Origin of the sequence: Olivibacter sp. XZL3 (assembly GCF_004368405.1) — a bacterium.
GTDB lineage: Bacteria > Bacteroidota > Bacteroidia > Sphingobacteriales > Sphingobacteriaceae > Olivibacter.
The window spans coordinates 1-57,671 of record NZ_SBJH01000104.1; the positions used below are offsets into that span (position 1 = coordinate 1).

Sequence of the window (57,671 nt, forward strand, 5' to 3'; positions counted from 1 at the left end):
ACTCCTCTGGAGTTTCCCACATTCCAACATCTTAATCAACAACAATAAAAGTGTCTACTTTTTTTAGGACATGACAAAGTTAAGTTGGAGAAAAAGCATCAAGCCTCTCCATACCTGTACAAACAGTTTCAAGCTTTTCCGGCTGCCGTGCCCGATTCGGCCCACGCGACGCTGTCAACAAACAACGCTTGGATAAATGTCACAACGGCCAATCCTTTTAGCCACGCACCACCCAATAAAGCATATATAAGCGTTTATATGCTGAATTGCACCTACCTCATTTAAACCCAAACACCTTCCTTAGCTGTCGGCAGTCTACCGTTGGCTATACTTTACTCATCATTATTGAATAACCGTTACGCATAACCGTAACCCACAACGCATAACTACAATGGTCCATCGTATTATCGACTGGTCGCTACGCAACCGTTTTGTTGTATTAATTTTGAGCTTAGGTCTTTTTATATGGGGTGTTTTTGCTGTAAAAAAGAACCCGATTGACGCCATTCCCGACCTTTCTGAAAACCAAGTGATTGTTTTCACCGAGTGGATGGGGCGGTCTCCTCAACTGATAGAAGACCAAGTAACCTATCCTTTGGTGACCAATCTCCAAGGCTTGCCCAAAATCAAGTATGTCCGCGGCAGTTCCATGTTTGGCATGAGCTTCATTTACGTCATTTTTGAAGATGAAGTAGATATATACTGGGCTCGGGAACGCGTGCTGGAGCGGCTCAGCACAGTCGGAAGGACACTTCCTGAAGGAGCGACGCCCACCTTGGGTCCGGATGGCACAGGAGTTGGCCATGTACTTTGGTACACCTTAGATGCACCGAATATCGACCTGGGTGAGCAACGAGCCATTCAAGATTGGTACGTCAAATTTGCTTTGCAGAATGTTCCGGGCGTCAGCGAAATTGCTTCTTTCGGAGGTTTTCAAAAGCAATATCAAGTGACGATAGATCCTAATAAGCTCCTCTATTACAAACTTTCTGCCGCCGATGTGATCAGTGCCATCAGGACCAACAACAATGAAAGCGGTAGACGGAAGTTTGAGATGAGCGATGTTGGCTATATAATTAAGACGAACGGCTACCTGCAATCAATCCAGGACATCGAACGTATACCCATCGGCAATCAGCAAGGGAATCCTATTTACGTTTCAGATATTGGTGTCGTGCAAATGACTGGCGAGGCGCGACTAGGTATATTTGATCAGAACGGTGAAGGCGAACGTGTCGGGGGCATTGTTGTGATGCGTTATGGTGAAAATGCGGCTGCGCTAACCGAACGCGTAAAGGAAAAAATGAAAGAAATAGCGAGAGGCCTACCGGAAGGAGTCAAATTTGACATTATTTATGACCGGGGTGAATTGATCAAGGAGTCTGTGGATTCCATTAAACATACCCTCATCGAAGAAATGATCGTTGTCTCTCTGGTCGTCATACTCTTTTTATTTCACTGGCGAAGTGCACTGAGTATTATTGTTCAAATTCCGATTACCATTGCCATCAGCTTTATTTTATTGAATGCTTTTGATATATCATCCAACATTATGTCTTTAACCGGTATTGCCTTAGCCATTGGGGTCATTGTTGATAATGGTATCATCATGAGTGAAAACGCGTACAAGCACCTCGCTGAACGGTATGCCGAAAAACATCCAACAAAAAAAAGATAACAACATGAGCTGGATAAAAAGAATATTCAAACATACATCTCCCTGGATATCAGAAAAGGAACGGATCGAAATTATCGGAAAAAGTAGCAAGCAGGTGAGCCGCGGTGTCTTTTTTGCCACGATCATTATCATTACTTCATTCTTGCCCGTATTTATGCTTACCGGTCAGGAAGGTAAGCTCTTTCATCCATTGGCTTTTACAAAGACCTTTATTATGCTTGTTGACGCTTTATTGGTCCTCACGCTAGCGCCGGTTTTAATATCGTTTTTCATGAAAGGCAAATTCAAACCCGATCAAGCCAATCCCGTCAATCGTTTTTTGGAAAAACTATATGAACCGATCATACAAAAAGTGCTAACCTGGCGCAAGACCACTTTGGCGATCAACGTACTTGCTTTGCTGATTACCATCCCACTTCTGAAAAGACTTGGCACCGAATTTATGCCACCACTCGATGAGCAAAGCGTCCTTTTTATGCCTGTCACACTTCCTGACATCAGTAACAGCGAGGCGAAACGCATTCTTCAAGTGCAAGACAAAATCATAAAAAGCGTCCCTGAGGTCGATAAAGTACTTGGCAAGGCCGGCAGGGCTAGTACGGCAACCGATAACGCGCCTATTAGCATGATTGAAACGATCATCATGCTGAAACCTAAGCATCAATGGCGGGACGGAATGACAAAGGATCAATTGATCCAAGAATTAGATAAGAAGTTACAAATCCCTGGCGTTGTGAACGGCTGGACGCAACCCATTATAAACCGCATCAACATGTTGGCTACGGGTATCCGCACGGATGTTGGCGTAAAAGTTTTCGGACAAAACCTAGATACAATTGCTGCCGTTTCGGAACGGGTTAAAAAGGCGTTAGAAGGCACTGATGGAATTCAAGACCTCTACGTGGAACCGGTAACCGGCGGGAAATATCTAACTGTCGATATAAAGCGTGATGCGCTCGCTCGTTATGGCCTCACGGTAGACGATGTAAATCAAACCGTAGAAAGTATCATCGGTGGAGCAACCATTGGCCAAACAATCGAAGGAAGAAGGCGCTTTAGTATTAATATCCGACTTGCGCAAGACTATCGGAATAGCTTAGCTCAACTGAACAGAGTTCCTTTACGGAGCAGTTCTTTTGGTGAAGTACCTTTAAGTGCGGTGGCAGATCTCCGATTTGAAGACGGCCCACCAATGATTACGTCGGATAACGCGTTGCTTCGCGGAGCCGTAATGTTTAATGTCCGCAACCGCGACCTGGGAAGCGCCGTACAAGAAGCTGCTGAAAGACTGAATACTTCCGAAGGCATTTTGCCAACAGGTTACTTTTTAGAATGGAGTGGACAATATGAAAATTTAATGCGTGGCCAACAAACGCTTCTGTGGATCACTCCAATTGTGCTCATCATCATCTTTTTTGCTCTCTATTTTGCCTTCCACTCCCTAAGGGAGGCTTTTCTTAGCCTCATAACTGTACCGTTTGCTCTTATCGGCGGAGCCTATATGATTTATTTCTGGGGCGTTCATCTCTCCGTCGCCGTGGCTGTCGGCTTTATTGCCCTATTTGGGATCGCCGTAGAAACCGGAATTGTCATGGTTATCTACCTGAACGATGCCATGCTGCAATTAGTAAAAGAGAAGGGCAACAGCCGTGAAACCATTACTAATAGCGATTTAAGAACTTATGTCATATACGGCGCTGCAAAGAGACTCCGACCAAAGATTATGACGGTATGCGTGTCTCTCTTCGGCCTCTTACCGGTGTTATGGGCAACAGGAGTAGGTACAGACGTTATGCGGCCAATTGTTTTGCCAATGATTGGCGGCGTGCTCACCTCGTCCACTCACATTTTATTGGTTACCCCGCTTATCTTTTTAATGACCAAAGAATACGAATTGCGTACATATGGAAAATTGGAAATTCATGACACCAAGCACTAACATATTGACTTGTCGGAAACAGATCACACTGCTTCTTATAATAGCCTGCTTTTTCGCCGACAAAGCCTTTAGTCAGACGAAACAGGTCGACATATTATCCTTGGACACCATTCTGACGCGTATTGAACGACAGCATATCAAATTGAAAGCCTATGACCTGAGGAGCAAAAGTTTCGCCTACCGGGCAAAAGCATCGTCTGCTTGGATGGCTCCTATGGTCGGCGCGGGTACCTTCATGACCCCCTATCCCGGACAGCGGCCCATGGAAGATGGCGATAAGGGCTCGATTATGTTCAATGTTGAACAAGAGATCCCGAATCCGGCTAAACAAAAAGCGAATAGCAGATATATTGCCTCACAAAGTGCTTCCGAGCTAGCCAACCGTGAAATAGATTTAAACAGCTTGCGAACAGAGGCTAAAAAGCTCTACTACACCTGGATAATTGCCGAAAAGCGTATTCAACTTCTAAAAGATAATGAGCAGGTGATCCAAAGCATGAAGAAACTGGAGGCGATAAGATATGAATACAACCAGGCGCAGTTAAGCAACGTATTTAAAGCTGATGCTGAATTAGAAGCTAACCGAAACATGTTGCAAATGCAGGAGGCAGAAATAAGCCGTTCGAGAGCTTGGCTTAACAGTTTAATGAGCGTATCCGGAGACAACCCCTTTAAAGTTGACACCAATTTAGTGCCCGCCTTTATCCCCCAAGCAAGGCTCGACACACTACTTTTAGCGCAGCGCCGGAAAGATATACAAAAGATGAATGCAGAGATGCAAACGATGCGATATGGAATAGACGTTATGAGACATGAGCAAAAGCCCGACTTTAAAATCCGCTTCGACCATATGGCTCCTTTGGGAAAGATGATGCCAAATGCCTACAGCGTCATGGGAATGATCAGTATACCAATCGTGCCTTGGAGCAGCAAGATGTATAAAAATGAAGCAAAAGCAATGCAATTAGAACTTGAGGCCATGCAGGCAGAACGGAAGAGCATGTTGATAGAGAGCCAGGGTATGCTATATGGTATGCAGGCGGAAATTACAACGATGCAAGAACGGATTGACCGGATAGCTAAGAAGGTAATTCCCGCATTGCAAAGGGCGATGGAAGCCAACTTTCAATCCTACCGCGAAAACAAGCAGGAACTTCCCCTGGTGTTGGCCGATTGGGAAGCACTGAACATGATGAAAAACACGTTGCTGGATGAACAGCTGAAGATGTATTTAATGATTGCAGATTATGAGAAAGAACTTTTTAACTAACTGCTGTCGATTGAGCGTAGCGTTGCTTGCGTTAGGCTGCTCCTCTCAGGGCGAGTCCGACAATCCGATCAAGCTAAGCCGGCATCTAACGGATTCAAGCATTCGGGCACTAACACAAGCTACCAATCAAGCAACCATCGACCGTGTGGTGACCATAGAAGCGGAAGCAGGACCGAAAGTTTTTCCGGTACATATAACGGGACGTGTAAGCTACGACACCAAAAATAATATAACGGTTAGCAGTCGAGTAAACGGTAGACTTGAACGTATACATATAAAATATAACTTCCAACCTGTACAAAAAGGCCAGTTACTTTTCGAAATATATTCTCCTGAATTGGTTGCAGCGCAACGGGAGCTGCTATTATTGCAGAGTGCGGGCGAGCAAAACCTGTTATCTTCGGCCAGAAAAAAACTTCACTATCTCGGCATGACCGATGCGCAGATACAAGGGCTGTTGCAAAACAAGCAAGTCGCCTATCGAGTACCCATCTATAGTCCGGCCAGCGGTTATATCGTCGAAAAAAACAGGACAATGCCAGGTTCTACCATAACCACTTCAACTGCCAGCAACGAAGACCCTATGGGAAGTATGGGCTCATCCCCGGCTCCAAACACCTCATCAAATGCAGTTACGCAGTCAACAACCAGTCCGCTATTGATTAGACAAGGCGAATACGTCGGTACCGGTCAAGCCGTTTTTACAATTTATAAAAACAGCGAGCTGTTAGCAGAATTTGCTGTCCCACCTGCTTGGACTGCGAAAATAGTCAAAGGGAAAAAAATATTATTTCAGAGCCTAGAAGCTCCCATGCAGTGGTATCAAGGAACGGTAGATCTTATTCAACCCACCTTCAATACCGGCGAAAATTTCGCTTTAGCGAGAATCTACCTGAAGGACACCAAGCTACCTGTAGGACAGCTTTTAAAAGGAATCTTTGCGGTTACGGAAAACACAGGATATTGGCTACCTAAAACGGCAGTTATATCCTTGGGAACTAAAAATATAGTATTTAAGCAAGAAAGAAATACACTGCGACCTATGGTTGTAAAAGTGGGTGTTCGAACGGAAAACGAAGTGCAGATACTCAGCGATATTGCGTCTTGGCAAATTGCTAAAAATGGCGCTTATTTAGTAGATAGCGAAGACTTTATTGTTGCAAAAAAAACTGAGGCAATGAATAGAAAACGATTTATACAGACGGTATTATTATCAGCAGCTATGCCCTCTTTCCTATGGACATCATGCAGCGGTAGGCCTTCCGGTAAGGCAGGAGCAGTCGATATCACTTTTACATGCCCAATGCATCCGCAAATCGTGGAAAACCATGGGGACACCTGCCCGATATGCGGAATGGACTTAGTGCCTTTCGATAAAAGCAATAAAGACAAATTTCTGACACTTAGTGCCAACCAACAAACCTTAGCTAATATCGCTACCGCAGTTATTGGTGTAGGAAGCCTAAGTGAATACACAGCAATAAACGGAAAATTTACCGTCAATCCAGAGCAAACAAGCTATATCAGTAGCCGAACTGCTGGTAGAATCGAAGACTTGTATGTTAAAGAAACCGGCATTTCTGTTAAGCAAGGCCAGGCTCTTTATCGTTTGTATGCCGAGGCACTTTTAGCATTACAGGAAGAGTTTCTCATGACCTATAAACAAGCCTTGCAATTTGCCGATGACCAGCGATTTGCAGACATTTTTAAAGCGGCTAAGCAAAAATTGCTGTTGTATGGCCAAACGGAGTCTCAGCTGGCAATATTACAAAAAAGGGGAAAAGTCGATCCCTATATTACTTTTTATGCACCAAGCAGCGGAACCATAGCGGAGCTATTGATTGGAGAAGGGCAATATATAAATGAAGGAACACCAGTCCTTCGTTTAGAGAGCTATGATACCATGTGGGTGGAGGCCGATATTTATCCAAGAGAAACCGTCTATATTAAAGAGGGGCAAGAGCTACGCGTAATTGCTAACGGTGATAGCAACAATCAGTGGATTATGAGGGTACAGTTTATTACCCCAAATTATCAAAACAACACCCAAATCGCCCAATTACGGGGAACCGTGATAAACCGGGGCAGCAAACTCCAGGCGGGCATGCCGGCAACCATTTTTTTGCCGAAAACGACTCAAAACGAAGCCCTAACAGTGCCTAGTAAAGCAATTATCCGCGAGGGCAGCCAGAGCCATGTATGGATAGCCAGTGGTCAAGAGCGATTTGAACCGCGACTCGTAAAGACAGGCATCGAGTCATTCGGCGAAACAGAAATCACCGCAGGACTTTCTCCTGGAGAAAAGATCGTGATCAGTGGGGCCTATCTCTTATATAGCGAATATGTACTAAAGAAAGGGGCGCTTTTTAACTAATCGCCAAAACAGTGCAAAAAAACGACGCTAGTTTAATTGCATCTCACAGAAAACAGTTAATAAAATCGAACAAATATGAAAACAACAAACTTTAAAATCGGTATGGCTGTCGTAGCAGCCTCGTTCTTTCTGGCGTCGTGTAATGCCGGCAACCAAGCATCTAATGTAGCAAATAATTCTGGCGACCATCAGATGGCGGCTGATAGTGGCCGTTCGGCACCCGCGAGAACAAAAAGCGAGGCGCTTAATGCGCTCTATCCTCATTATCTTGCCTTACAAGAAGCCCTCGTGGATGGCCAGCTCACAAAAGCAAAAGAGGAGGCCCTACTGGTCGAGGAAGCCGGTAAGAGCATTGAGGGCGCGGAAAACCTGCAACGAGCTGCCGCCCAAGTGCTATCATCAGAAAGTTTAGAAAGCCAACGAAACGCCTTTTCTCCTTTAAGCGAGGCGCTTATTTCGCTTGTCAAATCAAACGGCGTGGCAGTCGGCGAATTCTATGTAGCACATTGCCCTATGGCCTTCAATGATAAGGGAGCGCGCTGGTTAAGTGCATCGAAAGATATTAAAAACCCCTATTTTGGTGACAAAATGCTGACTTGCGGAAGCCTTGAAGAAACACTATCAAAGCACTGATAAATAGCTAGATAAAAAGCAGTGCTGTAGGCGCCTCCTATTATATATAAAAAATCCACCTACCGACGAGCGTCAGTAGGTGGCTCTACACTTAAGTATCCAACCGTAACTGTAGAAGATCTTTATATAGGAGTCGCCTAAGCGACGCAAAAAGTAATTATTGCCTTCTATTGATTTACTTCTACCAATTAGAAATGGAGCACAAAAGTATGTAATAGTTTCTACTTTTTTATATTATAATTATACAAATGATAATTCTATGATGAATTGGCATACTTCTACTATGAAGAAGTGAGAAAAAAAACAGAATGTGGAAGAGAAGCGCCCGTTATTCTATAACGGGCGGCTGCTTCTCCAAACAGGCATTATTATGCCCATTCTTGGGCTACGGTTGGATTAAAATCTTTTTGATAAACGTGCTTGCGACACTAAATATCAATGACTATGATCTAAGACCAAGTCTTTCTTACATCACAAATATATAGATCTACGCTGTATCATTCGGCCTTTAAAACGCAATTGTATACTCCTCATTATAAAATGAGAAAAAGTGTGAAAAAATTGCACAGCCTATTCAAAAGTCGCCCCTGTCGACATGCCCAGCGTTTTTTAATTATTATAAGAGCACCGGGCTGCTGTCAATAAGCGCCCTCGACCTGAATTAACGAATTGCTAATTGCCATCCATTCGGTACCTTTATATGATATTTAACCGTTTTTTATGTTGAAAGCTTTTTTACGCCCTTGTTCATTTTTACTTTTATTATTTACCATGCTATTCGGTGATTCTTCAAAAGCATACGCGCAAGGATATCGCCAACTGACAAAATCTGACTTTCAAGGGAAACCGGATGAAAAAGACCCCTTTGTATCGCAAGTAAAATTGCGTATAGGCTATCAATCAACTATCGTAAAGAAAGATAACTCTTATCGAGTCACCTTTCAGGTCTTTTTAGACGTAAATCAAAAGGAATCTTGGATAAAATTCGATAAAATTAAAAGCCCTGAAGCACTTGCAGAAGTATTAAATCATGAACAGGGGCATTTTAAAATCGGACTTCTAATGCAGCGAGAACTGATAAAGCGGCTCAATGCACGAAAATACACCTCACATTACAAACAAGAGGCAGCAACGCTCTTCAATAGGGTTGCAGACAAATATCAGGCCATACAGCTTCGATACGACGCAGAAACAACACATATGATGAACAGAAAACAGCAAAGCATTTGGGATGCAAATTTAAATCAAGCGCTACAAAGTAACAGCTTATTGGGGCAGTGACACTTGGTATTCGGGATAGCTGACAGGCACGTAAAAGCGCTCGAACAGTACCGCATCTTCCGTCTGCACATCACTCGAAAACGTAAAATATTCGCAAGTTATCAATATCCCTACCTCCTGCTTATCGAGCTTTATCTTTAAAAAACCATGATAGCTGTCGCAATAGTTCTCTAAGTGCACCGATTTCATAATAGGCAAATCATCTAATACAGCAGGGTCGCCCGGCTCAGCGATACGATGTAGATCTGCATAGCCGCCGGCGCCTGCCACCACATAAGGCACCGTAGCACCGTCTTCATAATGTTTACTAAACCGTTGGTAATTGTGTACATGACCGCTCAGCACCAAATCGGGTTTAACACCGGCGGCATGAAACGATCGCTCTAAAAAGGTAATCATGTTTAAGCTGGAACCGTGATTGGTGTCAGCAGAATAGGGAGCCTGATGCACACAGACAATAATTGCTTTTTTCGGCCGATCCTTTTGCGCCGATAACAGCTCTTGTACAAACCAGGCTTCTTGTTCTTCGGAGATATAGCCATATTTCGTTGCGTTTCCATACAAACAGATGATATTCGCGAGTGGAGTAACCAGCGTCCAATAAACATTGGGCTGAGTCACACTTAACCGACTACTACTTTCAGAAAAGGGAACGCTATCGCTGGATTTCGCGCAGAAGACCTTCATAAAAGCGTCCAAGCTCTCATACCGAGCCGCCGCCTCTGGGTTAATATCTGCGTCGTGATTGCCTGCCAAAGCGAATATAGGTGCTGGATACTGCTCATAGGGCTTAAAAAATTGCGCGGGATATTCGCTCGCCTCCCCATAATTATACACTACATCGCCCAAGTGCAGCATAAAAGAAGGGGCTGACAAGTTGTTTTCGACCAACAGTTGTTTGGTCATTTCCCTGGCTACCATGTGCTGAAAACTTCTTTGTTTCATACTCCCCGTATCTCCTACAACATGAAAGCTAATGCTCGATGCCCGTTCATCGATCTCTGGTAAAAATCGTTCCACCCTCAGCCTGTATGGCCATTTCCCATGTGGCTGTGGCAAAGGTTTAACCTTAAAAGTATCGTCTACCAAGGTTTCTAAAACAACCGGCTTTCTCCTAACATTTGTCATAACGCATTAACTTATAAACTCCGTTCCAACCAATGCAAATGTACAGAGCAAGTATTATACCTTTATTAAAATATCGCATCATTATTATTAAGAAAAGTATCGTCTTTTACGCTTGTGTATCCTATGTATTTTCCCTAAGTTTAGAGTTGGAATTACCGTTGTAAATAAAATGAACCTCCATAAATTGCCATCAACAAAAAGGATATGGATGGTTTATGCCTGTCTGCGGTAGGCAGGCAAGCTTTCTTACCATTAAAAAACACTTTATGCTAATGAAAACATATATCTTTTTTCTATACAGCTGTTTTACAATTCTTTTGTTTCCTGTCCATGCGCAGGATAAGATTGGCGAAATCAGCGTTCATCCCATTGAACATGCGACTTTCATGTTAACTTGGAAGAATAAACTCCTACTGTTCGATCCCAGCACCGACAAAGAGCGCTTGAACAAGTTAAAAAGCCCCGACATTATCTTCATAACGGATATCCACGGGGATCACTTCAATATTTCAAGTTTAAAAAACGTCGATATTTCGAAATCAACTTTCATAGTTCCGCCTGTTGTTGCCGAACAGCTACCAGACGATTTGCGCCAAAAAGCGCATATCCTAAAGAATGGTGAAAGTGCCAATATTGCGGGAGTGAAGATCGAAGCCATACCGATGTATAATCTTCCTGAATCTGCTGATGCTTATCATACAAAAGGAAGAGGAAATGGCTACGTTGTTTCGCTCGGCGGCCAACGTGTTTATGTAAGTGGGGACACGGAAGACATTCCTGAAATGCGCACATTAAAGGATATTGACCTTGCATTTATATGCATGAACTTACCTTACACCATGACTATTAAGCAAGCTGCTGAAGCGACCTTAGCGTTTAAGCCCCGGATTGTATACCCTTATCATTACAGAGGGCAACACGGAAAAAGTGATATTGCAAGCTATAAACAGCTGGTTAATGAAAAAGACTCGTCTATTCAAGTGATTATACGCGATTGGTATCCGAGCAAACCATAAACTGACGAGCTTTCGCTACCAGGTCAAAACTTGGGAGAAACTCCATTTCGATATAAAGAAAAATTCTTGGCCAATACAGTATAGTCAAAAGGAGAAGCAGGAAAGCTTAACCTCATTCTGTCTTAACAAAACGCATCCCACACGCCTCAAAGCAAGGTGGGTTCAATGTTAATTGATTCCCTTCTAAATAATATCGATAAAGAAGTTTCTCCTCTCGATCTGAAGCAGCGATCTCCAAATGAACGCTGTCCACTATGGAATAAGAAACCATCGAACCTATATTCGTTTCAATATCTCCATTTTCGCTTAAAACAATATACTGGTAATCTTTGGTTTTTTCCCACTTCCCGCTGCCATTGCCTATATCTGACAGGCTCTCCTTAAGCTGCCACTTTCCATATAAGGACGACTCCATATGTTCTTCTTTATCACATGACAAGAAAAACCATCCAAAAATTAATGTAAGAAAGCAGGTGCGTAATTGATACGTGGTCATAAGCTCAGATTTTTAGTTTTCCAAATATAACGTGTTTTATGGCTATAATGCTACATGAGCGCTGAGATATTTTTAAATTCCACTGTTAGAACACAAAAGAATAAGGATGTAGTCCCCTTTGTGAATTGTATATAAGAAACGATTTATCTAAGTTTACTACATGATTCATCAGAACCTGCTTTTGATATTGGCCTTATTTTTTGCCATGGCGATGTTATACTTATTGAGTCAACGCCTAAAGATCTCTTATCCCATTTTGCTGGTGATTGGTGGATTAGGGATATGCCTCGTGCCCGGAATGCCGGCTATAAGCATCGACCCTGATTTAGTGTTTTTAATTTTCTTACCGCCATTACTTTTTGAAGCGGCCTGGTACACATCTTGGAATGACTTCTGGAAATGGCGACGTTCCATTGGGCTCCTAGGGTTTGGCCTGGTGCTTTTCACTTCATTAGCAGTTGCCTATTTCTCCGTAATGATTATCCCAGGCTTCACACTCGCTTTGGGATTTTTATTAGGCGGCATTATTTCGCCTCCGGATGCTGTTGCAGCAACATCTGTTTTAAAAGGTGTCAAAATGCCCAAAAGAGGTCTCGCTATTTTAGAGGGCGAAAGCCTGGTGAACGATGCCGCATCCTTAACGGTGTTTCGCTTCGCTTTGGCGGCCGTGTTAACCGGCCATTTCATATTAAAGGAAGCCCTTATCGACTTCGCCGCTTTATCCATGATGGGCGTTATCGTAGGCTTAGTTATTGCTCACATTCTTTATGTCGTGCTCCGCTATCTCGCAAAATCGTCCAACATTACAACGCCGATTACACTAATTGCTCCCTACCTTATGTATCTTGTCGCGGAGTCTTTCGAATGGTCAGGTGTGTTAGCGGTAGTTAGCGGAGGCCTTTTTCTATCATTCCGTTCAAAAGATTTTCTAAACTACCATACGCGTATCCAAACAACCGAAGTATGGGCAACCATTGGATTTCTGTTAAATGGCTTCGTCTTTATCTTAATCGGGCTGGAACTACCGGTTATTGTAGCAGGACTGGAAGGCTATTCCAAAAGAGAGGCTATCGAATATGCACTTATTATCAGCGCCATTGTCATTGTATTGCGCCTTATACTCGTTTACGCGGCAGCTTTTATTCCACGGCTTATCAGCAAAAGAATCCGCCAAAAAGAAAAGAGCCCCGGCCTGAAGCTCCCTTTTGCGATTGGCTGGGCAGGTATGCGAGGGGTGGTTTCGCTCGCCTCTGCCCTGGCCATACCCCTAACACTCGAAAATGGTGAGGCCTTTCCCCATCGCAATTTAATTTTATTCATCACCTTTGTGGTCATCTTGATCACCCTGGTTTTTCAGGGGCTCACGCTCCCGCTGTTCTTAAAGCTTTTAAAGATGGAAGAAATTGACGAATATGTTCCGCCGGAAGACCAGATGGAAGCCATTCGTTTGCAGCTTGCTAAATCGAGCATTCAATACCTTGACAAACATTACCATCGCGAAATGGAAGAGCTTCCCACCATCGGTCGCATAAAAGAACAACTACAGCGAAGCATTGAGGCCACCGAAACTTCAGCGCAAGAGCAGCAAAAAAAGGAAAAACTAATCTCGGTTCGTATGCTATACAGACGGGTCATGTTGGAGCTGGTTAGCCATAGACGTGGTCAGCTCGACAAATTACGCAAGGAAAAAAAATACGACGATCATGTCATCAGACAACTGGAACATAACCTGGATTTAGAGGAATCAAGACTTACGAAACAATAACACTCGTTTTGAGTTTAGAAAGAAAACTAAAGATGCTTACCATTACCACCCCAGCCTTGTTATTTCCAGCCATCAGCTTGATTATGCTGGCCTATACGAATCGCTTTTTAGCGCTAGCCAGTTTGGTAAGAAGTTTACATGCCAAGTACTTAGAGAACAACCAAAGTGGCGTTATTCACGGACAAATAAAAAATCTACGTTACCGTTTACGACTGATTAAGTATATGCAGGCTTATGGTGTTTTAAGCTTTGTTGCTTGCGTTATATGCATGCTATTTATCTTCATGGAATGGCTCTTCTGGGCCGAAATGCTCTTCGGCTTAAGCTTGATATTTTTCACCGTATCGCTTATTATATCATTGATGGAGATACAAAAAAGCACGACAGCGCTCGAACTCGAATTAAGCAATATGGAAGAAAACAGAGAAAATTCTTCCTTTGTTAAATATTTAAAGAAGAAGTTGGATAAAAAAGATAAGGACATCTCACCCTAAACACGTGCCACTGTTGGTCTTCCCCGTTCCATTATGACGTCTTTATGAAAAACAAAAACTCGATTATACTTTTTATTGCTTGTTCCGCAGTTTTTTTGGAAGCGCTCGATTTAGCAATTATGAACCTTGCCCTCCCTTTGATACAGAAACACTTTAGCCTGCAAGAGGAACAATCCCAATGGCTGCAAACCATCTATGTGCTTATTTACGGCGGGTTTCTTATTATTGGAGGCAAACTGGCTGACATATGGGGCAGAAAGAAGGTCTTTCTCACAGGTGCTTTTCTCTTTCTGATGACTTCTGTTTTCGCGGGAAATGCGGCTTCTTTTGAGTCGCTATTTTTATGCCGCGCAATTCAAGGCCTAGGAGCGGCGCTTTTGATGCCTTCTGCCATGGCAATTATTACAAATACCTTTACGGAAGAGACGGCAAGAAGCAAAGCCCTTGGAATCTTTAGTTCTTTTGCTGCTATCGGATCGGGCTGTGGTTTATCATTAGGAGGAATTATCGCTTCTTCTCTCGGATGGCATTGGATCTTTTTCATTAATATCCCGATTATTAGCTTAAGTTTACTGCTCGCTTTTGTATTGCTCAAACCAGATCGCAGGCCAGCTGATCACATCCGTACAGATTTGCTTTCGGGCGTACTATTATCTGCATGTATTTTACTCCTCTCCTATTTTATCCATGCGCTCCCCGCTTTAACGCAAAAACCTTTACTGGTTTTTCTATTCTTGCTTTTAATTAGCACTGGTTTATTTTATTTTTTTAATAGAACAAAAAACCACACGAATCCATTAATCGATTTCGCGTTATTGAAGGCGAACAGCGCACAGATTGGAAATAAAACTATTTTTATTCTTGGAACTTTTTTTCTGAGCTATCTGTTAATCCTTTCCTTCTACCTGCAAGAGGTTCTGGGTTTTTCGGCTGCTAAAGCCGGCTTACTTCTTTTTCCTTTTAGCGTAGCATCGGCCCTCATATCCAGATTTCTATTACCTAGATTAATCAAGCGCGTAAAGGTTATTAGGACTGCCACCCTAGGCATGTCCCTCATGTTTCTAGGAGCTTTCCTGCTGATTATAAGTATGGGTTATGGACTCTTTGCTCCGCTCGTATTTTCAATCGCTTGCGTAACAGGAGCTGGAATGGCTATCTCTATTCCGAGTTTGACGGTGATGGCGTTACATCAAGTGCCAATTGAACATCAAGGAGTCGCTTCGGGCATAAACACGACGGCCTACTTCTTCGGCTCGGGCATTGGACTATCTGCTGTTTCCTTAATCATGCAATTAACGACTGTCTTTCCGACCACTACCAAACAGTTAATTGCTTCTACAGCCCTTCTATTACTACTCACCGCCTGTGCTGCGTTATACCTATTCAAAAAGGGGTTTGAATTAAAGAAACACTACTTTATCATTTTTATTCTGACGGCTACGCTGTCTTCTCAACAATTCCTGTCCTTATAGCTAACGCCCCGGGTTATTAGCGTAAAAGTGCAGGAAGTGTTAAATAACAATGTTCTTTTTTAAAGAACGATCAGATCGATTTAAGTGATCGGATAATAGACAAGCAGTTAAGTAAGGAAATAGTAAGTGACTTGGCTAAGAAGCCTTGAATAGGAACGCACACCATATCCTGATCCTTGACTGCTAAAAACTAATAACCAATCACGAATAACTACTTTCTGGCCCGTTGCATTGGATTCTCCCCGCTCGAGCTGCCTCTCGGGGCATTCCGCTCTTTGAATATTTCAAATTTACTCGGCTCCTGCTGTCTAGGCCACGTGTTATTATCCTCATCAATATCTCCAGTCTCCCGATCAGGATCTAGTTTGACGGATTGAATGAGCTTGCCCTTCACAAAGACCTTCGTCACCTCATTTTCATTTAGTCGCCAAATATAAGCAGGAATCCGGTCGATCTCCTTGGTGCCGTCTACAAAAGTCCATTCGATAATAAGCGGCATCACCAAACCGCCGCGATTTGAAAAGGACAATTCGTAAAAGTGCTTTTTGCTCTCGAATATCGCTTTCTCTTCCGAACTCAAATTTGCATAATACTGCTGAAAAGCTTCGCGCTCATGCGGCGTTACCGCAAATCGGTCCCATTTATTATAAAAATCTTTTAAGGAAGTATCGGTTTCAACCGCAAATTTGGTACCCGCAGCGATATTGCGTTTTCGTGTGATCGCATTCAGATCCGCTTGGTATTTTCGTTCCTCTTCCTTTTTCCAAGCCGCTGGATCTAAGTCGGCAATCTGATAATGTTTCACTGCATCTATGGAGATATCCACCGGATCCGTTCCATAGAACCAGCCTCTCCAAAACCAGTCCAAATCAACCGCTGAAGCGTCTTCCATCGTTCTGAAAAAATCCGTCGGCGTAGGGTGTTTAAAAGCCCATCTTTTTGCATATACTTTGAAGGCATAATCAAAGAGCTCGCGTCCCATAACAGTCTCCCGTAAGATATTGAGCGCAGTAGCCGGTTTTGCATAAGCGTTCGGACCAAATTGTACAATGTTCTCCGAATTGGTCATAATAGGTTCGAGCTGATCTTTCGGAAGCTTCATATAATCGACGATCTTATAAGCGGGCCCCCTTCGGGACGGAAAATCGGCATCCCACTCCTGTTCCGCTAAATATTGACAAAAAGTATTTAAACCTTCATCCATCCATGTCCATTGCCGCTCGTCGGAATTGACAATCATTGGAAAAAAATTGTGCCCAACTTCGTGAATAATCACCCCGATCATACCGTATTTTGTTGCTTCACTGTAGGTACCGTCTTTCTCTGCCCTTCCGTGATTGAAGCAGATCATCGGGTATTCCATCCCATTCGCCGCCTCCACCGAAATAGCCACTGGATATGGATAGTCGATGGTATGTTTTGAATACACCCTTAAGGTATGCGCCACCACTTTTGTCGAATAAGGCCTGTATAGCGGATAGGCTTCTGGCCCGTAATACGACATGGCCATAGGCTTATTGCCTTCGATGTCGTTTACGCGCATAGCGTCCCACACCAGCCTTCTAGAAGAAACGAACGCAAAATCGCGCACATTTTTAGCTTGGTAGGTCCACGTCTTTTTCGTTGATGACCGGGACGACATAGCTTTTTTTGCCTCATCCAAAGTCACAATTTCAATGGGTTCTTGTGTCGTTTGTGCCTTCTTCCACCGATCAAGCTGGGCAGAGGACAAAACCTGTTGATAATTACCACATTCTCCGGTGGCGCCGACAATATGATCAGCAGGTACGGTGATATTTACCTTAAAGTCGCCAAAGGCTAAGGCGAATTCTCCCCGTCCTGTAAATTGTTTGTTCTGCCAACCTTGGAAATCAGAATAAACCGCCATGCGGGGATACCACTGGGTAATGGTATACAAATAATTGCCATCCTCGGGAAAGAACTCGTAACCACCCCTACCGCCTTCAACCATTCTATCGGAGATATTATAATACCAGTCGACCTTGAAGCTTATTTTCGCCTTCGGCAAAAGCGGCTCGGCTAAGTCAATACGCATCATGGTATAATTGATACGGTAGGTCATGGGCTTGCCTGAGACATCGCTTACCTTTTGAATATGTACGCCATAATCTTTATCGGTGCCAATAAGCGCTTGCACCTTCTTTAAGGACATCTGATCGCTCATACTGCTTGTGCTGAACCTTTTATTTTCGGCGTTTGCAGCATGTTCGTTTTCGTCCAATTGAAGCCAGAGATAGGTTAACGGATCGGGCGAGTTATTCGTATACGTGATGGTTTCGGTCCCTATAATACGTTGCTTTTCATCGTCCAATTCTACATTGATGATGTAATCCGCTTTTTGCTGCCAATAGTTAGGCCCGGGTGCTCCGGAAGCGGATCGATACATATTTGGATCACGTAACATGCTTTCCAGTTGCTCAAACTTATTACCATGATTTGAGCCGGGATTGTTTAAGCTTTGACCCAAAAGCAGGTTGCTGATCAACACCGATAAGAACAAAAGAGAAATCCTTTTTTCAAACATATAGAAACATTAAAATCGTTCAATAGCCATGAGCAGAGCGATACTAAAAACGCCCGATGAGAGGAACAAATTCCACTCCCTTCGCGACACGTTAAAAATACGCATGAGTATAGAAGAAACTATCAAAACACCTAAAACAATCAAGAGTTGACCAAACTCCAAGCCTACATTAAAGGCAAAAAGTGGCCCGGTAATACGCTCCTCTTTTCCTAAAACGCTCTTTAGGAAGTTTGAAAAACCTAGGCCATGTATCAGACCAAAGAACATGGCGAAGCAATAACTTACCCATAACAGCTTTTTGTCATATTTCTTATTCAGCATGTTGACGAATGCGGTGATGACAATGGTAACCGGAATCAAAAACTCAATTAAATCGGTGTTCACTCGAACGATATTGAACACGCTCAGCGCTAAAGTTATTGAATGCCCGATAGTGAAAGCCGTCACTAAGATAAGTACTTGGCGCCAATCTCTTAACAAGTAAACGCCGCATAACACAGCAACAAAAAGGATGTGATCATAACCATTCCAATCCAAAATATGTTGCCATCCGAGATTAAAGTACAAAGAGAAATCCTGCATAAATAAATTCACCGCGTTATTAGCGCAATGTTAAAAGAAAATTAATGCTTTGGCAATAAATCTACAAAGAAAAACATTGTATAGCACATAATTTTTACCTTTGTCTTTTATTTTCGTTAGAAAGCAATGTCGAACACCCTACTTTTTTTCTTATTTAATCTGCTACATCCCTTCTATGTAAGCGTAACGAGCATCGAGCACAATAAAGAAGAGAAGAAACTGGAAATCAGCTGCCGCATTTTTTTTGACGATTTAGAAGATGCACTTGCGCAGAAGTACCAACAACGATTTAGTTTGATCAAACCAAAGGACCCTTCAACCGTCAACCGACATCTGGCCAGTTATCTGCTACAGAATTTGGCCATAAGCATAAATGGGACCCCTAGTAAGCTCGAGTATCTTGGCTACGAAATAGAAGAAGATGCTGCCTGGTGCTATGTACAGGCAGAAGTAGGCAGTGTCATCCAAAACATAACGATAAACAATAAGCTTCTCTACCAATCACACAAACAGCAGTCGAACATCCTTCACGTTACCATTAACGGGATAAGAAAGAGCACCAAATTGGACTATCCGAAATCAAAGGTGAGTTTTAGCTATTAGTTTTTGGTTGTGTTAGTAAAATTTACTGATCACTGCTAACTGATCACTAATCACTGCCCACCATCGCTACAGGAAGCAAGCTTTTGAATTTGAAACAAATTCGTCACAGCAAGAATCGGGTTCTATGGTCGGTTAAGTTTACGTAATTTTGTAAAAAACGGCTCACCATGGAAACGCAACAACAAATAGACTTCAACAGAATCGCAGCTTCCATCGCTTTTATTAAGGAACACTTCAAAAGTCAGCCAAGCCTTGAGCAAATTGCTGATCATGTAAACCTAAGCCCCTTTCATCTACAGCGGATGTTTCAGGATTGGGCAGGAGTGTCACCTAAAAAATTTGTACAGTACCTTACTGTAGAGCACGCCAAGAGCATGCTGAAGGAAAACCGCTCCACCCTGTTTGATGCTGCTTATGAAAGTGGGCTTTCCGGCACGGGCCGGCTACACGACCTTTTTGTAAATATCGAAGGGATGACGCCGGGTGAATACAAAAATGGAGGGGCTGCCTTAACAGTTAGCTACAGTTTTGCACCGACCCTTTTTGGTGACATGATTGTGGCCTCTACACATACAGGGATATGCTACATGGCTTTTGTCGATGAAGGAAGAGATATCGCCTTCGAGCGCCTTAGTGCAGCTTTTCCAAATGCCCGGTATCAGCAATCGGTTGACCATTTTCAACAAAATGTACTATCTTTTTTTGATCAAGATTGGAATAAGATCAAAACGGTTAAGCTACATTTAAGGGGCACACCGTTCCAAATCAAAGTTTGGGAGACCCTTTTACAGATTCCAGCTGGAACACTCACCACTTACGCTCAACTAGCCGAGCGGTCGGGAAACAGACTGGCATGTCGAGCGGTAGGCAGCGCCGTCGGCGCTAACCCTATCGCCTTACTCATACCTTGCCATCGTGTGATTAGATCCACCGGCGAAATTGGAAATTACCATTGGGGAAGCGCCCGCAAACAAGCGATTATTGGCTGGGAAGCTATACGCTCGGCTTATCATATGGCAGAATAAGATTCATAAGATCATGCAGAAAAACTTATTACCAAAAGACGGAGAGGTTTATCTTACTGAAGGTTTCTTCTCCTCTTCAGAAGAAACTCGTTTATTTACAGCACTTAAGCAACAGATAGCATGGCGTCAGGAACCCATTAAAATCATGGGAAAAGAAATCATGCAGCCGCGCCTAACAGCACTATATGGAGATGCCCACAAAATGTACAGTTATTCAGGCATTACAATGAAGCCGGCGCCATGGCTTGAAGAATTAATCTTCATTAAGGAAAGGGTGGAAGCCTTTTTAGAAAGAGAATTCAGTACCGTATTACTTAATTATTACCGCAACGGAGCCGACAGCATGGGTTGGCACCGTGATAACGAAAAGTCCTTGGGTAAAAATCCAACCATTGCTTCGGTGAGTTTTGGAGCAACTCGACCTTTTTTACTTCGCCACTATGATGACCCGAAACTGCAGGTAAAGATCGATTTACCGCCGGGAAGCTTACTTATCATGAAAGGAACTACGCAACATAACTGGCAACATAGTTTACCGAAACGACCACAGCTCCAAGAGGCAAGAATAAACCTGACTTTTAGAGCGGTTGCGGAAAAATAGCTTTATGCTAAAATAAGGGAGAAAACGGTCCTCCCTTAGTACTTCATTCTTTAGTAATTTCCGATAGCTCTAAATACTAAGCGTAATTTGGATAAGCCAAGATAAACGTTCTTGACTGACATTACGACGAAGCATTTAATAGTCAGTTCTTTACTTTACTTCAAAGGAAAAAGTCGATCCGATCCAGGCAGCATCGAAATCCTTTCCTTTATGATTGCCACCTACCTTCTCGAAATTCTGCGCTTCGGCCACATATCGTCCCGACCACAATGGTTGAAAACTTAACATACCATTTTCGTCTGTCATCACTTCCTTTGACCAACCCTCGGGCGATGCTACATTCACCGGCTTGTTGGCCAATGGCTTTCCATTTAAATAGGCAAACAACTTAACTGGTTTATTTTTTGCAAAAACTTGATGATTGTCAGCGTATAATTTCAACGCATTATCATTCAAATTGGCGTCTACCTTATTTGACTTACCAACGCTGACATAAGCAGAAGAAATAAAGTGATATTTAGTTGTACCGCCTAGGTCAGCGGCTTCATGACTTACCATCAGCGTATATACGCCTTCTTTTTCGGGCGTAAAACTACCGCTATAGTACGCCTGTTCAGGAACCGCCTTTAACTGACTCTTTTTACCATCGGGGGCTACAATCCAGAGCGTGAAATCTCTTACGTCTGAATACCATTTTTCAAGGGCATCTCTTTCGTTTAAAGCGAACTCGCCGTAAAAAATCTTGACATCGTGGGCAACACCCAACTTGCCTTGGCTGGCCGTCTCAATCCACAATGCGTGAGCTTTCGCTTGTACAGAGACGAAGAAGCATAAACCTACTAATAGGGTAAATTTCAAAGTTTTCATGAATCTTATTCGTTTAATATTTGTCCAGAACTCGTCAAACTAGCCGAGCTCCCGACAAATATACATTTATTTAGAATTAGTACAAATAAAGAAGAAACTCATAAAACCTTATCCCCAGGGGAAATGGCGAATAGTATATAGTTGGTTTACCTAGTCCGATAGAAGCTGCATGAGAATGCGACCGAGCTCTTCTTTCCGCAGGAATCCTTGATACCGGAAAAGCAGCTCATTTTCTTCACTTAAAATGCAAATAGTGGGAAAAGACAAGCTACCCGACTGATCGGTACCTAGGTAAGTTGCCAATTCATGCAGGCCGGTTGATGCTCCAGTGGGCCGGTAATAAAACAGATGCTTATTGAAGTTTATCGGCTCCTTCTCCTCGACATCCAATTTCAAAAAATAATAGCCTTGTTCAATAGCTTGCGGCCAATCGGCAGTGATGTATCTCTCCATCGCTTCGCAATATTTACACCACTCCGTACCAATCAATACGAGCGTCAATCTTTTTTGCTTTTGTTGCAATTGAGATAAGCGGTCAAAAGATACCGTGTCTAAGGGCGCTGCCGATAAGGCAGCGACCCGTAGCACGACACAATAAATCAGCAAACATAAAATTGTCCTTTTTTTCATTATAAGCTTTAAGCAATAGGCCTTAAGTGAACGGCACGGCTGCTAAATTGACTACTACTAAAACATTCAACGAATTTAAATACGCACCCTTATACCTAAAAACCCTCTAATTCCTTGGTTGGGGCCATATGAGTATCCGTCTGGATCAAACTGCAACGCATAGGGATTATCCGGAGTTGGAATGATCTGCCCGTCGTCCCCATAAGTTACACTACTATTAAAAGGGTCAAAAGCCCTTGCAATGGGCGATTTTATCCCGGCCCCATCCCCTTCTTCGAAAGCGGGAACGCTTTTCGATATTGTCCAGTTTAACAAATTTTTTACGCCACCATATATTTCCAATTTGCTTCCATTAGACCATGTAAATTGGATGTTCTGGATACTCCATACCGGAGAGTACTCAGGTCTAGGATCCAGCTCGCTCAATAAGGCCAAACGCATAGGGCCGTACACATTACCGGTATAGTCGATTCCCAAATTCAGTGCATTAATGTGGTAAGACAATGCCCACGTTGCCATCCAGTTCTCGGTTAAAATCGGCCTGAATTTTTCCAGCTGTCCTTCGTCGTTTCTTTCTTTATTAAAAACATTCATCCACGTACCACCGGCGGTCAGCTTTAACCCGTTGTACATCGCCAAATCGGCATTTAGACTGATTCCCCGCGTTACGCCGTGGCCTGCCAAATTTCTGTAAATAATTTTTTGAGGATCTTCATCATAATTTGGCAAAATGCGATTGCTGAAATAAGTATACCACGCAGAAGATTCGAAATTAAGTAAATTGCCATCTGCCAGCTCTAATTTTTTAATATAGTTGAGGTTTACATTGATACTCCGCTCTGGCTTTAAGTTTTCTTCGATCTCCACCTCTCGGGCACCTGTTGTGGCGGCATGATCTTCGGTAAACAGGTTCACTACCCGAAATCCGGTTCCGGCGTTTAACCGAAGGATATCATGATCGCTGATACTCCATTTATAGGCCATACGCGGCGTAAAAATATTCCCGTGCTCCGAATTATAATCATATCGCATTCCAAGTAATAAGCTATGCTTGGAGGCCAGTTTTATCTCATCCTGAAGAAAAATCCCAGGCATTGTTATTTTACTGGGATGATTGACTATTTCTCCGCTTCTTTCAGTAACCGTTGTCGCAGTTGTGTTGTCATCATAATAAGTATATCGCAATGCGGCACCTGCCAATAAATCATGTTTGCCGATTTGCTTATCCCAGGTGAGCTGTCCGAAAGCTATGCGTTGTTTAGCTAGATACCATTCATCTCCGTAAACCGAGTTTTGATCATGATCATTATAAGAAAACATGAAGAACATTTTTTCGCTTACAGGCAATTGATAATTACCTAACACTTCCCATCTTTTAGTGTAAATACTTTCACCATAAATTTCGTCGCTTCCTCTATACGACTTATTCCACGTTGTTTGTCCTCCCCAGCGATCTTCGTATAGATATCGCCCCGCAACAGAGAACAGCCGATTCTCTTTTCGGTTAAAATTCCATTTTTGAAAAACAGACACCCGATTTTGTAAGGTCATATCAGTAAAACCGTCGTGGTTATGATCAATCTTATTAGCGAAATTAAAATAGTTTAATCCGGTCAATACGTTTGCCTTTTTACCGATCGCTTGGCTCAAGCCTAAGTCGGCGTTATACTCTCCCCAGGTCGTTCCGAAAACATCTGCTGATAACTTGGCGCTTTGTGACTTCTTTGTTATGATGTTAATCAGTCCGCCAACGGCCTCAGATCCGTACAAAGAAGAAGCCGGTCCCTTTACAACTTCCACCCGTTCAATTAAAGCCGAGGGGATACCTGACAAACCATAAACGGTCGACAAACCGCTGACAATAGGCATCCCGTCAATTAATACCATTGTATATGGGCCTTCTAGTCCATTAATATGAATGTCGCCTGTATTGCATACATTACAATTTATCTGTGGCCGAACACCATTAACCATTTGCAAAGCATCAAATAGCGTTGCTGTCGGATTTCTCTTAAAAAAATGGTGATTATACACTTCAACAGGAACGGGTGTTTCCAGGCGATTCACTTCCTTCATGGTACCTGTAACCACTACTTCTTCCAATCCGTCTTCCTTTTCTTCCAAACTGAAATCCAACCTAATAGTTTTTTGGTCCGTCACTTGAATTGCTTTCGTTTGACTTACAAAACCCAAACGGCTAACCGACAATCGATAGGTTCCGGCCTGTAGCCCGGTAAAATAATATCTTCCGATGCTGTCGCTTACTCCTCCTATTTTTGTATCGTCTATTTTAACGGTTACCCCTTCCAATGGCGATCCCTGATAAAAAATGGTGCCTTCGATGGTGGCACCGCTTTGTGCCATTGTGAATTTCCCGATTAAGAGGAAAAAGAAAAACAGGTATACTCGCTTCATAAGTTTTTTTATATTATAAAACAAAACTACAAAAGTTAGACTAACCTAACAAATAAAACTAAATAATTCTCTATAAAAAAGTAATACACAGCCAAACTTAGCGATCAAGCATTGGCACTCGGCACCTTATGCATTGACAAACGACTAAAGTTTAAAAGAAAACCGAGCGACTAGGGCCAGATTAATTTACGTTAAGAAATGGCCATTTCTGGTAAAAAAAGATGATATGCAATTAGCTAGTTTCGAAAAGTATTGATCTTTTTTCCTTTTATACCTAAAAACAGTTTGTATGAAGCAAATTCTCTACTGCACATTTTTTTTCTTATTAACCGCATTGGCCATCGCACAAGAAAGAAGCGTGGGAGGCGTGGTTAGCTCAAAAGAGGATGGACAACCCTTACCGGGAATCTCTATCCGAATTGAAGGCTCCACGAAAGGAACTACCACCGATGCGGAAGGTAAATTCGTAATTAAGGCGCTACCTTCGGCTACCTTAATAATCAGCGGTATCGGATACCGCGAACAACGGGTTCCAATTGGAAGTCGGACGACTCTCAACCTTATGCTGGAAACCGACGCCCAAAACCTAGAGGAGGTCGTGGTTACATCCTTTGGCATTCAGCGCGACAGAAAGACCTTGGGTTATGGGGTAAGCGAAGTGAAGGCAGAACAGTTGGCAAAAGCGCCGACTACCGATGTAACGAATTCCCTGGCAGGGAAAGTCGCGGGTGTGCAAGTAAGCGGTGCCGGTGGCGGATTTGCAGGTTCCAATGTGACAATCCGTGGTTTTACCACCTTTACAGGAAGTAACCAACCGTTATACGTGATTGACGGTATACCGTTAGATAATAGCGGAGGTAACAACTCCGTGAACACGGGTGTTGTCAATTCCAGTCGTATTTCCGACATTAATCCGCAAGACATTGCAAGTGTAAACATTCTCAAAGGTGCAGCGGCAACTGTTCTCTACGGCTCTAGAGCTGCTTCGGGCGCTATCCTAATCACTACAAAAAGAGGACAAAAAGGTAGCCGTAACCAAATCAGTTTTTCCACCAATACCGCTATCGGCACAGTCAGTCGGTTTCCAGACTTTCAAAACGAATACGCTCAGGGCAGTAACGGAAACTATATTAACAACGTCTCCGGCTCCTGGGGACCAAAAATTGCTGGACAAACTGTCACTAACTGGTTTGGCGACGAAGAAATACTACAGGCTTATCCCAACAACATACGCGACATTCTTCAGCATTCGATTTCCTCTCAGAACGATCTGAGCTTTTCGGGAGCGAATGATAAGTTTGACTATCGGGTTGCCTACGGCTTCACAACGGAGACGGGCTTAGTCCCAAACAACCGGCTTTATAAAAACAACCTCACGGTTAACGCAGGGGTACAGATGACAGAGAAATTCCGAATCGCTACTTCCTTCTCTTTTACAAACAACACGTCTGACAGAACACAATCGGGCAACCAAGGAGCGAATCCTTTGTGGCGCGGTATTTATGCACCCCGTTCTTATGATTTGACGAACCTCCCCTATCAAGATGCTGAAGGCAATCAATTATGGTACGCTGCAGAAGATCATCCCTATTGGGCTATCGAACATATCAAAAACCATCGCGAAGTGAACCGGTTCTACGGAAACCTCAACATGAAATACGACATCGTATCATGGCTACAGGCCGACTTAAAAATCGGTGCAGACATATTTACTGCTCGCGTTAAAGGTTTTGATGATAAAGGCATTCGCAGTAATGGAAACACCAATTCAGCCGGCGCCGGAGGTTTACGCGAACAAGCTGATGCTGTTCGAAATATCAACTCCTATTTTACACTCAACGCAAACAAGAAGTTGAACGAGCATTTCAATTTAATGGCTACCGTCGGCAATGAGCTTATTGTAAACTATAGTAACAATCTGGAAGCGGTCGGCCTCGGTATTGTCGTTCCGGGTTTTGATAATCTGAAGAATTTCATTACCTATAATCCATCAAGCTCTATTACACGCCAACGGGCCGTTGGTGTATTTGCAGACGTAGTACTCGACTATAAAAGTTTTCTCTCCGTCAATGCCAAGGCGAGAAACGACTTTCCATCAACGCTTTTGACAGGAAATCGCTCAATTTTTTATCCGGCATTGGCCGTCAGCTTTGTGCCGACAGAGGCCTTTCCTACCCTAAAATCTGACATATTGAACTCAGCAAAAATTCGCGCCAATATAGGGGAAGTAGGAAAAGGCGCTGATCCTTATGCCATTGGCAGCTACTATGGCCGCGCATCCGCCTCCGACGGCCTGGGATCAACCACCGTGAATTTTCCATTCAACGGTTTAGCAGGATACACTTTTAATAACAGCACGGGCAACCCAGACCTAACACCCGAATTCACCCGAGAGTATGAATTAGGTACGGAACTAAGCCTATTTAATAATCGCCTGGCTATTGACGCTTCGGTCTACAGACGTGACACGCGAAATCTAATCTTCTCTGTCCCTGTGCCTTCCACATCCGGTTTTACCAGTCTGGTAACCAATGCAGGCAAGCTTTCGACAAAGGGCATTGAATTACTGGTATCGGCTATTCCCGTCGAAAAGGAGCATTTTCGCTGGGAAGCAAGTTTAAATTTCACTAAATTCAAATCCACCGTTGAAGAACTTGCGCCGGGTGTGACCAATATTTCCATAGGGGGCTTTACCTCTCCCAATGTGCGTTTGGTGGCAGGCGAAGAGTACGGCCAAATTTGGTCAAATGCCTATGTGAGGGACGATCAGGGACGCATGATTATCGGAACAAACGGTTTACCACAGGTAACCAGTTATGTTCAACAGGTTGGTAACCCGAATCCCCGATTTACAATGGGGCTTAGCAATACTTTTCAATATAAAGACTTTAGTCTATCTTTTCTAGTTGATTTCAAGTATAAAGGGGATCAGCTTTCACGCACAATTGGCGACCTGCGAATAAATGGCGTCGCTGCAGAAACAGCCGAATATGCTCGTTTTAACGCTGATGGTTCTCCTACAACACCTTACATTTTCGAGGGCGTACAAGCGGATGGAAGCCCTAATACTGTAGCTGTAAGCGCCCAACAATATTACGGCTTACAGGGGAAATACGTCGCATGGGAAGGTTATGTGCTAGACGCAACCTACCTCAAGTTGCGCGAAGCCAACCTGACCTATAATCTGCCCGCCGCTACATTTGACCGTTTAAAATTTATTAAAGGACTCCAAGTAGCGGTATACGGCCGGAACCTTTTCATCTACGCGCCTCACTATCCGCATCTTGATCCCGAGCAAAACCTATTAGGGATAAGCAATGCACGTGGTTTAGAATTTGGTATACAGCCTACTTCAAGAATTATTGGTGGCAGTATAAGAGCACAGTTTTAACAAACTTCAGTTGAATTAAAAAAATATTATGAAAGCATTAACAGTCGGTGCGATATTAGCAGTTGGTTTAAACCTATTTACCTCTTGTAGCCAATTCCTCGATGTCAATGAGGATCCTAACAATATCAAGAAAGCTCAAATCAGTCAGATGCTACCTTCTATTACGGTAAACGTTGGCTATATGGGCGCCAGTGATCTCTTTAGGGTAAGTAGTGTCTTTATACAACAATTTAGTGGCCATGGCCCGGTAGCGGGCTTTAGCGCTAATAAAGAATACGAGCGCTATAATGTAAACGATTCGGATATCAATAACCAGTGGGTATCTATTTTTGCTACAGTATTAAGCGACCTGGAGCTGCTCATTGAGCAGGCTACGGCAGAAGGCAGTCCGCATTATGCAGGTGTTGCCAAAATATTAAAAGCCTACGTTTATCAAATAGTGGTAGACACCTGGGGAGATGTGCCTTTTTATGAAGCTTCAAAACATACCGCTAACTTTTATCCCGCATTTGATGATGACGAAGCAATTTACACAGAGCTGATCGCTTTGTTGAACGACGGCCTCGCCAATATCAAAGCCGAGCAATCAGCGCTATCACCAAACCAGTACAGTACGATTTATAGTAGCAGCTCTTGGGAAAGCAGCCGCAACCAATGGGAGCGCTTTGCCAATACGTTAAAACTTAGGATATACTTACATTATAGTGCAAAAGATCCCTCCTTTACCGCGCAGCAGCTCAATGATCTGATAAATAGCGGCGCACCATTTATGCAAAGCAATCTAGACAACTTCGAAATGCCTTTCTTAGCCGAATCGCAACGACAAAATCCACTGTATAGCGCGGAAAATGGCCAATTTAAAAATCAATTCTTTCCACATCGATACCTGGTAGACCTAATGAATGATCGCGAGGACCCAAGACGGAGTGCTTATTTCATACCATTTCCATATTATTCAGAACCGGCAACCTATAAAGGCTCCAGCATGCTAGAAGCAAATCCGTCGCTGGCTTATTCAAGATCATATCGCTATCTGTATGGAACACCTTCAGCCGTAGACCCGGCTTTAGTAAACGCCGATGGCAGCTTAAAAGACGGAGCCATTACTTTTGGGGGCGACAGCCCAGCTCGTTTAATGAATTTCTCAGAGTACAATTTTATTCGGGCCGAAGCGGCACTCCGCTATGGAGTTGCCGGCGATGCACAATATTTCTTTGCCGAGGGAATCAAAGCTTCCTTTGAGCAAGCGGGACTTTCATCTCAACAGCTACAAACGTATTTAGCTCAGCACGGCGTATTAACTGGCACGCAAGACCAACAGCTCGAACAAATTATAACCGAAAAATATATTGCAAATTTCGGTGTACTTGTCGAACCATGGACTGACTATAGACGTACCGGCTACCCAAGGCTAACACCCCTATCACAACCTCAAGCTATTTATAATGAGGTACCCCGCTCACTTTACTATGCACAATCGGAAATTAACAATAACCCAAATGCCAATCAAAAAAGTAACATGCTAGAACGCGTATTTTGGGATGTTCAATAATGTATCTATATCGTTAAACACTATAAGAGTAAAAATGAATAAGCGAACACTATTTTTATGCATCATATTACTGATAGGCCAAACAAGCCTATGGGCGCAAAAGAAAATCAACCCCGACAGTACAGTTGTAACCAAACATCAGACAACTATTAACGGTGAAGCAATCAGTTATTCAGCGGTCATGGGAACGCAACCTGTTTGGGATGAGTCGGGCAAAGCTATAGCCTCTGTGAGTTATACGTATTACGAACGCGAAGGGATTAAAAACAAAGACGAACGCCCTTTGGTGATTTCCTTTAACGGCGGCCCGGGAACGCCTTCCGTTTGGATGCAAATCGCTTACACAGGGCCGGCCCTAATCCATATAGATGACGAAGGCTACCCGGTACAGCCCTATGGTACATCCGAAAACCCGTACTCTATTTTAGATGTGGCCGACATCGTTTACATCAATCCTGTTAATACGGGCTACTCTCGCATTCTCGAAAAGGAAGCCGATAAAGCGCAGTTTTTTGGAACAAATGCCGACATCAAGTATTTAGCCGATTGGATCAACACCTTTGTAACGCGCATTAACCGCTGGCCATCGCCCAAATACCTCATCGGCGAAAGCTATGGTACAACGCGTGTTTCGGGCTTGGCTTTAGCCTTGCAAAGCAGCCAGTGGATGTATTTAAATGGTGTTATTTTAGTCTCTCCTACCGATTTAGGTATCGATCGGGATGGGCCTGTCGGCATGGCCCTTAGCCTGCCTTATTTTGCTGCGACCGCTTGGTATCACAAGGCACTGCCAAATGAGCTACAGCAAAAAGACTTATTGGATATATTGCCTGAAATCGAAAAATTCACAGTCGAGCAATATTTACCGGCATTAACTTGGGGAGGCGCTTTATCTAAAGAGAAAAGGCAGGCTATTGCTCAACAGGTTGCACGTTATAGCGGCCTATCCGAAAAAACGGTATTACAGCAGAACTTAGCTATCGCTACTAACTTTTTTTGGAAGGAGCTATTGAGAGACAGGGGCTTCACCGTTGGCCGCCTAGACTCTCGCTATCTAGGCATTGATAAAAAAGATGGGGGCGAGCGCCCCGATTATAACGCTGAACTCACCTCATGGCTTCATTCGTTTACCCCTGCTATTAATCACTATATGGCTAATGAGTTGAACTATAAAACCGACACCAAATACCATATGTTTGGCCCTGTACATCCATGGGACAGAAGTAACGATCATACCGGAGAGAATCTTCAACTTGCTATGGCGCAAAACCCCTATCTTCAGGTGATGCTTCAGTCGGGCTACTACGATGGTGCTTGCGACTATTTCAATGCGAAATACAATTTCTGGCAAATGGATCCAGGCGGCAAGTTCCAAGACAGATTTACAATAAAAGGATATCGTAGCGGCCATATGATGTATCTTCGCAAAGAAGATCTAAAACAAGCGAATGAAGATCTTCGTAATTTTATTAAAAGCAGCTTAGCTAAAAAGGGGACACCTGCTAAGTATGAATAAGAGAAATGAGCACCCCTTATTTTCGAAGATTTGTTAAAAACAAGCAAAAGCCGAAGAACAAAATGAAGCATTGTTTTCTTTTCACGTACCTATTTTATTGTTGTCTATCATTCGGCTACGCACAAGTCGACGATGTCAAGAGCGCTTTCCATGAACTTGAGAAAAGAAGGGAAGTGCTACGCCAAGAGCTCCAAGATTCACGCCCCTCATCCCGAGCTGACATATTGAAGAAAGGGCTACAATTAGGTATGTGGAAAGAACTTTTCCCTTTGATACAAAAAGAGGAACACCTACCTGCGGATGACCGCATGCTTTTGTTGGCTCAATATTACTGGCTGAATAATAATTTTCAATTAGCCGAAAGTTATGTAAACCAAGTACTTCAGCATGATCCCAAACACGTGGGCGCTTTAAAAGTGAAGGCTACGCTATTAATTGAGGCGTGGAGATTGCAGGAGGCGGTTGATTTATGCAAGGCTTTACAAGAGCAATATCGCGACACAGAGGTCGCACTGATTTTAGGAAGAGCGCTCTTATTACAACGAAAATACGATGAAGCGCATTTAATAGCCAACAAGTTGCAATCGAGTAATCCTGATTTGGCCGCCGCTTATTTATTGGAAGCGGACGTTTACTTTTGGAATCAGCAACCTGAAAAGGCCACGCCCTTCATTATAAAGTCGCTCGAACTGGATCCTTTCAATGCCGATGCACGCTTCAGTTACGGTTATGCAATTTGGCGGCGTGTTGATGCCACACTACTTAATCAAATGGCTGCGCAGTGGGATCTTGCTTTAGCTCTCAATCCCCTACACTTCCAAACCCATTGGCATTGGGGTAATGGGCACACCAACCTAACTTTTGTAGATTATGCCGACCCCAACGAAACAATCATCCGGGAGAAACTAGAAACTGCCGATTCGTTTGTAAAACAAAACAAGATACAACAAGCCCTGGCTGTCACAAAACAGGCCGGTAAACAATTTCCCGAATCGGTGCTTCCCTCGATGCACCGCGCGTCAATTTACTACAGCGATTTTGATAGCCGTACAAGAAAAGAAAACTTGGATTCAGCACAGCGGATTTTTCAAAAAATCCTAGATAAAAAACCCCATTACGGCCCTGCGCACAACGGACTTTCTGCAGTAATTAAATCCAAACGGATTCCTTATTTGAACACCTATGACTCAATAACGAGCGTGTTAAAACACGTCAAAATTGACGACTTAAACAGTTTCATAAGCGTATTTCCGGACGTAGCTTACTACCCCGGCGATTTAGCGAAAGCGATGGTGTGGAATCAATTGTATACCAGTACGGTCTATTTCCCTTTTCTAGCGAAACAGGGTAATACCTTTGTTATCCCTCCCCTTCACCAGGATTTAGCGATTGCAATGAAACGTCCCTTCTTTCGCTTCAGCACCACTTTTGACAACCGGCAATGGATGGACATAAGAGGTGTAGGTAGTGGCGCGGCCGCCATTGAGTACGTGGAACGCGGCGCCTACCAGGAACGAAACGTTATTTTACATGAGTATGTACATTTATTTCATGGCCGGGTATTAACCGATCAGGAAAACAGGAGAATTCGTGCGCTCTACTACCAGGCCATGCGAGAAAACCGGACCTTAGATTACTATTCAAGAAACAACGAATCGGAATACTTAGCACAAACTTACCCGGCCTATTTCGAAACAGTAAAGGTGCATCCGCTCGACTTTAAATCGATGAATACGCAGTCCGCTTTAATTGATAAAGATCCTGCGATGTACAGTTTTTTGGATAGCTTGGTTAACAAAGAAAGACGATACCTGGCCGGCGACAAAAAGGCTATGGCAACTAATTGGGCCGAAGTTTATATAAACCTTAGTAAACAGACGAAAGATAGTATACAGGCGGCACTTTTGTTAGATACCGCTCTGCAATTTGATAAAGCGTATCAGCCAATATACTTGGCCTATGCCGATCTTATGATGCGTAAAAAAGATTGGCAACAGGCCTATGCCTATCTTCATCAGGCGGAAGACATTAACCCCTCATATGCTCCGACCTACGAATCCTATGCGCTCTTAGAAGCGAACCGTATGGAAGAGCTGCCTATTGAGAAGCAACAGGAAAGCCTACAAAAGCAGGTTTCCTTCTTAAAAAAAGCTATGCAGTTAGAGGCGGATTATCAGAATCAGGCCGGCCTTGCAACCACATTACGTACACTTTACCATCAACAGGGCAAAGTCGGAGAGGCTATACAAGCTGCAGACGATTATATTGAAACGGGCGCTGATATATCTACTTATTTACGCGACAAGAAAGACGAGGCCCGCGTATTTGCCGCTGCGCAACGCGCTATGTTAGGTGACAAAGAGCAGCTCCCGGTGTTAGCCCGAATTGCCGGACAAAAACCCCAAAACTTTGCTATTCAACTAGCATACGCCGAAGCTTTGTCTTCTCAACGTCTTTTTAATGAAAGTAATCGACAAATTTTAAAAGCACAGCAATTATTGGCATCAAACCGCTCTCGACGACCGGACTTTGATTTGATATTGGCCGATAATTATTTTTCGCTAGGGACGGTGGATTCCGCTTCTTTTTATCTAAAGCAGGCAATGGATAACGGAAGTAAGTTGTCTCCGGTAGAAAGGCAACAAGTTATCCAACTATTAACCGACTTAAATCGCTTGGATGAAGCGGCCAACTGGCTAGAAAACGCAGGCCATCTATCAAGTCCTTACTATAGCGCACTTCGTTTTTACAGCGAGGGATCTTTACAGGAAAAGCGAGGGAACTTGGACAGCGCCATTGCCCATTATAAAGAGTCGCTACGTCACAACCCTTATTTCAGAAAGACTTTTTACCGACTGATAGATCTATATCGTCAACAAGGGAATAAGTCAGCCGCCGAGCAGTTAACCAAAGAGCAAAATCTGTTGTTTATACCTTAATCCTTATTAATCGGGACGATACTATATATTGCCGAGTCGATTCGTTAATGCTGCTACACGAACCGCTGTTGAATTGTATAGTGATGTTTGAGGTATCCCGAAGGCGACGAGCCTGTAACTTTTTTAAAAGTTCTGTTGAAATGCACTGCACTTTTGAAACCGGTACTATAAGCCGTTTGCGAAATCCCGAGGAAGTTTTCGCTAGTCATCTGCGTGATCGCTTCTTTGATCCTGATTTCGTTCAAAAAGCTATTAAATGTTTTTCTCGTTCTTTTTTTAAAATATTTACAAAAGGCTTGTGGAGTCAGATTTGCGATGTCCGCAACATCTTTTAACGAGATATCGTCGCTAAAGTGGGTTAATACGTAACGATATATCCGGTTCCACTTAGCGCCTTCCTGTACATCCAATGAAACATTTAGATTATTCGAATTAATAGCATAATGTGAATCTGGTTTTTCACAAATAAAATTGAGTAAAGAAACAAAGTCGGCAAAGCGGTTAAGCCCGATCTCCTTTCTCAACGCCAGGATCCGATTGGCCATCCAAGCCTCGTCATTTTTATTGATTATAAAGCCGTGATCTACGCGACTTATGACGGCTCGGATAGGTTTGAACTCAGGTAAATTTTTCAGATGGCTAATTAATCTCTGATAATTGAAATAAACATGAATGGCTCGTGTCGTTGAAGACGCTGATTGCACCAGGAATTCGGGTTTCGACTTGAAAACATGTGGCGTATTTCCCTTTATTAAAAAAATCGTTGATGGAACATAGTCAAACGGGGAGTTTCCAATCAATGCTGTTCCTTCTCCCCTTAAAATTAAGGTCATTTGCATCTCTTCATGCTGATGCAGATAAGGAAACATAACAGGGGAATTTTCTTCTTCTATATGCACCGAATTGTTAGCGGACAAAGGGAGAGAAAAAGTAATGATCTTCTGCATATAACATTCTGTTAATGGGTTATCAGCATGAGCGTTCACTGCCGCCTACGACAGCACCTAGCAGATTAACGGCATATTTGATGCTTGTTTGTCACTCCGGAAATCTAAATGGTTTTCTTTAAACCGATATTTCCCCCACGACCGCTGAAGGGGAAATATCGGTAATAGTCAGGAATGTCGGAGAAATGCCGACAACCATATTTACTGCACGTTATACAATCCGTTAAACAACAGTTTGAAAGTTCCATGCGCCTGTCCCCTATTGGTGATCTCAGGCCCATAAGCATAAAAAGTACCTTTTCCTATCGGCGTATAAAAAGCAGCTATACCGTCCTTTAGGTAGTTTTGTCCCCAAGCCCAGCCGCTTTTCAATGGCTTCTCTGTATCAAACCATAAAAGTGGTTTGATTAAATCGGCCTTTCCTTTTGCCTTAAAAGTTTCGCTATTATTAAAAACGATATCGGCTTGGGATGCCATACCGAAATTAGGGGCTAAGGTAGTATCAACTCGCACTGTCAAAATACTGCTTGGGATATAGAATTTATCGCCCGGTAATGGCACTGATTCACCCTTGTTGTTGTTACTGCTCAAAGCGTTCTCTACGGGCAACTCCAGATGATAAGCCAAACTGGCTGCACTGCCAACGGTGATAATGCGTCCTCCTTCCTGCATAAAAGATTTTAATTGTGGAATAGACTTCTCTACGCTCAGACTGCCAAGCATGTGATGATAGGCCTCAGGAACCTCTTCTTTGGCGGGCATTCGCCCAAATCGACTTCTGCTATTCTCTGTTTTTATCGGAGGGATTCCATTTCCGATAAACAAGATCACATCGTAATCTTTATGTAGCTGCCCCTTGTCAATATCCTGGGGATAAACAACTTGAAAGCCGAAATGATATTGCTCCATAATCCAACGCACCCATCCCGAAGGCATCGAACCGCCATAGTAATCAAAAAGGGCAATTCTGCTGGGTTTAACCATCAAAAGATTGTTGGGCTTTGTCGTTGCCTGCTTTACAACAAGCCCGTAGTCCGACACCGCTTTCTCCAGTAGATGCGCGCCTTTTGCTTCGATATAAAAAGACCCTTTTGCCAGGCCGTCATTTGCTTCTGCAGTTCGGTAGACCTTTATATTAGCTTTTAACAGATCGTTTACTGCTGCATACGAACCATTTGCCGCAGCATCCAACCAAAAACCTTGTTTTGAGCTAGCAAATTGGACAGCAGGAGGCCGCTGAAGTTCGCCATAAGGTAATCGCTCGAACGGCCCGTCGAAAGCGTCGATAACGCGATCAAATTTCACCCCCATTTGGAAAGCAAGCGTCCACCCGGCCGCATCGTAAGGCTTTACGGGAGGACCGCCCGGATATTGAAAATCATTGGGGTGATTTTGCGGCTCAAACATATCCAGCACATGGGCTCGGAACGCTTGCGCCGTCTTTACAACATACGACCCGGCGGGATAACGCTTTGATCCGACAGAAAAATCGGCGCTGGCTTTATGAATAAGTATTCCTGATTTTATAAGGGCATTGACGAACTTTACAGCCGTAGGGAAGTCCGCTTGGTCGGCGGGAATTATGTATCCCCGAGCATCTCGGAACGCTGGATTTTTCAACACCGCATCGTAATAGTGCTTCGGTATCGAATCGCCCTTTAATTGTTTGGCCTCCTTATCGCGCTGATAGGCAACAGCGATGGAATCTGCATAACGCGGCAACATAGTCCAGCTATCGCTATTTCCCTTATCAATAGCGCTTTTACCCATGACATACATATTGTAAAGTAATTCGTCGCCATGCCTTTGCGCATAATCGAGGATCGCGTAGTTCAACGATACGGAATAATCGATTGATTGCTTAAAATGCCAAGCTTGCGGGGCAACCGGATTAGGAGTTGCATTATTGGGTATTAGCCGTTGTGGAACCACCGGAATCTCCTCCGGCGTTGGGTTACCAATAATCTCCGTCAAAATGCCGATCATATTATGAAAATAAGGCGTGGTCCGCAAGCCACCGTTCCACCAAGTGGAGAAAACGGAGCCACTTAAGCGCGTATAGCCGGGCTTATGCTCGGCATTTAAACGGTTGTTCATCGATGCGGCGACCCCATCTATACTGGTGATAATAAGCGGGTCGAAGACATGATTAAAGGGATCTCGATATGGAGGGCCTGCCAAAACAGATCCTTCGGGACCTCGTTGGTGGTGGTTGTAAATGATTTGAGGCATCCATTCTATATATTGCTGCCGCGCTATATGCGTACTCTCTTTCATATTCATCATGAAAAAATCGCGATTGTTGTCATGTCCAATGTATTTTTGATACAATCTCGGTACGCGCATATTCCGCTTTTTTGGATCCTTTTCCTGCATATACCAGCTGCTCATAAGCTCTTGTCCGTCTGGATTTACTTGTGATAACAATATAATGACGCCGTCTAGAATCTTTTTATTCTCCTCGTCATTACGACTTACCAACTGGTAAAAAGTTTCTATTAACTGATGCGCGCCGACTGTTTCATTAGCATGTAAACCACCATCTATCCATACAATTGGTTTTCCTTCGAAAGACAGTCTTTTTGCCTGTTCGTTCGACAGCCCTTCGGCACGCGCCATTTGTTGCGAAATGTCCTTATACTGCTTAATGTTCTGTAGGTTTTCTGGAGCGGAAACAATCCACACATACTGCTTCCTTCCTTCTTCGGTTTCCCCAATTTCCAACGTTTGTACACGATCTGAAAGGGCGTCAACCTTTTGAAAATATTCTTCCAATTGCCGATAGGTTGCCAAATGGTAATCCTCACCTATTGAAAAACCAAAATGTGATTTCGGGTCAGGAATGGCTTGTGCGTAGCCCCTTCCCGTTATGCACAAGCATAACAGAAGGAAGGCATAAATTTTGATGTAGTAATTCATCGTGTCGCGATTAGTCCTCATAATTATATCAGTTGTTTTCAAGTCCCTAAACGAAAGGCTTTACCGTTTACACTACTGCTTCAACGTTCTGTTTTTCACATACTTCTCTAACCAGGCATCTTGCTCGTAGAACGTATGCATCAACGATTCTCTCGACCGGTATCCATGAAACTCGTTGGGCAATAGCACAAGGCGGACAGTACCACCGTGGCCTTTGATCGCGCTATAAAGTCTTTCGCTCTGAATCGGGAAAGTCCCTGAGTTTTCGTCATTCATACCGTGAGTCATCAAGAGCGGCGTTTTAATTTTGTCAGCATAGTTAAAGGGCGACATTTTACCGTATACATCCGGCGCTTCCCAAAAAGTACGGGCTTCGCCCTGAAAGCCAAAGGGAGTTAACGTTCTATTATAGGCGCCACTACGCGCAATGCCCGCAGCAAAAAGATCGGTATGTGCCAACAGATTTGCGGTCATGAATGCACCGTATGAGTGGCCTCCAACGGCGATACGATTTCGGTCTGCCACCCCCATTTTAACCACATAATCTATAAGGGCTGTTGCATTGTCCTCAATTTGCTGTATAAAGGTATCGTTAGGCTCCTTGTCGCCCTCTCCAACAATAGGCATATCGGCTTGATCCAATACGGCGTAACCTCGGGTTACCCAAAATACAGGCGAACGAAAAGCCAGTCGTGTAAAGCGATAGGGAGATCCTTTCACCTGCCCAGCGGCTGCCAAGCTTTTATACTCCCGTGGGTATGCCCAAATTAACACAGGCAGGGGGCCATCTTCTTTCTTATACCCCTTTGGTAAATAGAGGGTGGCCGACAGCTTAATACCGTCTTTGCGTGGATACGCTAATAGCTCTTTATGAACGCCCTGCAAACTCGGATACGGATTGTCAAAAGAGGTCAACTGTTGCTCTTTCCGCGGCTTAATGGTGAGGGAAAATATATTTGGATTTTCCTCATTCGACTCCCGCGAAAAATAGATCACTCCTTCATTGTTAAAAAAAACAGGTTCTTCAAAATAGGGGGCTTTCGACTTAAAAAGCGTATCCTTGCGGTTGTTGCTGAGATTCCACCGTATTAGAAAAGGACGGTCTCCCTCCGGAGAAGCACCGATGCCAACGGTGAAAACAACTGCGCCTTTCCCCTTATCGAACAATAAAGTTCCATGATGGCTCCCGTTGTCTTTCGTTACAAAATCGCCCGGATCTGCATAAGTGTCTTCGGAAGAGCGCTCATCAATAACCTTTATCAATTTTCCTGTCGTTGGATTAAACAAAGAGGTCTTCGTTTGCCTCGTTTTTCGCCAGCGCTCTTGCACAATCGCGTAGCTTTCGTTTCCCCACGTAAATCCGCTGAAACGAAGATTTAAACTAAACAGCTGTCGAGGACTACCTTCAAAGGGAGCGTCCCAACTAAAAAGTGTTTCTCGATCTTTCACTTCTCGATTCGGATCACCTTCGTCTTGAGCCTCTACCCAATACACGGTAGCAGGAGCATCGCCGCGCCATTCATATTGTCGTGGGCCCTTCATAACCGCATCAAAACCGGTTGGCAGGTTTTCTGCCAAAGGCGTTTGGTTAAGCGTTTTTATTTCCTGTCCATCTAGGTCTGTTACTGTAGTGTGAAAAGGGAAATATTGAATAGGAACCAAATAAGAGTAAGGCCGTTGAACAGTTTCCAAAAGTAAATATTTTCCATTGGGCGAGAGGTTAACTTTACGATAGATAGACGGCTTTCCTATCTTCTTTGTTTGGCCTTGCAAATTGACCAACTGCAGCTGGGAAGAAAGATAATAGTCCATCAACTGCTCATCATATGCATTTTCTAACAAGTACTGATACGTACGGGCCGGCGCTTTAACACCCAGATTTTCTTGAATAACGGGCCCTGTGGGCACCAGGTTTTTGACCGGCACCGCGCCTCTACTGTCGTTTATAAATTGCGCTAAAATTGCCGACCCGTCGGACGTCCATTGTAAGGTCGTTCCTATAATGTCATTTAAATATCCGTCGCTCAGTTTCTTTGCCTGCATGCTTTCCAAATCACCGTACCAGAGTTCTATGCCGTCCCTTTTCTTGTTGCTAAAGGCAATTTTTTTTCCATCCGGACTCCATTGGATATTTCCGATACGGCAATCGGACGGTAATCCGCTTAGTTTCTGCTCGCTTTTCGTTAAAACGTCCTGAACGATCAAGGTTTTATAAAGGCCGGAAACTTCTGCCTCCGTACTACTATTTGATGGATTGACCCTTAAACCGGCCAAGCCGATAATAGGCTGTGAAATCTCTTCAATCGTCGGATAATTAGGCGGCGTTAAAATCAGCATTTTAGTCCCTTGCTCATTAAACATAGTTTGCGGAGCAGCTGGCGCATCTACTAATTCCTGGATACTTTTGGGTGGTAGGCGATAGGAAAGATTCTCCTGTGCATGAAGATCTCCTGTATAAAGACCTGCCAACATAAAAAGGTTGACTATTTTATAATACGTATTCATATGCTGTTAGAATAAAGTGTCCACTTTTTTGCTTCCATAGTATTTTTGTACTCGGGCCGCATTATACGCCTTAGTTTGCAATTTACTACCATAGCGTTTATATTGTTAATTATTTTCCATTAACCTATTGAGAATCAACTCATCACTAGAAATGGGAAAAATGTAGTTCTGAGCATCAGGTGCTACCGCCGGAACAGCATGTTGCGCTTTAGCCGGCACATTAAGTCCTAAACGCATAATATCTGCATTTCGGATTCCCTCCCCTAAAAACTCGATCCGTCTTTCCTCTGCGATAGCCGCAAGAAATGTTTGCATATCTGGGAAGTCAATAGCCGCAAAGTTTGACGAAGGATCCGACCGCCGGCGAACCGCATTCAATAGAGCCAACGACCGTTCATCAACTGTTTGCGAATTCCGCGCAAGGGCCTCTGACAGATTTAATAACACTTCGGCATAACGAATAACGGGTGCGTAATCTGTATAAGGTGAGGCCTGCGTAAATTTAAAAAGCCAATATTTGCCCGAACGTGGCCCCTGTTTTATGAAAGCACGCCGTGCATCATTCTCTTTCCAATTAGCACTTGAAATAACGCCATCCGGATTCAGCGAATATTCGCCGGCACCATTACTGGAACTTGTTCCGCCATCTGTTGTTCCAGGCAAATAATAACGAGCTAAGGACTGCCCTGGTGCATCATTATTGGTGAAAGGCATTGAAAAAATAGATTCATTCGTTGTATAAGGTGCTTTAAACACATTTTGGATATCGGCTTCCAACGCATGTTGAACGCCGTCAGTGGCTGAAAACGGTGCTGATAAACTAACGATCTTGTTAGCCTCATTAATAACTTGTTCATAAGCCTGCATACTTAAATACACGCGGGTTTTCAAGGCTATTGCCGTATTGCGATGTGCTCTGGTAGTATTAAGAAAAGCGGAACTGTAAGATGTGGGCAGATTGGCTTCAGCAAAATCAAGGTCAGCAATGATTTGCTCGTAAGTCTCTTGCACACTGCTGCGAGCCAAATCATAGTTGCCTGGAGTGGTGTTCCCGTTAAGGCGAATGGGAAGTCCTGGTTTGCTTCCGTTTCCGTCCCAGAATGGCCGCGCATATAACTGCAACAGACTGTAGTACGCAACCGCACGTAACAGACGCGCCTCTGCAATATATTGCTGTGCTTCTGCTTCGGTCAGCACTTCCTTTCCTTTCGCATTAATACCATCGATGAAGACATTACAGGTATTAATGGCTAAATAACCATATTGCCAAATGTCGGTTACGTCGCCTGTGGTTGTTTGGGTCAGCATTTGATAAGTAATGGCGCCCGTAGCTGCATTTAGATTGGTACACAAAAAATCGCCCGCTCGTATATCACTGGCTATTAGGTACCAGCTTCCCCAAAATCGATCCGCTTTAAATTTGGCGTACATGCCGTTTACCTGATTAGCAATCCGCTCGGGCGTAGCAAATGCGGTTTCATCCGTTATTAAGGTGCTCGGTTCAGGGCTCAGCCACTCTTCCTTTTTACAAGCCCCCAACAAGAGGAAACCAACAGCTAAAACTGCGAAAAGTCCCCTTTTTGTTTTATTTATATTTACATCTTTCATGTCAATTCTTTGTTTATAGACTGTGTACATTAAAAACCTACGTTTAATCCGAACGTAATCGTACGCGCATTTGGCGCCTGATTTTTATCTATTCCTTGTCGTATTGCGACATTGGCGTTGGTGGAAACTTCCGGATCTAATCCAGAGTAACTGGTCAATAACGCAAGATTTTGGCCGCTTGCATATACGCGGAGACTATTAACATGGAGCTTTGCCAGTATGGAAGCGGGTAAATTATAGGCTAATAATACATTTTTTAACCGAAGATAATCAGTAGAACTAATGTTGGCATCAAGCGGCAAGGTATTTCCATTGGATACATTGTCACTATTTACAACACGGGGAATGTCCGTTATATCTCCGGGGTTTTGCCAGCGCCTCAATATATCCGTAGAGTTATTCCAGAAACGTAAATCGCGCATAGTACCTTGTGTGCCGTTCATCATATAGCCTCCCAATTGATAAGTCAACAGTACGTTCAACTCAAACCCTTTGTATCTAAAGGTATTATCCCAGCCACCAAAAACTTTCGGTGCGGTGGTTTTATAAGGGATCGCATCGGCAGCCGGCGTTATTGCCGGTGCCTGCGTTCCGTCTTCATACTCCCATTGATACTGTACGCCATTATCGCCGGTGATAGCTTGCTGATAGTAAACTTTATTACCGTTTCCATCCAGGAAGATCCGCCGACCAGTTGCCGGATCGACACCTGCGGTACGGACAGCATATAACATACCGGCAGCATAACCTGGCATAGTAATCGTCATACCATCTAAAGAACCTGTAATAATGCTAGGAACACCGTTTGCTAATGAAACCACCCGATTTTTATTGGTTGTAACATTGAAAGAGCTGTTCCAAGTAAAGGCTTTTCCGCTGATAGGTGATCCACTTAAGGAAACTTCAATGCCCTGATTATACATCTCACCGACATTCTGCATAATCACATTATTCGTAACCGCACCGTTATTGGTATTCGGAATACCGGCAGACGGTGGTAGCGGAACGCCAAAAATCAATCCGTCAATGCTATTTCTATAATAGGCGACTTCCCCCGTCAGTCGATCCTGAAACAGACCGAAGTTAATTCCCAGATCCGTTTTCTTACTGGTTTCCCAACGCAAATCGGGGTTTCCGGTCGCGGTGTATACCAAGCCCGACTGCCCACCGTACAAAATGGCGCTATAAGTATTCAGCGCTCCAAAATCATTCAAGCCGCCTACATTACCAACCTTACCGTAACTGGCGCGTAATTTAAAGTTACTAAAGGTGTCGTTTAGTCCCGCATCTGCCCAAAACGACTCCTGGCTCATATCCCATCCGCCTGAAAAGCCCCAGAATGTGCCTTTTTTATTGTTTATTCCTAATGCCGAATACTCGTCTTGCCGGTAATTTGCGGTTATAAAGTACCTCTTTTTATAATCGTACTGAACACGCGAAAACAAAGAAAACAGGTAATTATTGATGACCATATTATCCGTCCTGTACTCGAATACATTTTGCCACCCACCCTGAATATTGGTATAATAAGGGTCGGTTTGCCCTTGGCGTTCTAAACCGAACTGCTCGCCTTTCGTTTTCTGCTGTTCTTGCCCCAAAAGAAGATTAAACGAATGTTCTCCGAATGATTTATTAGCGGTAATGGTGTTGGTCCAGACCCACCGCTCGCGATTGAAATTCACACTACTTGCACTTCCATTGGTACTGATCGCTTCACCAGAAAGCGGACTGAAGTAGTTGTTAAACGTCATGTAGCGGTAATCAATGCCATAGACAGAACGTAACGAAAGCCAAGGCAAAGGCATTACCTGCACATAGGCATTCGATTGGATTTGATTGACCTTATTATTGGAATAGTTGTTTTCAAGCGAGATGAGCGGATTATAAAAGCCCAAGCGGGATTGGTTCAAATGCCCAGCATTATCTTGCAGACCTAAAAATCCATTAGCTGTTGAATTATACGAGCCATCGTTATTGAATGGAGACGCAATAGGTGCATTAATCAAAGCCAAACGCGACATAGCACCGGAGCTACTGGAACTTTGGAAGCTGCTTCCTCCCGCTCCCGTTGACATCGCTGATAAATTATTTTCGTTAATGTAGTTGATTTTTGCGCCCACATGAAGCCATGATGTCGTCTTATTGTCTACATTAAACAGAGCCGATTTTCGGTTAAATCCATTTTCTTTAAAAATACCATCCTGCGCCGTATAGCCTACTGAACCGTAATAATTGGTGCTTTCGTTTGCGCCAGAAACGCTTAGGTTGTGGCTTTGCGAAAAGCCAGTTTGATAAATATAATCATACCACCGGGTATCGATGGGCTGACCATTTGCATCGTACGACAAACTGTAATAGTTCGTTTCAGCGTTATAGGTTCCGTCATTTATGAGTGATTCATTTTTAATTTCTACGTATTGCTCAGCATTTAATAGGGAGGGTAATCGATTAGCCTTCGTCATCCCGAACCAGGTATCATAGGTCACCTTCGCTCTGCCGGATTTACCCTTCTTCGTGGTGATAAAAACAACCCCGTTGGCCGCCCGGCTTCCATAAATACTGGTTGCAGCTGCGTCCTTGGCGATGTCTATTGTTTCAATATCTGCCGGGTTGATTGACGACATTGGATTGTTGGCGGCATAGCTGGGGCCCGACTCATTGTCGTTAGTAAAAGTGGGTACACCGTCGATGACGATGAGAGGATATGAACTGAGTGACAGCGAATTCGTTCCCCGGATCTTAAAAACAGGTGCTTGGTTAACCACACCCCCACTGGCCGTTATCTGAACGCCGGTTGCTCTTCCTCCTAAAGATGCGTCAAAACTTTGGACCGGAAGGGCTGTCAGCGCTTCTCCCTTCACACTGCTTAAACTACCCGTAGTTTCTTTACGTGTTTGTGTTCCGTAACCCACTACTACTACTTCATCAAGCTCCGAGCCGTCTTCTTCTAAAGTGATCGTCAGGTTTTGGCTAGCGCCCACGGGCACTTCCTGTGTTTTGAAACCTAAATAGGAAACGACCAAAATACTTCCTTTCGGCACGCGTAAATTAAATTTACCTTCGTTATTGGCCGTGGTAGCCCTACCGCTTATATTTTTAGCACGAATAGAGGCTCCGGGAAGAGATTCCCCCTTACTGTCTTTCACCGTTCCGCTCAAATTGATATCTTCTTGAACAGCTAATACTGGTAAGTTTCCGGAACGGGCAGCTGTTGCTCTTATACTAACCGTGTTTCCGATTATTTTATAAGTTAGCTGCTTATTCTTAGTCACATAATTCAGCACCTCTCCGATGGAAGCATCCCTTACGTCTATGGTAACTGTTTCCAGCTTGTTAATTACGTCTTCGTTATATAAGAAGCGGTAATCCGTTTGCTTCCGAATTTCGAAGAATAATTGTTCAGGCTTTGCTTTCTCAATGGCGAGTGTTATTTTTTGCGCTAGGCCGTTCGCATTCGCCCCCACAACAAACACAATCACTAGAAAAAAAGTGAGTTTCATATACAAAAGAATTTTAAAAAAAATATCCCCCTGATTCAATTTTAACGGGAACAACAAGGCCTGTTCCGAGCGCCCGTTACGAACGGTTTTACACCGGAAAAGACCACGGAACAACAGACTACAAAAAGCGCGATAGCCATCGCTATAGCTGCACCTTTTGTCAAATGAGCTAGATTTCATACATTTGTAAGATTAAGGTTTTAACAAAAAAATTACTTAATGGGTAATGAAAAGCCTTTTCAGTAGGGGTGCTGCCAACACCCCTACTTTCGGCTGGTTTTTATTTAGGGTAAGTATAAAATGCTGACATATTCTTAATTTAATTGAAATATTACTTCTCTGGAAACAGCACACTCACTGTTCTATCATTTACTTCAAATCTTGTAGAGTCGTTACTCACAAAATTGAGCATTTCCAAGACTTCGGATAGTTTGGAGCCCCGACTGATATTTCCGCTGATTAACTTTTTAGGTATTTCACCACTGTAGGTGACATCGAAGTCGTACCATCGCTGCAGCTCTTGCATAATTTCAACGATGTTATCCTTATCGAAATAAAAGTCACCTTGTTTCCATGCGACGACCTTATTTAGGTCCGCCGTTCTTACCGAAATTTTGTCAGCTTCAACCTTAGCTTCCTGGCCGGGTCGCAAAAGCTCTTCTACATCCTTGTGTGAAACCTTTACCGCTCCACTTATAAGCGTGGCCGCCGTGTTCGCTGTATAAGCGTTTATATTAAACGTTGTACCCAGTACGCTGACCTTTGTGTTCCTTACGTCTACCACAAAGGGTTTAGATGGATCCTCCGCTACCTCGAAGTAGGCCTCTCCTTCCAAATACACTAATCTTTCTGTGCTTAAGAATTGAACCGGGAACTTTAAGGTCGACATAGCATTTAGCCATACCTTGGTGCCATCCGGTAATGTGAGCTGATAAGTACCTGTCTTTGGTACATTCAATGTATTGAAGATCAATTCTGTCCCAGCTGCGGGGCTATTCAAGTAATTAAGATTTCCGCCCTCATCATGAATCCGTGTACCGTTACGCTCTTTTGTGTGCACGGGCTTCGTCAAATCTAACTTCGTTCCGTCTGATAAAATAAGTTCTGCTTTTTTACTTCCTGGTAGTATATCTTCGCCGTGGAACACGATCGAGGGACTAGACGGGGGACTCTTTGGCAAAACAAACCACAGCTTTAATCCGAATATGAGCGCAATGAGCGCTGCAAAAGAAGTCGTCCATTTTATTAACGATATACGGCGTTCTTTCCTGCCTTTCCGGGCGCTGACCCTCTTCCAGGCAGCATCGACATTTAGATGCTCAACAAATGCTATTTCCTTGTCGCTATAACCGTCTTGTTCAAAAGAGGCCAGTAAACGTTTATTCTGTTCGTTAGCCTTTAACCAAGCTTCCAGCTCGCTCATTTCCTCTTCGGAGATGGTATGTCGAAGGTATTTAACTATTAGAGGTGCTATTTGTTGCCTGTTTAGTCCCATATTACAAACTAAAGGAACTCTTCCAAGCAATAAGGGTGACAAGTACGCGCTTTTTTTTAAAAAAAAAAGTTAGAAACGCTAAAAATAGCTTACAATGAGTAGTTTACGAGGTGGGGAATCGTTGTAGGTAACGATTTAGTAATGGTGCTTACTGCATTCATCTTCACTCGATTTCCTTGTAAATCAATAGCAAATATAAAAAAATCTATCCAGCTTATCCACTTTTTTGTATCTTAATCGCACATTCTTTTAAAGGGTTTCCACTTGCCGTTCTTACATCTCCGGTAAAAAAATCTTACCTGACTTCGGTTCGTATCATGGAACAAGTTCATAGTAAAGGCTAATATTTGTATTTAGATAAATAGTGCCTGATTTAAAAACCGTGGCTATGAAACATCCATTTCAGACCATTGTTGCCGAAATCCAAAAGCAGGAAAGAAAATTATCTGCTGGAGCATCCAGCTTTATTGACGAGGCTTTTAAAATGACGGGCTATCTTCAGGAGTTACTGCGCAGCGTCAAAGAAGATGTGCTGAAAGAAGGTTTTTCAAGCAAGGACGAAGAAATCCACTTTTTCAAATCCATTAAACCTAATATCCTCGGCAAACTCATTTATTACAACAAAGTATATCGGATTGAAACGGCTTGCCCTGCGGAAAACGGACATTTACACCAAAGCTATTTTGCTATGCAGCTCCGGGAGCTAAAGCAGGAATACCAAGAACATATTTGTAATTCTGAATTTTACAGGTACTACCGTTCCGGCAGAACCGACCGGGATGAAAATTATTATATGCTCGGTAACATCAACTACTATGACGGGCTAAATAGCTTCGTGTTTGAAATTGACCCTAACTTCTCTACCTACTTCGATTACAAGGTGGCAAAAATCATTGCCAACGAACTCATCTATAATTACCTCACCACAAAATTAAGCCCTGAACAAAGCCCCGATATTCTGTTGCAGGACAGCGACACCAAAGATATTTTTTGGACACAGACAAAGAATGCCCTTATTGAATTGATTTATGCGCTCCATGCCGCCGATGCCATTTCACACGGTAAATTGGGCATTCGCAAAATCAGCATGGTCTTTCAAATCCTGTTCCGAATTTCCCTCAATGACATACACAACAGCTTTCACCGGATGAAAACCCGTGCAGGCTCCCGCACTTTGTTTTTAGACCAACTCAAATACAGTTTGGAGGAATATATGGATAAAGAGGACAATCAATAACCCCAACCTTTATCGAATTATTGAGAACAGCATCATATGGTGCTGTTCTTTTTTTGCCCGTTTGCCTATATGTGTATATAGACACATTCACCGCTTTTGCAACTCACTGGCAATGTAAAAAACGGCAAACAACTACAAAACAGCACTTTAAACAAATTGCAAAAAAGTTGAAAAAAGTGCCTTTTTGATAGACAGGTATCGGACGACAGCCCCAGCCAAACGCTCCAATTTTGTACAGGAATATTAAGATACTGTGCAATGAAAATCATAACCATCGAAGAAGAAGCATGGAAGCTGCTCAACGAGCGCATCAAATCCATCAGCGAGTACATTTTGAAACTGGAAGACACCAGCTACGATAGCCTATGGCTCAATAACCACGAGGTCTGCCAGTACCTACACATCAGCGAAAAAACGCTTTGGCGTATGCGTACCAAAGGTGAAATAACCTATTCCAAAATGTATGGACAATACTACTACACCATAGGAGCCATAAAGGATATGCTCAATGCCCACGCCGTACAGACCAGCGAGGAATATATGCAGGAACTCATGGCAAAAGGCAAAAGCTACATCGAAAAAGGAAGAATAATAAAATCAGGGAAATAATTAAAACGTATTGCTATGAACATAGATAGAATGGAATTTTTTGCGTGGATGGAACGTATCATGGAGCGTTTCGATATTCTGAAACAGCACATCATAGATATACAGAAGCAACGCAATACCATAGACGGCGAAGAACTACTGGACAACCAAGACCTTCTGCAAATGCTGAAAATCAGCCACCGCTCCTTACAGCGTTACCGCTCGTCCGGCAAGCTGCCTTATTACACCATCAGCGGCAAGCTGTACTACAAATTATCCGATGTACACCAGTTTTTAAGGGATAGTTTCAATGTACCCCTGCAACGTACAAAGGACAACCAATGACAAATACTGCCACTCAAAGACAGGTACGGCATAGCCGTACCCGCTTCCATTATTTTCGGACGGTAACATTTAAAATATCAATATTATGAGCGAACAGACAATTGAAAATCCAAAACAAGAGACACCGCAAAATACACAGCAAGCCCCCGAACAGCTTTCGGATGTTTTGCTGGTCATGGACAAAGAGAAAAAGAAAATCCAGGCGGTTACGGGTATTGATGAAAACGGCAACCTGAAAACCGTTGATGCCGACAGAAAGAACCAAAGCGAGTTCATGCGGGTGGATAAGAGCGGGGATTTATTTTCCAATTTCTTCTCCAACTTTTGGCGGCAGCTAAAAGACCCCACTCGCTTTTCATTCTTTAAAGTATCTGCACAGGAAGCAGTTGAAACAGCCCAAAAAATTCAGCAACAGGTTAATGCCCCCACCAAAGAGGGCGAGGCGGTTATGGCTAAACATGAGGTCAAAGAGCCAAAGGAACAGCAGCAGGAAAATAAACAGGAAAGCAAAAAAGATATGGAAACTACACAAGCAACACAGACACCACAGGCAACGCCGGAAAAAAGCGATTACCGCTACAAGGCAGAGGACATTGATTGGAAAACTTTAGAGCAAATCGGGATAAGCAAAGACAGGCTTGAAAAAGACGGTGCGCTTGACACGCTGTTAAAAGGCTACAAAACCAACAAAGTATATCCCGTGGGTATCAATTTCGGTTCAGCCATTATCCGTTCGGAAGCAAGATTGGGGCTTCAAAACGGAGAAGACGGGAAGCCCGTATTTGTCATGTATGGTGTCCGCCACGAACCGAACCTTAACGCTCCTTTCTTTGGTCACGAATTTACCAAAGAGGACAAGGATAACCTGCTCAACACCGGAAACATGGGGCGTGTGGTGGATTTGACCTATCCCAAGACAGGTGAAAAAGTTCCGTCCATTCTTAGTATTGACAAGCTGACAAACGAGGTTATTGCCTTACGGCAAGACTGGATAAAAGTGCCGGATGAAATTGGCGGTGTGAAGCTAAATGAAGAACAAAAGAAAGACTTATACGAGGGCAAAGCCATCTATTTAGAAGGTATGGTTTCCAAGAAAGGAAAAACTTTCGATAGCGATGTTCAGTACAATGCGGATAAGCGTTACCCTGAATACCTTTTTGACAGGGGTGCAAACTACAAACAATCCCAAAACCAACAGCATGCGCAATCGAAGGATAATCCAAAACTATTCAGGGGCAAGGAATTTAGCGGTGAGCAGTACAAAAAGCTCACGGAGGGCAAGACGATTTATGTCTCGGATTTCAAGGATAGAAAAGGAAAACCATATAAGGGTTACGTTAATCTAAACTCCGCAACAGGCGACTATGAGTTTAGTTTCAGGAACCCGGACAAATTGAAAGACAAGATTGTTCCGGCAGAAGCCCATAAAACACAGGCCGCCGTCAATTCGGAGGGAAAGACCAACGAGGCTACCAAGCATATCAATGAGCCGTTAAAATCCCAGCAAACTGCGCCTGCCAACAAACAGCAGCAGGAAAAGCAGGAGCCGCCCAAAACGGCGAAGTCCAAAGGCATCAAAAGATAATCACTAAATAAGGAAAAGATATGAAAGCAGTTATTGCGGAAAAACCAAGCGTAGCCCGTGAAATAGCCGCCCTGCTGGGAGCCACCGACAAAAAGGATGGCTACCTGACAGGCAACGGCTATCAGGTTACATGGGCATTCGGGCATTTGGTCGGGCTGGCTATGCCGGAAGACTACGGATTGCCGGGTTTCCAAAGGGAAGCCCTGCCCATTTTACCAAACCCTTTTTTACTGACGGTACGAAAAGTGAAAAAGGATAAAGCATACGTTCCCGATAGCGGAGCGGTAAAGCAGTTGAAAATCATAGAGCAGGTCATTAACCGCTCGGACAGCATCATCGTGGCTACCGATGCCGGGCGTGAGGGCGAACTCATCTTTAGGTACATTTATGAATACCTAAAATGTAGTAAGCCTTTTCAACGCCTGTGGATAAGCTCACTGACCGAAAAAGCCATAAAGCAAGGGTTTGATAACCTGAAAGCCGGAAGCGATTTTGACGGTCTTTATCAAGCCGGGCAAGGACGGAGCCAAGCCGACTGGCTTGTCGGCATCAATGCTTCGCAGGCATTGAGCATTGCAGGGCGTGGCGTGTACTCGCTCGGACGTGTACAAACGCCCACGCTTGCCCTTATCTGTAAACGGTATCTGGAAAACAAAAACTTCAACGTCAAAAAGTATTGGCAGATACAATTAGGACACCGCAAAGAATTTGTGGACTTTAAGAGCCTTTCCAAAACCAAATGGGAAGAAAAGAAGCTGGCAGACAATATGCTTAAAGCCGTTGGCCGTGCCGGAACTGCTACGGTTACGGGAGTAGAAAACAAAACCGTTTCGGAGCAACCGCCTTTGCTGTTCGACCTGACAGGTTTGCAAAAGGAAGCCAACAAGCGGTTGTTTTTAACAGCCGAAGAAACATTGAACATTGCCCAAAGCCTGTACGAAAAGAAACTTATCACCTATCCACGCACAGGGAGCAAATATATCCCCGAAGATATTTGGGCGGAAATACCTGCATTGGTGAGGTCGCTGGAAGCAAGGGCTCCGTATAAGGAAGCCGTTAAAAAACTGAAATGGGGTCGTTTCAATAAACGTATCGTGAACGATGTAAAGGTAACAGACCATCACGGTTTGCTTATCACCGAAACAGTGCCGTCCACCTTGCCATTGAATGAGCAAGCCATATACGATATGATTGCTCTGCGTTTGCTGGAAGCATTATCGCAAGCCTGCTCCAAAGAAATAACAGATATTACGTTACAGGCTTTGCACTACGATTTTACGCTGAAAGGCTGTAAAATTTTAGAACCGGGCTGGCGGGGCATCAAAGGAAATTTTAAGGAGGAAGACGGTGAGCCTGTACAGGAATTGCCCGATTTAAAGGTCAGCGATGAACTGAAAATAAAAGAGGCATCCGTATTGGAAAAGAAAACCAAACCGCCAGTGCTGTATAACGAAGCGGGTCTATTGTCCGCAATGGAAAATGCCGGAAAGGAAATAGCGAACGAGGACGAACGGAAAGCCCTGCAAGGCATCGGCATTGGTACGCCCGCTACAAGAGCCGCCATTATCGAAACGCTTTTTAAGCGGGATTATATCAAGCGTGAAAAGAAATCCCTTATTCCTACTGAAAAGGGATTACAGGTTTACGAGGTGGTAAAGGACAAAAGGATTGCTGATGTAGCCATGACCGCCGAATGGGAAATGGCTTTGCAGAAAATTGAAAACAACGAGGCAGATGCTACGGATTTTCACCAATCCATGAAAGCCTATGCTTCCTCCGTTACTCAGGAATTATTAAGCATGAACATTGCAGGTCAAAACCAGCCTGAATTGACCTGCCCCAAATGCAAAAGCCATCAACTGTTCATCAGGGATAAGGTGGTCAAATGCCCCGATGAAGCGTGTAACTGGCTCCTGTTCCGCAACATCTGCGGAGTACAGTTGAGCCTTAGCGAAGTGGAAAATCTTGTAAACAAAGGAAAGACAAGCCTTATAAAGGGCATGAAAAGCAAGGCGGGCAAAAAGTTCGATGCCCATATCGTGCTGAAAGATAACAGCGAAACCTCGTTTGAATTTGACAACAGCACATACAAAAAGAAATGAACAGCAACGCAATCATAAGCCGTAAAGAGATAGAAAACCTTATCTACACGGTACGGGGCAAGCAGGTCATGCTCGACAAAGACCTGGCTATGCTTTATCAGGTCGAAACCAAAAACCTGAACAAAGCCGTAAAACGGAATATTGAACGTTTTCCCGAAACATTCTGTTTCCGACTGACGGAACAGGAAAGCGAAACTTTGACGTTCCAAATTGGAACCTCAAACGCCGGGCGGGGCGGACGGCGTTATTTAGCCTACGTGTTCACCGAACAGGGCGTAGCCATGCTATCCGCTGTATTGCGCAGCGATATTGCGGTTAAAGTCAGCATCGAGATTATGAATGCCTTTGTGGAAATGCGGAAAATGCTTATGGGGAACTCCGTGCTATTTTCAAGAATGGATAAAATCGAACTCAAACAGATTGAAGCGGATGGCAAATTTGAAGAAATCTTTAAGGCCTTGGAAAGCGGCAAGCTGCACAGCGAAAGGGGCATTTTCTATGACGGGCAGATATTCGATGCCTATACCTTTGTCGCCGACATTATACGGAGCGCACAAAGGTCAATCATCCTTATTGACAACTATGTGGACGATACGGTGCTTACGCTACTCGGAAAGCGTGAGCAATCCGTATCAGCCACCATTTATACCAAAAGCATCAGCAACCAGCTACAACTCGATTTGCAACGCTACAACAGCCAATACCCGGCTATAACCGTTCAAACCTTTACTCATGCTCATGACCGTTTCCTCATTATTGACGGTTCAGAATTGTACCATATTGGAGCATCATTAAAGGATTTGGGCAAAAAGTGGTTTGCTTTTTCCAAAATGAGCGCAGAGGCAAGCAAAATGCTTAGTTTCCTGAATACCATGTAAAGGTATTCTTCAATAACCTAAACCTATACAGCAAACCGTTACCCGGTCAAATCCTGCCACCAAAAGCCAACCCCTACCGCTTTTGGTACGGCAGTCTGTTACCATAATACTTTAGCTGCTCATTGAAAATTTTAAACAAAATCAATATGAGTACACAGCAAAAAGACCTCTCTTATTTTACGCTAAGGTTACAGGAGTTACTGAACACCAGCTTCCCCGAAAAAGCAAGCGACAAACAATTTATCGAGCAACGCTCCAAGTGGGCGGCAAACGCCTACGAGGGTGCATTCCGTTCGGGAAACCCCATTGAGCAGTGTGACCATATCGCAGATTATATACTCTTTGAGGGGCTTTACTATTCCAAGTTCGACACCGTATTTCAAGTGGTCTGCAACGAGTTTAACAGCATCATGTTAGACGAGGAATTGCGCCCATTCGCATTAAAGATGCTCCCTATATGCGAACCCGTATTTGCCAAATACGTGCTGACGGATGACTTTGCCTATACCACCGACCACGACCTGCTCTATACGGAGATTACCGGAACCATAGCCATTCATATCGAGGACTATGGCATTTAATCAACGTGAACACCTGAAGCAGAATATTGAGGCGTTGCGGGTTATGTTCAGGTTGGAAAAGGAAAAACGCCAAGCTACCGAAACCGAACGGCAGCAGCTTTTGCTGTACAGTGGTTTTGGCGGGCTGAAATTCATCTTAAACCCCGCAGCGCATCCGGTAGATATAAAGCAATGGAAAGACTACGAACGAACCTATTTTGAGGAAACGCAGGAACTCCACCGGGTACTGAAAGAAAATGCCGGAGACGAAAGGCAATACAAACGCTACGTGGACAGCCTGCGCAGTTCGGTACTCACGGCGTTTTATACCCCGCCCGAAATTATCAATACAATATCCGATGTATTCAAAGAAAATGGGATTGCGATACAAAAGTTTTTGGAGCCATCGGCGGGTGTTGGTGGGTTTATCCAGTCTTTTACAGATAAGAGCGTACCACAGGTTACGGCTTATGAAAAAGACCTGCTGACGGGTAAAATCCTTAAACAGATATACCCTGACAGGAATATCCGCATCAGCGGTTTTGAAGAAATATCCGAAAGGGAGCTGAACAGCTATGATGTAGTTGCCAGCAATATCCCATTTGGCACAAGTTCGGTCTTTGACCTTTCCTATTCACGGGGCAATGACCCTGCAAGGGCGCAGGCAGCAAGGGGCATCCACAACTACTTTTTCCTAAAGGGAACCGATACGTTACGGGATGGTGGTATGCTCGCTTTCATCACCTCACAGGGCGTACTGGATAGTCCAAGTAACAAGCCTATCCGTGAGGCATTGATGAAAGAACATAACCTTGTTTCGGTGGTACGGTTACCGAACAATCTCTTTATGGATTACGCCGGAACCGAAGTCGGAACCGACCTTATCGTACTCCAAAAGAACATGGGCAAACAAGGTCTTTCGGAATTGGAGAAAGATTTTTGCAACACCCAATTGACCAAGCATAACGACCATTTGAATGATTTTGTGTATTACACCTCTCCGGTTGTCTTCAATCAAATCATACAATCTACTGACCTGTACGGCAAACCCTATACCGTATATGTGCATGATGGCGGTATAGCCGAAATTGCAAAGGAAGCGAAGAAAATATTGTCTGCCGATTTTAAAGACAATTTAAACCTGAACCTTTACAAAGGGCTTTCGCCCGATGAGCCTGCGCTACAATCGGATATTACCCCCACACCTGACCCTACACCCACACAGCCGGCTAAGGAGATAGTCAGGGAGGAAATACCGCAACCCGCATCGCTCAATATCTCAACTCCTGTAACGACTCAACCGACAACGAGCCAACCACAGCCAAGCATGACGGTGGTTGCAGATACACCGTCAATGCAGGAAGAAGTACAGTTGAGTTTGTTCGACCTTTTTGGCGCACCACAGGCAACAGTAATTGACCTGCCGAAAAAGGTCAGGATAAGAACGACCGTTACCAAGAAAAAAGCGGTCAACCGCCCGCAACAACCGGGGTTATTTGATTACATCCCCTTGCGTACACCAAAAGAGGAAACGCCCAAGCCTCCTGCTACACCTCGGACAAACGAACGCCCGACCGAAATCGGCGATTTGTTTTCGGCTATCGGCATTAATAGTAAAGGGGAAATTGAGGATATACCCAAAAAAGAACCTGCTCCCGTTATTGATACCATACTCCCCGAACCTGCGCCGTACTCCGGCGAACTCCAATCATTCCACAGGGATGATTGCCTTGTGGTGGATAAGGGTTTTGTCGGGCATTTGCGGGATGTAGATTTAGAAAACAATTCAGCGGTATTTCACCCGCTATCATTGCCACCCAATCAGAAAGGTAGAACCGAAGCCTATATAGGTCTAAGGGATGTTTATCAGCGACTCTATAGTCAGGAAGCGCAATTTCATACCGAACATAAAGAAGAACGGAAAACGCTGAACAGCCTCTATGATGACTTTGTAAAGAGATACGGCAACCTGAACAGTGCCGATAATATCAAGCTCATCAAGACCGACAGCGCAGGCAAGGAAATACCCTACTTGGAACGTGTGGTGGGCGGTGTAGTGCATAAGGCTGATATATTCCGCCAGCCTGTAAGTTTTTCAACCGCAACACTGGCAACAGACAACCCGGACGAAGCATTGGCGGCATCGCTCAATAAGTACGGAACGGTGGATTTGGGCTACATGTCGGAGATAAGCGGAATGTCCGGCGAGGATTGTAAAAGATGCGCTGCATGGCCGCATCTTTTACAATCCTGTACAAAAGCAATACGAGATTGCCGAAAAATGGGTTTCGGGCAATGTGGTTGAGAAAGCCGCAGAGGTACAGGCATACCTTGCCGGACAACCGGAAGACAAAGAAGCTGCGGAAAGCCTTAAAGCCCTCGAAGAAGCCAAGCCCCGCAGGATAGGGTTTGAAGAACTCGATTTTAACCTCGGCGAACGCTGGATACCTACGGGTATCTACAACCGTTTTGCATCACACCTGTTCGATACGGACGTCCGCATTCATTATTCCGAAAGTTCCGATGATTTTTCTATCCATTGCGACCGTAAGAATATCCATATCTCCGAAAAATATGCTATCAAATCCGAAAGCCGGACGTTTGACGGCATTAACCTGTTGAAACACGCCCTTGTCAATACCACGCCTGACATCACCAAAAAGGTAATGGTAGATGACAGGGAGGTCAAGGTGCGGGATATGGAAGCCATACAGATGGCGAACACCAAAATTGACGAGATACGCAGAGAGTTTTCGGACTGGCTCTTTGCGCAGAACGATGAATTTAAGCAACGGCTGACCGATAAGTACAACGACACCTTTAACTGTTTTGTTCGTCCGCAATATGACGGCAGCCATCAGGAGTTTCCGGGGCTTGACCGCAAGGCGTTGGGTATCGAAGACCTGTACCCAAGCCAAAAGGATGCCGTTTGGATGATTAAGATGAACGGCGGTGCTATCTGCGACCACGAAGTGGGTGCAGGTAAAACGCTCATCATGTGTACGGCGGCACAGGAAATGAAGCGTTTGGGGCTGGCGCACAAACCGATAATCATCGGCTTAAAAGCCAATGTGCATGAGATAGCGGAAACCTACCGCAAAGCCTATCCCCACGCCAAAATACTATATCCCGGCAAGGAAGATTTTACACCAAAGAAACGCCTGCGCATTTTCGGGGATATAAAAAACAA

General features: G+C 43.8%; 37 protein-coding genes and 1 pseudogene (1 of these 38 running past the window's edge). 25 read left to right on the plus strand and 13 right to left on the minus strand.

The features are described from left to right. The first annotated feature begins 391 nt into the window (after positions 1 to 391). From EPX21_RS23310 to EPX21_RS19505, 6 genes are all read left to right on the plus strand, one after another. Positions 392 to 1,678, plus strand: a complete 1,287-nt coding sequence (locus EPX21_RS23310; protein WP_134091336.1) for an efflux RND transporter permease subunit — start codon at positions 392 to 394, stop codon at positions 1,676 to 1,678. 4 nt (positions 1,679 to 1,682) lie between these two features. Next, a complete protein-coding gene (locus EPX21_RS23315; RefSeq protein WP_134091337.1) occupies positions 1,683 to 3,617 on the plus strand; it encodes an efflux RND transporter permease subunit in 1,935 nt (644 codons plus the stop codon). After that, positions 3,601 to 4,887, plus strand: coding sequence for a TolC family protein (locus EPX21_RS19490; RefSeq protein ID WP_240768737.1), 1,287 nt, complete (start codon positions 3,601 to 3,603; stop codon positions 4,885 to 4,887). Before EPX21_RS23315 ends, EPX21_RS19490 begins: the two co-directional genes overlap by 17 nt. After that, entirely contained in the window at positions 4,865 to 7,261 is a 2,397-nt protein-coding gene (locus EPX21_RS19495; RefSeq protein WP_134091339.1) for an efflux RND transporter periplasmic adaptor subunit, read from the plus strand. The genes EPX21_RS19490 and EPX21_RS19495 overlap by 23 nt, the downstream gene beginning before the upstream one ends. A 75-nt stretch (positions 7,262 to 7,336) precedes the next feature. Continuing rightward, complete coding sequence (locus EPX21_RS19500) at positions 7,337 to 7,894, plus strand: DUF3347 domain-containing protein (RefSeq protein ID WP_134091340.1); 558 nt, start codon at positions 7,337 to 7,339, stop codon at positions 7,892 to 7,894. Positions 7,895 to 8,614: 720 nt separating this feature from the next. Then, a complete protein-coding gene (locus EPX21_RS19505; protein WP_134091341.1) occupies positions 8,615 to 9,175 on the plus strand; it encodes a DUF922 domain-containing protein in 561 nt (186 codons plus the stop codon). Here the strand turns inward: EPX21_RS19505 and EPX21_RS19510 are convergent. Next, positions 9,161 to 10,303: a metallophosphoesterase gene (locus tag EPX21_RS19510; protein ID WP_134091342.1), complete on the minus strand. Its 1,143-nt coding sequence runs from the start codon at positions 10,301 to 10,303 to the stop codon at positions 9,161 to 9,163. The genes EPX21_RS19505 and EPX21_RS19510 overlap by 15 nt on opposite strands. A gap of 272 nt (positions 10,304 to 10,575) precedes the next feature. Here EPX21_RS19510 and EPX21_RS19515 point away from each other — a divergent pair, with 272 nt between their 5' ends. Continuing rightward, complete coding sequence (locus EPX21_RS19515) at positions 10,576 to 11,319, plus strand: MBL fold metallo-hydrolase (RefSeq protein ID WP_134091343.1); 744 nt, start codon at positions 10,576 to 10,578, stop codon at positions 11,317 to 11,319. 112 nt (positions 11,320 to 11,431) lie between these two features. On the opposite strand, the gene EPX21_RS19520 is transcribed toward EPX21_RS19515, so the two are convergent. Continuing rightward, positions 11,432 to 11,815: a hypothetical protein gene (locus EPX21_RS19520; RefSeq protein ID WP_134091344.1), complete on the minus strand. Its 384-nt coding sequence runs from the start codon at positions 11,813 to 11,815 to the stop codon at positions 11,432 to 11,434. Positions 11,816 to 11,975: 160 nt separating this feature from the next. On the opposite strand from EPX21_RS19520, the gene EPX21_RS19525 reads away from it, so the two are divergent. Genes EPX21_RS19525 through EPX21_RS19535 form a run of 3 tightly spaced genes read left to right on the plus strand, consistent with a single transcriptional unit; the run spans position 11,976 to position 15,546 of the window. Beyond that, positions 11,976 to 13,580 (plus strand): Na+/H+ antiporter, encoded by a 1,605-nt coding sequence (locus EPX21_RS19525; RefSeq protein WP_134091345.1) that lies wholly within the window; start codon positions 11,976 to 11,978, stop codon positions 13,578 to 13,580. 8 nt (positions 13,581 to 13,588) lie between these two features. Beyond that, the gene (locus EPX21_RS19530) at positions 13,589 to 14,074 is read left to right on the plus strand and encodes a DUF2721 domain-containing protein (RefSeq protein WP_240768738.1); all 486 of its coding nucleotides are present in this window, start codon (positions 13,589 to 13,591) and stop codon (positions 14,072 to 14,074) included. A 44-nt stretch (positions 14,075 to 14,118) separates the two neighbouring features. Continuing rightward, positions 14,119 to 15,546, plus strand: a complete 1,428-nt coding sequence (locus tag EPX21_RS19535) for an MFS transporter (RefSeq protein ID WP_134091346.1) — start codon at positions 14,119 to 14,121, stop codon at positions 15,544 to 15,546. A gap of 211 nt (positions 15,547 to 15,757) precedes the next feature. On the opposite strand, the gene EPX21_RS19540 is transcribed toward EPX21_RS19535, so the two are convergent. Then, positions 15,758 to 18,091 (minus strand): M1 family metallopeptidase, encoded by a 2,334-nt coding sequence (locus EPX21_RS19540; RefSeq protein WP_134091347.1) that lies wholly within the window; start codon positions 18,089 to 18,091, stop codon positions 15,758 to 15,760. A gap of 9 nt (positions 18,092 to 18,100) precedes the next feature. After that, positions 18,101 to 18,685: a HupE/UreJ family protein gene (locus tag EPX21_RS19545; RefSeq protein WP_240768739.1), complete on the minus strand. Its 585-nt coding sequence runs from the start codon at positions 18,683 to 18,685 to the stop codon at positions 18,101 to 18,103. A 114-nt stretch (positions 18,686 to 18,799) separates the two neighbouring features. Between EPX21_RS19545 and EPX21_RS19550 the strand changes: the two genes are divergently transcribed. The 3 genes from EPX21_RS19550 to EPX21_RS19560 all read left to right on the plus strand — a co-directional run bounded on the left by EPX21_RS19550 (position 18,800) and on the right by EPX21_RS19560 (position 20,902). Then, the gene (locus EPX21_RS19550; RefSeq protein ID WP_134091349.1) at positions 18,800 to 19,276 is read left to right on the plus strand and encodes a DUF6702 family protein; all 477 of its coding nucleotides are present in this window, start codon (positions 18,800 to 18,802) and stop codon (positions 19,274 to 19,276) included. 167 nt (positions 19,277 to 19,443) lie between these two features. Further along, entirely contained in the window at positions 19,444 to 20,301 is an 858-nt protein-coding gene (locus EPX21_RS19555; RefSeq protein WP_134091350.1) for a methylated-DNA--[protein]-cysteine S-methyltransferase, read from the plus strand. 13 nt (positions 20,302 to 20,314) lie between these two features. Further along, positions 20,315 to 20,902, plus strand: coding sequence for an alpha-ketoglutarate-dependent dioxygenase AlkB (locus tag EPX21_RS19560; protein WP_134091351.1), 588 nt, complete (start codon positions 20,315 to 20,317; stop codon positions 20,900 to 20,902). A 150-nt stretch (positions 20,903 to 21,052) separates the two neighbouring features. Here the strand turns inward: EPX21_RS19560 and EPX21_RS19565 are convergent, their stop codons facing one another. From EPX21_RS19565 to EPX21_RS19575, 3 genes are all read right to left on the minus strand, one after another. Continuing rightward, positions 21,053 to 21,769 carry a DUF4198 domain-containing protein gene (locus tag EPX21_RS19565; protein ID WP_134091352.1) on the minus strand — a complete coding sequence of 239 codons (717 nt, stop codon included), beginning with the start codon at positions 21,767 to 21,769 and terminating at the stop codon, positions 21,053 to 21,055. A gap of 150 nt (positions 21,770 to 21,919) precedes the next feature. Beyond that, on the minus strand, positions 21,920 to 22,399 hold the full coding sequence (locus EPX21_RS19570) for a thioredoxin family protein (RefSeq protein ID WP_134091353.1): 480 nt from the start codon (positions 22,397 to 22,399) through the stop codon (positions 21,920 to 21,922). Between the two features lie 75 nt (positions 22,400 to 22,474). After that, positions 22,475 to 24,814, minus strand: a complete 2,340-nt coding sequence (locus EPX21_RS19575; protein WP_134091354.1) for a TonB-dependent receptor — start codon at positions 24,812 to 24,814, stop codon at positions 22,475 to 22,477. 289 nt (positions 24,815 to 25,103) lie between these two features. On the opposite strand from EPX21_RS19575, the gene EPX21_RS19580 reads away from it, so the two are divergent. The 4 genes from EPX21_RS19580 to EPX21_RS19595 all read left to right on the plus strand — a co-directional run bounded on the left by EPX21_RS19580 (position 25,104) and on the right by EPX21_RS19595 (position 34,212). Then, positions 25,104 to 28,205, plus strand: a complete 3,102-nt coding sequence (locus tag EPX21_RS19580) for a SusC/RagA family TonB-linked outer membrane protein (RefSeq protein WP_134091355.1) — start codon at positions 25,104 to 25,106, stop codon at positions 28,203 to 28,205. 28 nt (positions 28,206 to 28,233) lie between these two features. Continuing rightward, positions 28,234 to 29,757, plus strand: a complete 1,524-nt coding sequence (locus EPX21_RS19585; protein WP_134091356.1) for a SusD/RagB family nutrient-binding outer membrane lipoprotein — start codon at positions 28,234 to 28,236, stop codon at positions 29,755 to 29,757. A gap of 34 nt (positions 29,758 to 29,791) precedes the next feature. Beyond that, positions 29,792 to 31,273 (plus strand): S10 family peptidase, encoded by a 1,482-nt coding sequence (locus EPX21_RS19590; RefSeq protein WP_134091357.1) that lies wholly within the window; start codon positions 29,792 to 29,794, stop codon positions 31,271 to 31,273. Positions 31,274 to 31,335: 62 nt separating this feature from the next. Then, the gene (locus tag EPX21_RS19595) at positions 31,336 to 34,212 is read left to right on the plus strand and encodes a tetratricopeptide repeat protein (RefSeq protein ID WP_166670822.1); all 2,877 of its coding nucleotides are present in this window, start codon (positions 31,336 to 31,338) and stop codon (positions 34,210 to 34,212) included. Positions 34,213 to 34,265: 53 nt separating this feature from the next. Here EPX21_RS19595 and EPX21_RS19600 read toward each other — a convergent pair whose 3' ends face one another. From EPX21_RS19600 to EPX21_RS19625, 6 genes are all read right to left on the minus strand, one after another. Then, complete coding sequence (locus EPX21_RS19600; protein ID WP_134091359.1) at positions 34,266 to 35,159, minus strand: AraC family transcriptional regulator; 894 nt, start codon at positions 35,157 to 35,159, stop codon at positions 34,266 to 34,268. Between the two features lie 201 nt (positions 35,160 to 35,360). After that, positions 35,361 to 38,099 (minus strand): M14 metallopeptidase family protein, encoded by a 2,739-nt coding sequence (locus EPX21_RS19605; protein WP_240768740.1) that lies wholly within the window; start codon positions 38,097 to 38,099, stop codon positions 35,361 to 35,363. A 51-nt stretch (positions 38,100 to 38,150) separates the two neighbouring features. Continuing rightward, positions 38,151 to 40,583 carry a S9 family peptidase gene (locus tag EPX21_RS19610; protein WP_240768741.1) on the minus strand — a complete coding sequence of 811 codons (2,433 nt, stop codon included), beginning with the start codon at positions 40,581 to 40,583 and terminating at the stop codon, positions 38,151 to 38,153. Positions 40,584 to 40,688: 105 nt separating this feature from the next. Beyond that, positions 40,689 to 42,191: a RagB/SusD family nutrient uptake outer membrane protein gene (locus tag EPX21_RS19615; protein ID WP_134091361.1), complete on the minus strand. Its 1,503-nt coding sequence runs from the start codon at positions 42,189 to 42,191 to the stop codon at positions 40,689 to 40,691. A gap of 29 nt (positions 42,192 to 42,220) precedes the next feature. Then, positions 42,221 to 45,691: a TonB-dependent receptor gene (locus tag EPX21_RS19620; protein ID WP_166670823.1), complete on the minus strand. Its 3,471-nt coding sequence runs from the start codon at positions 45,689 to 45,691 to the stop codon at positions 42,221 to 42,223. A gap of 331 nt (positions 45,692 to 46,022) precedes the next feature. Next, positions 46,023 to 47,186, minus strand: a complete 1,164-nt coding sequence (locus EPX21_RS19625) for a FecR family protein (RefSeq protein WP_134091362.1) — start codon at positions 47,184 to 47,186, stop codon at positions 46,023 to 46,025. A gap of 388 nt (positions 47,187 to 47,574) precedes the next feature. On the opposite strand from EPX21_RS19625, the gene EPX21_RS19630 reads away from it, so the two are divergent. The 8 genes and pseudogenes from EPX21_RS19630 to EPX21_RS23555 form a co-directional block, all read left to right on the plus strand. Further along, complete coding sequence (locus tag EPX21_RS19630; protein ID WP_134091363.1) at positions 47,575 to 48,423, plus strand: RteC domain-containing protein; 849 nt, start codon at positions 47,575 to 47,577, stop codon at positions 48,421 to 48,423. Between the two features lie 258 nt (positions 48,424 to 48,681). Next, a complete protein-coding gene (locus tag EPX21_RS19635) occupies positions 48,682 to 49,032 on the plus strand; it encodes a helix-turn-helix domain-containing protein (protein ID WP_134091364.1) in 351 nt (116 codons plus the stop codon). A gap of 15 nt (positions 49,033 to 49,047) precedes the next feature. Then, positions 49,048 to 49,356, plus strand: a complete 309-nt coding sequence (locus tag EPX21_RS19640; protein ID WP_134091365.1) for a helix-turn-helix domain-containing protein — start codon at positions 49,048 to 49,050, stop codon at positions 49,354 to 49,356. An 85-nt stretch (positions 49,357 to 49,441) separates the two neighbouring features. Then, on the plus strand, positions 49,442 to 50,941 hold the full coding sequence (locus EPX21_RS19645; RefSeq protein ID WP_134091366.1) for a DUF4099 domain-containing protein: 1,500 nt from the start codon (positions 49,442 to 49,444) through the stop codon (positions 50,939 to 50,941). Positions 50,942 to 50,961: 20 nt separating this feature from the next. Continuing rightward, positions 50,962 to 53,043, plus strand: coding sequence for a type IA DNA topoisomerase (locus EPX21_RS19650; RefSeq protein WP_134091367.1), 2,082 nt, complete (start codon positions 50,962 to 50,964; stop codon positions 53,041 to 53,043). Continuing rightward, on the plus strand, positions 53,040 to 53,921 hold the full coding sequence (locus tag EPX21_RS19655; RefSeq protein WP_134091368.1) for an ORF6N domain-containing protein: 882 nt from the start codon (positions 53,040 to 53,042) through the stop codon (positions 53,919 to 53,921). The genes EPX21_RS19650 and EPX21_RS19655 overlap by 4 nt, the downstream gene beginning before the upstream one ends. Before the next feature lie 146 nt (positions 53,922 to 54,067). Beyond that, positions 54,068 to 54,502 carry a DUF1896 domain-containing protein gene (locus tag EPX21_RS19660; RefSeq protein WP_134091369.1) on the plus strand — a complete coding sequence of 145 codons (435 nt, stop codon included), beginning with the start codon at positions 54,068 to 54,070 and terminating at the stop codon, positions 54,500 to 54,502. Further along, positions 54,492 to 57,671: pseudogene (locus EPX21_RS23555) on the plus strand (N-6 DNA methylase) (it continues 2,326 nt past the right edge of the window). Before EPX21_RS19660 ends, EPX21_RS23555 begins: the two are co-directional and overlap by 11 nt.

Excerpts from the sequence above, each read along its gene's own strand:
- EPX21_RS19625 (WP_134091362.1), bottom strand. The coding sequence starts at position 47,186 with ATGGGACTAAACAGGCAACAAATAGCACCTCTAATAGTTAAATACCTT.
- EPX21_RS19650 (WP_134091367.1), top strand. The coding sequence starts at position 50,962 with ATGAAAGCAGTTATTGCGGAAAAACCAAGCGTAGCCCGTGAAATAGCC.
- EPX21_RS19600 (WP_134091359.1), bottom strand. The coding sequence starts at position 35,159 with ATGCAGAAGATCATTACTTTTTCTCTCCCTTTGTCCGCTAACAATTCG.
- EPX21_RS19505 (WP_134091341.1), top strand. The coding sequence starts at position 8,615 with ATGTTGAAAGCTTTTTTACGCCCTTGTTCATTTTTACTTTTATTATTT.
- EPX21_RS19570 (WP_134091353.1), bottom strand. The coding sequence starts at position 22,399 with ATGAAAAAAAGGACAATTTTATGTTTGCTGATTTATTGTGTCGTGCTA.
- EPX21_RS19660 (WP_134091369.1), top strand. The coding sequence starts at position 54,068 with ATGAGTACACAGCAAAAAGACCTCTCTTATTTTACGCTAAGGTTACAG.
- EPX21_RS19580 (WP_134091355.1), top strand. The coding sequence starts at position 25,104 with ATGAAGCAAATTCTCTACTGCACATTTTTTTTCTTATTAACCGCATTG.
- EPX21_RS19495 (WP_134091339.1), top strand. The coding sequence starts at position 4,865 with ATGAGAAAGAACTTTTTAACTAACTGCTGTCGATTGAGCGTAGCGTTG.
- EPX21_RS19640 (WP_134091365.1), top strand. The coding sequence starts at position 49,048 with ATGAACATAGATAGAATGGAATTTTTTGCGTGGATGGAACGTATCATG.
- EPX21_RS19615 (WP_134091361.1), bottom strand. The coding sequence starts at position 42,191 with ATGAAAGATGTAAATATAAATAAAACAAAAAGGGGACTTTTCGCAGTT.
- EPX21_RS19500 (WP_134091340.1), top strand. The coding sequence starts at position 7,337 with ATGAAAACAACAAACTTTAAAATCGGTATGGCTGTCGTAGCAGCCTCG.
- EPX21_RS19595 (WP_166670822.1), top strand. The coding sequence starts at position 31,336 with ATGAAGCATTGTTTTCTTTTCACGTACCTATTTTATTGTTGTCTATCA.
- EPX21_RS19525 (WP_134091345.1), top strand. The coding sequence starts at position 11,976 with ATGATTCATCAGAACCTGCTTTTGATATTGGCCTTATTTTTTGCCATG.
- EPX21_RS19645 (WP_134091366.1), top strand. The coding sequence starts at position 49,442 with ATGAGCGAACAGACAATTGAAAATCCAAAACAAGAGACACCGCAAAAT.
- EPX21_RS23315 (WP_134091337.1), top strand. The coding sequence starts at position 1,683 with ATGAGCTGGATAAAAAGAATATTCAAACATACATCTCCCTGGATATCA.
- EPX21_RS19620 (WP_166670823.1), bottom strand. The coding sequence starts at position 45,691 with ATGAAACTCACTTTTTTTCTAGTGATTGTGTTTGTTGTGGGGGCGAAT.
- EPX21_RS19565 (WP_134091352.1), bottom strand. The coding sequence starts at position 21,769 with ATGAAAACTTTGAAATTTACCCTATTAGTAGGTTTATGCTTCTTCGTC.
- EPX21_RS19520 (WP_134091344.1), bottom strand. The coding sequence starts at position 11,815 with ATGACCACGTATCAATTACGCACCTGCTTTCTTACATTAATTTTTGGA.
- EPX21_RS19515 (WP_134091343.1), top strand. The coding sequence starts at position 10,576 with ATGAAAACATATATCTTTTTTCTATACAGCTGTTTTACAATTCTTTTG.
- EPX21_RS19590 (WP_134091357.1), top strand. The coding sequence starts at position 29,792 with ATGAATAAGCGAACACTATTTTTATGCATCATATTACTGATAGGCCAA.
- EPX21_RS19510 (WP_134091342.1), bottom strand. The coding sequence starts at position 10,303 with ATGACAAATGTTAGGAGAAAGCCGGTTGTTTTAGAAACCTTGGTAGAC.
- EPX21_RS23310 (WP_134091336.1), top strand. The coding sequence starts at position 392 with ATGGTCCATCGTATTATCGACTGGTCGCTACGCAACCGTTTTGTTGTA.
- EPX21_RS19630 (WP_134091363.1), top strand. The coding sequence starts at position 47,575 with ATGAAACATCCATTTCAGACCATTGTTGCCGAAATCCAAAAGCAGGAA.
- EPX21_RS19540 (WP_134091347.1), bottom strand. The coding sequence starts at position 18,091 with ATGTTTGAAAAAAGGATTTCTCTTTTGTTCTTATCGGTGTTGATCAGC.
- EPX21_RS19605 (WP_240768740.1), bottom strand. The coding sequence starts at position 38,099 with ATGAGGACTAATCGCGACACGATGAATTACTACATCAAAATTTATGCC.
- EPX21_RS19490 (WP_240768737.1), top strand. The coding sequence starts at position 3,601 with ATGACACCAAGCACTAACATATTGACTTGTCGGAAACAGATCACACTG.
- EPX21_RS19610 (WP_240768741.1), bottom strand. The coding sequence starts at position 40,583 with ATGAATACGTATTATAAAATAGTCAACCTTTTTATGTTGGCAGGTCTT.
- EPX21_RS19635 (WP_134091364.1), top strand. The coding sequence starts at position 48,682 with ATGAAAATCATAACCATCGAAGAAGAAGCATGGAAGCTGCTCAACGAG.
- EPX21_RS19655 (WP_134091368.1), top strand. The coding sequence starts at position 53,040 with ATGAACAGCAACGCAATCATAAGCCGTAAAGAGATAGAAAACCTTATC.
- EPX21_RS19560 (WP_134091351.1), top strand. The coding sequence starts at position 20,315 with ATGCAGAAAAACTTATTACCAAAAGACGGAGAGGTTTATCTTACTGAA.
- EPX21_RS19575 (WP_134091354.1), bottom strand. The coding sequence starts at position 24,814 with ATGAAGCGAGTATACCTGTTTTTCTTTTTCCTCTTAATCGGGAAATTC.
- EPX21_RS19535 (WP_134091346.1), top strand. The coding sequence starts at position 14,119 with ATGAAAAACAAAAACTCGATTATACTTTTTATTGCTTGTTCCGCAGTT.
- EPX21_RS19585 (WP_134091356.1), top strand. The coding sequence starts at position 28,234 with ATGAAAGCATTAACAGTCGGTGCGATATTAGCAGTTGGTTTAAACCTA.
- EPX21_RS19555 (WP_134091350.1), top strand. The coding sequence starts at position 19,444 with ATGGAAACGCAACAACAAATAGACTTCAACAGAATCGCAGCTTCCATC.
- EPX21_RS19550 (WP_134091349.1), top strand. The coding sequence starts at position 18,800 with ATGTCGAACACCCTACTTTTTTTCTTATTTAATCTGCTACATCCCTTC.